The organism is Kitasatospora sp. NPDC101183, from assembly GCF_044767945.1.
GTDB lineage: Bacteria > Actinomycetota > Actinomycetes > Streptomycetales > Streptomycetaceae > Kitasatospora.
Map to the genome: position 1 here is coordinate 225,784 of NZ_JBIWOW010000001.1, position 56,869 is coordinate 282,652.

Genomic DNA, 56,869 nt, shown 5'->3' on the forward strand with positions numbered 1-56,869 from the left:
CCCACCGACGCCTGCCGGGCCCACCCCGACGTCGTCCAGGCGTACACCACCTACCACCCGCCGGGCGACCAGTGGCCGATGCTGTGGACGCAGACCGGGCTCGCCCTGCTGGCCGGCGCGTTGCTCGTCGGCTTCGCCTTCCTGTGGGTGCGCCGGGTCCGGTAGGGCGTGATTCCGGTCAGGGCTTCACGCAGGTCCGGTCCTCCGACGGCAGGCGGCCCCCGGCCAGGTAGGCGTTGACGGTGTCGTCCACGCAGGCGTTGCCGTAGATCCCGTACAGCCCGTGCTGGTTGGCGCCTTGCAGGGTCAGCAGCCGGGAGCCGGGCAGCAGCCCGTGCAGGGCGACGCCGCCGCCGTACGGGGTGCGGGGGTCGCCGGTCGCGGCGACGATCAGCGCCCGGGCGTCGCGGCGCACCTGGGTGGGCGCCTCGCGCGGGCGGGCCCAGAAGGCGCAGGGGCCGATGTTGTCGAGCAGCGGGCCGAACAGCGGGTGCCCGGCGCGGCTGCGCTCGATCTCGCGCCAGTAGTGCTCGGGGTCGTGGGAGGCGGGGCCGTCCGCGCACGCGATGAGCTGCATGGCGCTGCCGGCCGGCGACCCCTGCGGGCCGAACAGGAACTGCAGCAGGCCGACGGTCCCCGCGTCCGGCGTGACCGGGCGGCCCGCCGCGGCTTCGGCGAGCATCGCCACCTGCCCCGCGAGGGAGGCCCGTTCGGGCTCGGAGTCGCCCTGGAGCCCCGCGAAGAGCATCATCGGCGCCAGCGAGTCGTCGAGCGAGAAGGCGTCGGCGCCGCTGCCGAGGACCAGCGGGCGCTTCGCGGCCGCCTCCACGGTGCGCAGGATTCCGGCGGTCACCTCCGCGCGGGTGCGGCCGAGCCCGTACGTGCCGTTGCGGGCCGCCGCCCAGTCCGCCCAGTCGTCGAAGGCCTTTTCCAGCCCGGGCAGTTGGCTCGGGATGAGCGCCGGCCCGGCATGGCGCGGGTCCACCGCGCTGTCCAGGACCATCCGGTCGACGCGGCCGGGGAACATCTGGGAGTACACCGTGCCGAGGTACGTGCCGTAGGACAGGCCGAGGTAGGAGATCCTCCGCTCGCCGAGCGCGGCCCGGACCACGTCCAGGTCCCGGGCCGTGTCACGGGTGCTCGTGTACGGCAGCAGATCGCCGGCCGCCGAGCGGCACGTGGCCGCGAGGTCCCGCTGGAGGGCGACCTGGCGCTCGAAGCCGGCCCGGCCCGTCCCGGAGGACTGGAGGCTGAAGCCGACGGACCAGCGGCAGTCGATCGGGGCGCTCCGGCCGGTGAAGCGCGGGTCCAGCCCGACGATGTCGTAGCGGGCGGCGGTCTCCTTGAGCGCGGCGTGCACCCGGAGCGGCGAGGCGAGCGTCGGACTGCCGGGGCCACCGTCGTTCAGCAGCAGCGTGCCGATCCGGTGGCGGGTGTCGGTGGCCTTGATCCGGGAGAGCGCGAGGGTGACGGTGCGCCCGCCGGGGTCGCCGTAGTCGACCGGCACCGTGACCTCCGTACAGCGGGCGCCGGCCTGGTCGAGCGCCGTGCCGTCGGCGTCCTGCGGGCCTTGGGCGCAGCCGTGCCAGGCGAGGGGCTGGTGGTGGTAGCGGTCGAGGCCCTGGGGGCCGTCGGCGGCTTGCGCGGGTAGGGCGGCGGCGACGGTCAGGCAGGCGGTGAGGGCGAGAGTGGCGGCCGCGGCTCGGCGGCGGCGTGGAGCGGTCATGGCGTCTCCTCGGTGATGGCAGATGCATGGCCAGGCTTGTCCTCTGCTCGGCAGAACGATCCGGGCGGGCGGGCCGTTCCCGGAGTCTTTACGTCAACTTGACTGTGCTGCACGGTGGTTGATCGTCCGATCTGCGAATGTACGCCGCAGGTCGGAGCGCGGTCGGGCCCATCTCCTCCCGCAGTCGGCCTGGGGACCGCTCCTCAGACGGACGTGCGGCGGCCGGACCGGTCCGTACGGTCGGGCCGTGAAGCGGTTCCGAACGGAAGAGCACGGAGTCACCATGCGTATGACACAAGGAAGTTCGGCGGCTCGGGCGGCGGTCGTCACGGCGCTCTCCCTGGCCCTCGCGGCCGGGGCGGCGGCGGGGACGGCCAACGCGAGCGGAACGGACCGGCTGGAGGGCGCCTGGCGGATGGACGGGTACGGGACGATCGTCCAGATCCACGGCGGTGCGCTCACCACGTACGACCTCACCCGGCACGGCTGCACCCCCGGCGTGACCACCGCCGCGCAGTTCGGCGCGCCCCTCCCCGGCGGCGCCGTCCGCTACGGCACACCCGGGCAGCCCTACGCCGAGCTGACCGTCACCCCGCACGGGCGCCACCGGGCCGTGTACGCCAAGGACCAGAGCACCGGCACCCGCACCCTCGCCCGCCTCCCCGGCGGGCTGCCCGCCGCCTGCACGCTGCCCGTCTCGGACGAACCGCTCGCCGTGTTCGACCGGTTCTGGGACGCCTTCGAGGAGAACTACCCCTTCTTCGCCGCCAAGGGCGTCGACTGGCAGGCCGTACGGGCGAAGTACCGCCCGCAGGTCACGGCGGCGAACCTGGTGGACACGCTCACCGCCATGGTCGCGCCGCTCCAGGACTCGCACGTCGCCCTGCTGCGCGCGAAGCCCGACGGCGGGTACACCACCTTCTTCCGCGAGATGCGCGCGGGCACGGAGGCGCCGACCGCGCAGCTGCTCTCCCGCGTCCTGCCACCCATCCGCGCCCAACTCTCATCTCCCGAGCGGCGGTTCGGCAACGGCCTGCTCGGCGTGGGCGAACTCCCGGACGGCCTCGGCTACCTGCGGGTGAACGCGTTCGGCGACTACGTCGACGGCGGCGGCCCACAAGCCCAGGAGGCCGAACTCGACCGGGCCGTCGACGCGTTGCTCGACCGGCCGCGCACCGGAGTGGTGATCGACGTACGGGTCAACGCGGGCGGCTCGGACGCGCTCGCCGTCCGCCTCGCGTCGCGGTTCACCGACCGGCCGTACCTCGCCTACTGCAAGATCGCCCGCAACGACCCCGCCGACCCCGCTGCCTTCACCCATCCCCAACCCGTCACCGTCCGCCCCGCTCCCGGGACTTCACGCTTCACCGGCCCGGTGGCGCTGCTCACCTCGGGCTCCACGGTCAGCGCGGGCGAGACCTTCACCCAGGCGACCACGGGCCGCACCCCGCACACCACCCGCATCGGCGACAACACCCAGGGCGTCTTCTCCGACGGGCTCCCGCGCCGCCTCTCCGCCGACCTCGTCCTGCTGCTCCCCAACGAGGAGTTCCTCACGCCTGCCGGGACCACGTTCGACGGCCCGGGCATCCCTCCGGATGTCCGCACACCGGTCTTCACCCCCGAGGAGCTGGCCACCCTCCAGGACTCCGCCCTCACCGAGGCCCGCCGCCGCCTCCACCTCGGCTGACCGGCCGTCACCAGCGGGCGACGAGCGTCTCCTCCCCTCCCCGACGGCGGTACAGCCAGGTGGTTCCCGGCGCGACCTCCCCGGACAGGTAACCGACGATGGGCTCCCGCTGCGCCGCGCTGTCGAGCTGCCCGAGCAGCTTCAGGGCGTCGGGCAACGGGAAGAAGGCCGCCTGTTCGATGTCACCGTCCTCCGGTCGCACGCTCCCGGACCACACGCCGACCTCGAAAGCGACGGCCAACGCCGACGGGTACCGCCGGGAGTCGACGTTCACCAGGAAGGCCGTCCGCACCGGGTCGCCCACCAGCAAGCCGGTCTCCTCCCGCATCTCCCGCCGCAGCGCCTCGTGCAGCAGCTCGCCGTCCTCGACCCCACCCCCGGGCAGCGACCAGAGCACCTCGCCGTCGACGCCGAGACTCTCCCGCACGAGCAGGACCTCGCCGCCCCTGCGGACGATGCCGATCACGAGCTGCGCCCGGGGTGATGGAGGCTGGGGTTCCTCAATCGTCATACCGCAGACCGTACTCAATGCGACCGGACGGCGGCTGCGGTGGTGCTGTGAGCGGTGGGTCAGAAGTGGGGCAGGCCAGTGATCGTCCCTACGGGGAAGAGTTCGGCGCCATCGACCTCATGGGTGCCGTAGAGGTGGATCTCGGTGAGGTCGGCGAGGCCGGCGAGCGGTGTGAGGTCGATCCTCCGCTCGCCTCTGGTCAGGCCGGAGAAGCTGATCCGGCTCAGCTTCGGGAGGAGGGACGGCACGGCAGCCAGCGGATCCTCCCGGCCCCAGTACGAACTGCAGCCGAGGTCCAGGGCCGCCACCTGGGGAAGGGGCGGCAGCTTTCCGCCGCACAGGTTGACGAACCCGCCGTCGCACAGCGACAGAAGTCGCAGATCAGCAAGATGCTCGACAGCGGAGAAGCCCTCCACCCATCCGCCGACATCCAGGACCTCCAGTTGCGGCCAGCGAGTGATTCCGGTCAGTGAAAGACCTTTGGTCGCCGTGGACGCGAGGGACAGGCTCCTCAGTTCCGCCGTCACAGGCAGAGCCTCGACGCTCCGGAGACCGAGCGGCATGTAGAGGCTCAGAAGGCGCAGTCGAGTGAGCGCAGCGAGGCCGTCGAGCGCCGGCGCGGAGACGTTGAGCGCCAGATCCGTCACGGCGGAACCGGCCAGTGCTTCGAGGTCGCGGACGGCGTCACAACCGACCAGGCGGAGCCTGCTCAGTTCGGTGAACTCGGAGAGGAAACCGACGTTGGTCAGGACCGGATTGTTCTGGATCGCAAGGTTCTCCAGTCCTTCCGGAGCGAGGCCCCTGGCTAGCTCACCCTCCGTGAAGGAGCCGGTGACGATGACCTGAGGCACCGTTCCCGCCGATCGCATCGCGGCTAGCTGCTCGGTCGTCGTGATCAGCGCCAGCTTTCGTTTGGGGCAGTGCCGGAGGACCTCCACGGCGTAGTCCTCGGCATCGAACCGGCCCCAGGCCGCCTCAAGTTCCCACGACATATCGTCCGACGTGGACAGCCGGAACCGCTTCATCACCCCCATCGCCGCCTCGCCACCGATCAGCGCTGCGGTGTGCACCACAGCGGCCGCCTCGTCGTCATCCAGCCCATCGGGGCCGGGCAGCAGGTCGAGGATGACCGGCCCCGCCGCAGCGAGAGCCTCGGCCTCCTCCTTGTTCCTCGGCGGCAGGAGTGCCGCAGCGTGTTCCGTCACCTCATCCCGCACGTCAGGGTCCAGTTCCGTGGCGTTCTCCAGGCAGGCCATCGCGAGCAGGTACAGCCGGACCCGGTGGCGCCGACCGCGCTTCCCCCGGTTGACCAGTCCCCTCAGCAACTTGGCGCGCTCCTGCGGACGGGCGTGGCCGACCGCCATCCTCAGAACGTCCTCCCACTGGTCGTCGTGGGCGTTGCGCACCAGCAGCGGGAAGTCCATCTTCTCGATGGCGGCCTTGGCACCCAGGTAGTCCTGGAACGTGCGGTGCACGAAGTCGATCGTGTCCGCAGCCGGCGCGCGCAGCAGACCGCTCCGGCTCACGAGATGGTTCAGCACTGCGGCGGAATCCCCCTGCGCCCCGACCTCGGGCATGGCCGGCAGGAGGTTGGAGATCTGCGCGAGCGCCGTCTCGCGGTCCATCTCGGTCTGACGATTCACGACCAGCCAGTAGGCCAGTTGCTGCAGCAGCTGGATGCTCTGATGCTCGGAGAGCACGATCCCCTCGGGGCATTCGATCCCCCGCTCCCGGTCGCGGCGCACCAGCAGCATCGACAGCGCGGCCGCGTACAACTCCATCCGCCCCTGGGGGAGGTGGCCGTGGCGGTCCCGGTTCAGCGCACAGACCAGGGCGCACAGCAGCGGTGTGGTGGTCAGCTGCGCCAGAGGACGCTGGGAGCGGATGGTGTCGGTCAGGGTCTCGCCCAACCCGGCCAGTTGGGACCGTTCGTGATCGCTCCACGCGGTGGCCTCCGCAGCAGCATGCCAGCGGCGGACGAAGACCCCGACATCCTTGGTGCTCATCGGACGAACCGTCAACTCGTCGAACTCGTAGTCCGCGAGCCAGCCCTCCGGAACGGCCGACGGGCGGGTCGTGGCCAGCACGCGGGCGTGCGGATACGCGGCCAACAGCTCCGCCAGCCACTCCCGGGCGCGCGCCCGCTGTTCCTGCGGCACCTCGTCCAGTCCGTCGACCAGGAGCAGCGCCCGCCCGCTCAGCAGGACACGGTCCGCCCAGCCGGCGGGTTGAACGGACACCAGCGGGCGAGCCACCGAGGCCAGGAGGTCCTCGGGGCCGGGCAGTTGACCGAGCCGGACGAGCGAGCGCAGCGGCAGGACGAACGGCACGCACCGGTTCAGGTGCTCCATCGACGCGGGCAGCGTGCCTCGCGCGGTGGACACCGCCAACCACTGCAGCAGGGTGGTCTTCCCGCTGCCGGCCAGGCCCCGCACCAGGGTCCGCCGGAGGCCGAACAGGGCCTGTTCGGCCCGGCTCACGACCGCGACCACCGATGCCCTTCCGTCGAAGGCCGCCGCGTGCGGGTCGACGTTCGAGGATGACAGTTCCAGGCTGAGGTAGGCGGCGTCCAGCGGCCAGCAGGAACTCTCCGATCGGGAGAGGTCCAGGCCCACCACGGAGAGCCGGGCGTGCCGCTCGACCATGTACTGGCGGTACCGCTTCTCGAACGCCTCGTCGGGCGTGAGCTCCACAGCTACGGGCGCCGCGGCCAGGGCCAACAGCGGGTCCGGCGCCAGCCCCAGAGCACGGGCGAGCAGAACGACGGTGACTCCGCTCGGCATCGTGGGCCCGTTCAGCGCCCGGCTGACGGTGGTCCGGCCGAGCCCGGCCCGGCGGCTCAGCCCATCCACGGTGATCTGGCGCTCGAACCGCGCCCGGCGAAGCCGCTCCTTCAACTCCTCAACGGGTGACCGCTGTTCGCCGCCGTCTCGCCCCATCCGAAACCCCTGCCCTCCACCCCGAACGCACTGCGGAGAACTCTATCGACCCGAAGACCCTCCCACCGCCAGCGAGTTGGGCACGGAAACCGAGCACCAGAAGGCCGCTCGAGTGCGTATGCGACCACTCAACCGTCCCGCATGGCCAGCGAATTGAGGACGCATGGAGATCCCATGGAGGCCGCGTCCGCCGAATCGGCGCCCCGGCAGCCGACCGCCCCCGGACGCGCGCCGCCGGCCGTACCCGGGGAGGTGCGGCCGGCGGCTCGTCGGGCGGTGTCGCGGCAGTGCTCAGTCGCCGGGGGCGCTGAAGCGCTGCGCGTCGCCACCGTTGCACGCGTACATCTGCAGCTGCCGCTGGTCGGTGGTGTCACCGTTCGGGATGTCCAGGCAGTACGACCACTGCGCGTTCCGCAGCTGCCCGTTCTCGTAGTACCACTGCTGCGGGAGGCTGCCGTTGCAGTCCCACAGCCACACCAGGGCGCCGGTCGAGGCGCCGTTGGCGTCGAGGCACTTGCCGAGGGCCTTCAGGGCGAGCCCGTCCCGGTTCCACCACTGGGCGTTGGTGTTGTTGCAGTGGTAGATCTGGACGGGCGTCCCGTTGCCCGTGCCGCCCGCGCGGACGTCCAGGCACTTGCCGTCCTTGCCGACGACCGGCCCGCCGGGCAGGCGGTAGAAGTTGACGTTGCCCCCGGAGCTGTTGAAGCGTCCGTAGAAGCCCCAGTTCGTCCATCCGCCGTCGCTGCGCAGCGTGAACGTGCCCTGGTCGAAGATCCAGAGGTTGTAGCGGATGCCGCTGCTGTGGGTGAGGATCGCGGAGGCCCGGACCGTGCTGAAGTTCATGGAGAACTGGGCGTCGGCGCGGACCAGGAGCAGGTTGTAGTGACCGCCGGTCAGGTCGGCGCCGTGTGCCACGAAGCCCTTGACGAGTGCGTCCGGCGGAAAGATGTAGGACGGGTACTGGTCGAACAGGGACTGGATGGCGCCGCCCACCGAGATGTCGTCCTTGGTGATCTGGACGCCGGAGGAGGCGAGTTGCGCGCGCGGCGCCGCGTGCGCGGGAGTGGACGCGGACGGGGACGCGGATGGGTGAGCGGTGGGTGCGGCGAGCGGGATGCTGCCCTGGTCGCTCGCGGCGGCGATCGCGGGCAACGGTGCCCGGTCCGGTGACTGCGCGGCCGCGGCCGGCCCGAGGGCGAGGGCGGTTCCCGCGGCGAGCAGCAGGGCGGAGCCCAGGAGGGTTCTCTTCATGGGGGTGCACCTAGGTTCGAAGTCGGTGGTGGTGGGCCCTCGTCAGGGCAGGGTGAAGCGCTGCGTGCCGGTGCCGTTGCAGGGGTACATCTGCAGCCGGTTGCCGTTGCCGAGGTTGCTGTTGGGGATGTCGAGGCAGTACTGCCACTTGGCGTTGCGCAGCGAGCCGTTGTCGTAGGACCACTGCTGCGGCGGGGTGCCGTTGCAGTCCCAGAGCTGGACCTTGTCGGTCCAGCCCCCGCCGCCCGCGTCGAGGCACTTGGTGACGCCGCTGATGCTGACCTTGAGCGCCTGCCCGTCGCGGTACCACCACTGCGAGTCGGTCGTGTTGCAGTCGTAGACCTGGACGGGGTTGCCGTTGCCCAGGCCGCCCTGCTGGTCGTCGACGCACTTCGAGTCGTTGGCGGCGCTCCTCATGCTGTCGCCGGGGGACTTGTAGAACGTGAGCCCGCCCGAGCCGGAGCCGCTGTAGCGGCCGTAGAAGCCCCAGTTGCTCCACCCGCCGTCGCTGTTCAGGGTGAAGTGCCCCGAGTCGAAGATGAAGAGGCGGAAGAGCTGGCCGTCCTTGTACTTGATGTGACCGTCCCAGACGGTGTGTGCGAAGGAGGCGTCGAAGTGGGCGTCGTCGGCGACCAGCATGATGTTGTAGTGGCCGCCGGTGCGTGCCGCGGTGTCGTTGACGACCGCCTGGACGAAGGATCCCCGGTCCGGCTTCTCCAGCGCCTTCTGGACGATGTCGATGATCTTCTCGAAGAAGTCGATGGCGGACGAGATGATGTCGGTCACCGGGTTGCCGACCCGTGGTTGGACGGCCTTCGGGGCCGGGCCCGCCGTGGAGTTCGGCTTCAGGTCCGAATTCAGCGGCGCCGGCGGCTGGAGCGGGACCTCCTGGTCCCCGGAGGCCAGGCGGGGCGGCGGGAGGTGCAGCGGTGCGGCGGGGGCGGGAGCCCCCTGCGCCGTGATGCGGGCGCCGGTGGTGTGCTCGTCGAGGGCGGGCGCGGCGAACGCCGTGCCGGCTGCCACGAGGAGGGCGCCGGCCGCCAGCAGGGCGGTGGCGCCGAGGCGGTGTACTCGTGTCATGTCGTACCGGTTCTCCTTCCGGGAGGCCGGGCTGGTCCCGACCTACCGGACACGCTCCGGCAGTCCGATACACACCGCGTAGACGGCGCGTGTACACGCCGGCTGAGCGGCCCCGGTCCCGGCCGGGGGAACAGCCTCCGTGTGCTCCCGTCGTGCTCCCACGCCGGGAGCGCACGGCACTGCTGCTCTCGGTGTCTCCGGCCCGTCCGCGCCGGCCCGGGCCCCGGCGGGCCCGCGCGCCCACGGCGGGACGGGCGCCGCGTCCGGCCCCCGGCCGTCGCGACCGGGACCGGCCGCCGCCGGGGGCACCAGATTGGGTGACGCCCTCCCGGCAGCAGCCCGATCGCCCTCCGGGACCACGGCCGTGCACCGATGGCAGCGGACCGGCCGACCGTGCCCGGTGGCGCCCCCGCAGGCGCCACCGGGCGCCTGCGTTCCCCGGATCGGGCAGACTGCCCCGAATCAAATCGTTCGCCCCCGCAGCACGGTCGCTGCTACAGTCCCCGGGACTTGTAGCCGTGTGATCGAGGAGTGGCAGACGTGGCGGGTGACGACGACATCTCCGGGTGAGATCCGGACTTGACGGCCGCCGGCCGGTGCTCGACGAGCGCCGCAGCCGAGGTGGCCCTCATCGTCGTGCCCCTTTCCCCCGTCTGCCCGGGGCAGAGCTCTGTCCTCCTGCCCCCGCCCTCCTCCGAGGTCCCCCGTGTCCGACGCCGCCGTCGTCTGCTCCCACCTGTCCTTCTCCTGGCCCGACGACACCCCGGTCTTCCGGGGCCTGTCCTTCGCCCTCGCCCCCGGCCGCACCGGCCTCGTCGCCCCCAACGGCTCCGGCAAGAGCACCCTGCTCAACCTGATCGCCGGTGAACTCCGGCCCGCCACCGGCTCGGTGACGGTCACCGGCAGGCTCGGCCACCTCCCCCAGAGCCTGCCGCTGAGCTCCGGCCTCACCGTCGCCGAGGTGCTCGGCGTCGCCGACGTCATCCGCGCCATCGACGCCGTCGAGTCCGGGGACGTCGACGAGAGGCACTTCACCGTCATCGGCGAGGACTGGGACGTCGAGGAGCGCACCCGCGCCCAGCTCGACCGCCTCGGCCTGGCCGACCTCGCCCTGGACCGGCGCCTGAGCACGCTCAGCGGCGGCCAGATCGTCTCCCTCGGCCTCGCCTCGCAACTCCTCAAGCGCCCGGACGTGCTGCTGCTCGACGAGCCGACCAACAACCTCGACGCCCAGGCCCGGCACCGGCTCCACGACGCGCTCGCGGACTTCACCGGCTGCCTGCTGCTGGTCAGCCACGACCGCGCGCTGCTGGACCGGATGGACTCCATCGCCGAGCTGGGCAGCGACGAACTCCGCCTCTACGGCGGCGACTTCACCTCCTACGAGCAGGCCGTCCGGGCCGGGCGCGAGGTCGCCGAGAAGAACGTCCGCAACGCCGAACAGGAGTTCAGGCGCGAGAAGCGGGAGATGCAGCAGGCCCGCGAGCGCGCCGACCGCCGCCAGAGCAACGCCGCCCGCAACCTCAAGAGCGCCGGCCTGCCGCGCATCTTCGCCGGGAACATGAAGCGCGGCGCCCAGGAGTCCGCGGGCCGGGCGGGCCAGATGCACGCCGCCCGGGTCGGCGAGGCCAAGGCCCGCCTCGACGAGGCCGGGCGCGCCCTGCGCGAGGATCAGCGCCTCGCGCTGGAACTGCCCGACACCCAGGTCCCCGCCGGGCGCACCCTCCTGCTCGGCGAGGGCCTCCAGGTCCGCCACGACGGAACCCCGGTGTTCGCCGACGGCGGGGTCGACCTAAGCGTGCGCGGCCCCGAGCGCATCGCGCTGACGGGGCCCAACGGCGCGGGGAAGAGCACGCTGCTCAAGCTGATCACCGGTGAACTGGCCCCGGACGGCGGGGAGATCACGCGCGGCGAGGGCCGGATCGCCTACCTCTCCCAGCGCCTGGACCTGCTCGGCCTCGACCGCTCCGTGGCGGAGAACTTCGCCGCCTTCGCCCCCGAGCGGCCCGAGAAGGAGCGGATGAACCTGCTCGCCCGCTTCCTGTTCCGCGGCGCCCGCGCCCACCTGCCGGTCGGGGTCCTCTCCGGCGGCGAGCGGCTGCGCGCCACCCTGGCCTGCGTGCTGTGCGCGGAGCCCGCCCCTCAACTGCTGCTGCTCGACGAGCCGACCAACAACCTGGACCTGGTCAGCGCCGGGCAGTTGGAGAGCGCCCTGAACGCGTACCGGGGGGCGTTCCTCGTCGTCAGCCACGACGAGCGCTTCCTCGCCGGGATCGGGGTGACCCGATGGCTCCGGCTGGCCGGGGGGCGGCTGGAGGAGACGGGGGCGCCCGTGGGTTAACACCCGGCCGTGGACTCCCGGACGTTCAGCGCCCAGTCGTGGCGCCGGACGGCCCCGGGCGCGGCCGTGCCCGCGAGGAGGTCGCTGAGCAGGGCCGCGCAGGCGCGCCCGTACTCCCCCGGGCGCAGGTCGACGGCGGTGACGCGGGGCGCCGAGCCGCGCGCCGCCGCGCCGTCCACGCAGGCGGCGACCAGCAGGTCCGTGCCGACGCGGCGGCCGGCACGGGCGGCGGCGGCCAGCACGCCGGGCACGGCGCCGTCCGGCGCGCAGACCACGGCGTCGGGGGCGGCGGCCCCGGCGAGCAGGTCGGCGGCGGCCGTCTCCGCCTCGGCGGGCGTGGCCGCGAAGGGCACCGTCCGTACGGCGACCTCGACGCCCTCGCGGCCGCCCCAGGCCTCGGCGGCCGCCCGGAGCGCGGCGGCCCAGTCGGAGCCGGGGCCGGGGGCGAGCAGGGCGGGGCGGCGGGCGCCGCGCTGCGCGAGGTGGTCCAGCAGGGCCGCCAGCGAGGCGGCGTTGTCGCACACCACGGCGCCGCTCGGTGCGGTGCCGCCGCCCAGGTAGCGCTCGCCCGTGACCACGGGGACCCCGGCGTCGAGCAGGTCGGGGACCTCGGGGTCGTCCAGTTCGGGGTCGATGACCAGCAGGCCGTCCACCCGGGCGGCGAGCCCGGATCCGGCGGCCGTGCCGGGGGCGAGCAGGACGAGGTCCAGCCCGTCCTCCCGCGCCCGCTCGACGGCGCCGAACGCCAGGTTCATGTAGTAGTCGAGGCGGGTCGCGGTGCGCGGCAGGTGCAGCCCGATCGCGCCGGTGCTGGCCCGGCGCAGGCTGCGCGCGGCGGAGTTCGGCCGGTAGCCGAGCGCCCGGGCCACGCCCTGGATGTGCGCGCGGGTGGCCTCGGAGACGCGGCCGGAGCCGCCGAGCGCGTTGGAGGCGGTGCTCTTGGACACCCCGGCCGCCCGGGCCACGTCGATCAGGGTCACGGAGCGGCTGGTCACAGCCCGGAATTCTAGACGCAGCCGCGCCACGCTCCCCCGCGCCCGTCGGCAATCCCTTGCTGGAACGTTCCAGCAGTGCTTAGGATGCGCCCGCTGGAACGTTCCAGCACGCCCGTCCCCGTCCGCCCCGAACACCCAGGAGCCACCCGCATGACGCGTGGATTCGACGTTGTGGAGACCGGTATCGCCGAGCTGCGCGCGGCGCTGGAGAAGGGCGGGACCACCGCGGTCGCCCTGCTCGACGCCTACCTCGCCCGGATCGAGGCGTACGACCGGCCCGGCACCGCCACCGCGCTCAACGCGATGGTCGTGATGAACCCCGGGGCCCGCGCCGAGGCCGAGGCCTCCGACGCCCGCCGCGCCCGGGGCGAGAGCCTCGGCCCGCTGGACGGCATCCCGTACACCGCGAAGGACAGCTACCTCGCCAAGGGCCTCACGGCGGCGGCCGGCTCCCCCGCCTTCGAGCACCTCGTCGCCCAGCGCGACGCCTTCGCGATCGAGCGGCTGCGCGCGGGCGGCGCCGTCCTCATCGGCCTGACCAACATGCCCCCGATGGCCAACGGCGGCATGCAGCGCGGGGTGTACGGCCGCGCCGAGAGCCCGTACGACGCCGACTGGCTGACCAGCGCCTACGGCTCCGGCTCCTCCAACGGCTCCGGCACGGCGACGGCCGCCTCCTTCGGCGCCTTCGGCCTCGGCGAGGAGACCTGGTCCTCCGGCCGCGCCCCCGCCTCGTACAACGCCCTGTGCGCCTACACCCCCAGCCGGGGCGTCATCTCGGTGCGCGGCAACTGGCCGCTCGTGCCGACCATGGACGTGGTCGTCCCGCACACCCGCACCATGGCCGACCTGCTCGAACTGCTCGACGTCGTCGTGGCCGACGACCGGGAGACCCGCGGCGACCTGTGGCGCAGCCAGCCCTGGGTGCCGCTGCCCGCCGCCTCCGAGGTCCGGCCCGCCTCCTACCCGGCCCTGGCCCCGGCCGACGCGGGCGCGGCCCGCGCCGCCCTGGCCGGCAAGCGCCTGGGCGTGCCGCGCATGTACATCAACGCCGACCCCGAGGCGGGCACCAACCCCGAGGGCGGCATCGGCGGCCAGACCGGGCAGCCGATCGAGACCCGCCCCTCGGTGATCGCCCTGTGGGAGGCCGCCCGCCGGGACCTGGAGGCGGCCGGCGCCGAGGTCGTCGAGGTCGACTTCCCCGTGGTGACCAACTACGAGTCCGACCGCCCCGGCGCGCCCTCCCTGCACACCCGGGGCCTCGTCGGCCGCGACTTCCTCACCGTCGAGATCGAGGACCTCTCCGCCCACGCCTGGGACGACTTCCTGCGCGCCAACGGCGACCCGGCCCTGAACACCCTCACCGAGGTCGACGGCACCCGCATCTGGCCCGAGCAGGAGGGCGAACTCCCGGGCCGCTACCAGGGGTTCGACGACACGATCGGCGACTACCCGCGCTTCGTGCGCGAGCGCCCCTGCACCTCCCTCACCGACCTGCCGCACCTGGAGGAGGGCCTGCGCGGGCTGGAGGAGACCCGCCGGGTCGACCTGGAGGAGTGGATGGACGGCCTCGGCCTGGACGCCGTGGTGTTCCCGGCCGTCGCCGACGTCGGCCCGGCCGACATGGACGTGAACGAGGCCTCCGCCGACCTCGGCTGGCGCAACGGCGTCTGGGTCGCCAACGGCAACCTCGTCCCCCGCCACCTCGGCATCCCGACCGTCACCGTGCCCATGGGCACCATGGCCGACATCGGCATGCCCGTCGGCCTGACCCTGGCCGGGCGCGCCTACGACGACAACGCCCTGCTCTCCCTCGCCGCGGCCTTCGAGGCGACGGGCGAGCGCCGTACGGAGCCCGGCCGCACCCCCCGCCTCACGGCGCGGTGACCGCCGGGGAGCGCGGGGGCCGGATGCGTCAGCCCTCGCGCTCCCGGGTGTTCTCCAGCACCAGCCGGCCCATGACCTCGTACCGGTCGGGCCTGCGCGCCCGGGTGTACAGCGCGAAGGCGACCCCGCCCGCGAAGACGGCGCCGACGATCCACGGGGTCAGCGTCAGGAAGAGCGCCTGCGAGGCGGCCCCCGCCGCCGTGTCCAGGTTCAGCACCAGCAGCACGATCGCGGCGATCATGCCGAGCCCGCCGAGCAGCGGCGCCGTGAACGTGCGGAACCAGTGCCGGGATCCGGGGTGGTGGCGGCGGAAGTACGCGATCACGGCGAAGGAGCAGAGCGTCTGCACCACCAGCAGCGCCATCGTGCCGAGGATCGCGGTGAGCGTGTACAGGCCGGTGTACGGGTCCTGCCCGGCGGCCCAGAACCCGCCGACGACGGCCAGGGCGATCGCGCTCTGGGCGAAGGAGGCGACGTACGGCGAGCCGTGCCGGGGGTGGGTGCGCCCCAGCGCCGGATGGAGGAAGCCCTCGCGGCCGATCGCGTACAGGTAGCGGGAGGCGCACTGGTGGAAGGCCATGCCACAGGCGAGGGCGCTGGTGCACATCAGCCAGTGGAAGGCCGTCACCGCCCAGCCGCCGAGGTGCAGCCGGGCGGGCGCGAGGAAGAGGTCCAGCGGGCCGGGCCCGGCCGCCGTCCCCACCGCCCCGGCGCCGTTGGCCGCGACCACCGCCCAGGCGGTGAAGGTGTAGAGCACGCCGAGGCCGACCACCACCGCGAGCGTGGCCCGGGGGATGATCCGCCGGGGGTCGCGCGACTCCTCCCCGTACATCGCCGTCGACTCGAAGCCGATCCACGACCAGAAGCAGGCGAACAGCCCGACGCCCGCGTCCACCCCGCCGAACGCCCCGGCGGGGCTCAGCGAGGCCGTGGCCAGGCCGTCGGGCCCGCCGCCGTCCGCCAGCACCGCGCCGCCGAACAGCAGCAGCATCAGCACCTCACCGACGAGGAAGACGCCGAGGACCCGGGCGGCCACCTCCAGGTCGAAGTAGGAGAGCAGCGCGGTGACGGCGAGCATCGCCACCGCGAACACCTGCCACGGGCAGCCGACGCCGAACTCCGCCCGTACGGTCTGCTGGGCGAAGTACGCGAAGATCCCCACGACCGAGGCCTCGAACACCATGTACGCGAGCACCGCGAGCAGCCCCGAGGCCATGCCGGCCACCCGGCCGAGGCCGTGGGAGACGAAGCCGTAGAAGGCCCCGGCCGTGGTGATGTGCCGGGCCATGGCCACGTACCCGACGGTGAAGACCGTCAGCACCACCGTGACGAAGGCGAAGGCGGCGGGCGCGTGCGTGCCGTTGCCGCCGCCGATGACCACCGGCAGGTTGCCGGTCATCGCGGTGATCGGCGCGGCCGTGGCCAGGGCCATCAGGACGACCCCGGCCAGGCCGACGGACCCGGCCTTCAGCCGCTGCACCGCGGGCGCGCCCCGGTCGGCGGTGGACTTCTCGGCGGTCGGCATCCGCGGCTCCCTCGACGGCCCTCACTGGTCGCCCCAGTGTGGGCCGCCCCGCCGCCGCCGGGCCTCGGGCCCAAGCGGCGCGGGGGTTCACGGAGTTGACGCCGCCTCAAGAAGCGGCCGTCAGCGCCGGTTCGCGTGGACGGCGGCGGTCTCCTGGATCTTCTTCCAGGACTTCGGCTCCGCCGGCACCGCGCCGTTGCCCTGCGCGGTCAACGCGGCGGGCTTCGCCCCGCTCGGGCCGACGGGCGGCTTGGAGGGGGTGAACAGCCAGGTGGTGAAGAAGTCGCCGAGCTTCTGCCCGGAGAGCTTCTCCGCGTACGCCTCGAAGTCCTCGACGGTGGCGTTGCCGTAGCGGTGCTCGGTCGGCCAGCCCTTGAGGATCCGGAAGAAGGTCTCGTCCCCGAGCTTGACGCGCAGCGCCTGGATGGCCATCGCCCCGCGCAGGTAGACCGGCCAGGAGAGCGGCTCGTCCGCGCCCGGGTCGCCCGGCTCGACGCTCCAGAACGGGTCCCCGGCCGGGTACCGGGCGTAGGCGTAGTCGGCCAACTCCTGGGCCGTGCCCTCGTTCTCGTGCTCGGACCAGAGGTACTGCGCGTAGAAGGCGAAGCCCTCGTTCAGCCAGATGTCCTTCCAGCGGGCGAGCGAGACGCTGTCCCCGTACCACTGGTGGGCCAGCTCGTGCACGACCACCGAGGTGTTGGCCCCCCGATCGAACTGCCCCGGCCCGTAGATGATCCGGGTCTGGGACTCCAGGCCGCCGCTGCTCGGGATGTTGGGCACGAAGCCGCCGATCGAGCTGAACGGGTACGCGCCGAAGTAGCCGCTGAGGAAGTCCACCAGCTCGCCGGTGCGCTCCACGCTGGCGCGGGCGGCGCCGGCGTTCGCACCGAGGTCCTTGCTGTACGCGTTGTAGACCGGTATCCCGCTCGCGGTGGTGTCCTGGGTGATGTCGAACTTCCCGATGCCCAGCATCGACAGGTACGTGGCCTGCGGCTTGTCCTCGCGCCAGTTGTAGCGCGTCCAGCCGATCTGCGAACTGGTGCCGGTCAGCACGCCGTTGCTGACCACCTGGGTGCCGTTGGGCACCAACACCGAGACGTCGAAGGTCGCCTTGTTGCTCGGGTGGTCGTTGCTCGGGAACCACCAGGCCGCCGCCAGGGGCTCGTTCGCCACGACCGCGCCGTCCGGCGTGCGGCGCCAGGCGCTGTAGCCGCCGTACCGCTGCACCGTCGACGGCACGTCCTTGTAGCGCACGACCACGGTGATCGGGCTGCCCTTGAGGAGCGGCCGCGCCGGGGTGATCTCCAGCTCCTGCTCGCCGCTGGTGGCGAAGGTCGCGAGCCGCCCGTTGACCCGGACCTCGGAGACCTTCAGCGTGAAGTCGAGGTTGAACCGGGAGAGGTCCTGGGTCGCCGTGGCCAGGACGGTCGTGGTGCCCTCCAACTCGTCCGTGGCGGGCTGGTACTTCAGCCGGATGTCGTAGTGCGAGACGCGGTACCCGCCGTTGCCGAAGTTCGGGTAGTACGGGTCCCCCACGCCCTCCGCCCCCGGCTGCGGGCCGGGGCCGGAGGCGGAGGCGGGGACGGCCAGGAGCAGGGACAGGGCACTGGCGGCGGAAACGATCAGTCTCTTGCGCACGCGTGGTCCTCCAGGATCACCGGAACAACAGTTCTGATCGGTCCCTATGTCCCGTCAACTCCCCTTCCACTCCCCGACGGTGAGAATCTCGTAAGAATCCGGTACCGCCGCTGGACGGGGCTCCTCAGCCGTGGCAGCGCGGCCCCGGGGGCAGGGCGGGTGCCCCCGGGTGTGTACGCGCGGGCCTGTCCGGTCGGCGGAGTGCCTGGTATGTCTGGCTACGGGCGTCCGCAGGCGGCGGGTGCCCGTAGCCGGGGAGGGCTCGTGCACCAGCACTCGAAGAACCCGCGGAGCGCCACGGCGTCGCCGCGCACGGCCCCCGAGCGCCGGAGCAGCACCGGGCCGTCCGTCGCGGAGCAGGAGGTCCGGGCGGACGCGCCGATGACGCCGGACACGGCCCTGCACCTCCAGGCCACCGTCGGCAACGCGGCGGTCGCCCGGATGATCCGGCAGCAGCGGCCCGCCGGGGGCGGGCAGGCGGCGGACGCCCCGGTGCAGCGCTCCACCGTGCCCGACGTCCTGCGCTCCCCGGGCCGGCCGCTGGCCGAACCGGTGCGCACCGAGATGGAGTTGCGGCTGGGGGCGGACTTCCGGTCCGTGCGCGTCCACGACGACGCGGCGGCGGCCCGGTCCGCGGCCGAGATCGGCGCCCGCGCCTACACCTCGGGCGACCACGTCGTGATCGGCCACGGCGGATCGGACGAGCACACCCTCGCCCACGAGCTCAGCCACGTGATCCAGCAGCGGCAGGGCCCGGTGGCCGGCACGGACAGCGGCTCGGGGCTGCGGGTGTCGGACCCCTCCGACCGCTTCGAGCGCGCGGCCGAGGCGAACGCCACGGCCGCGCTGCGCCGCCCGCTGCCCGAGGTGGCGGCGCTCGGGGGCGCCCGGACGGCGGACCACGCGCACGCGTCGGTCCAGCGCGCCCCCTCGGGGGGCACGCCCGCCGCACCGGTCGCCTCGCAGGTCGCCCTCACGCACCTGACGGGGGACGACCTGGAGGGCGAGTGCGGCTACTTCGAACGCCGCCGGGCCCTGAGCGTCAACCCGCCCCAGCAGGGGGTGATCGTCCAGGAGATCACCCGCGTCTTCGACGTGAAGGAGTGGGACGGCCAGGGCTGGGTCGCCCTTCCGGACACGGCCATCGACGGCTACGTCACGGCGAAGAACTCGTCCGTGAACGCCACGGTGGGCCGCTACTGGGAGCTGTGGCAGGTCGACGCGCAGGGCAACGTCTCGGACGGCGGGGAGGACACCTTCGGCCTGCCGTCCATCATCCCGGGCAGGAAGCGCGTCAACACCACGCAGGGCTCCTACACGATCACCGGGGACGCCGTCTTCTACCCCACCGCCGCCGCGCCGGCCACCCTGGGCTTCACCCGGGGCGGGGCCGCACCCGCCGGTGGCCTGTTCAGCACCCTGACCGACCCGTCGGGCGCCATCGCGGCGGCCGGCCTCACCCCCACCGGCCAGGCGGTGCGGTGCCGGGTCCGCGTCGAGTGGGACAGCTCGTCGGCCGACAGGTACTCGGACGTCACGATGACCTGAGCGACCCCGCCGGGGAGCCGAACACCTGTGCCCGGTACCGGAGTTCTCCGGTACCGGGCGCAGGCGCTCCCACTCAGGCCCGGGCCTCCTCCGGGACGCCGAGGGCGATCAGCAGCCGGTCGCGCAGGTCGGCGAGGCCGGGGTGGCGGCGGCGCTCTGGGCCGGAGGGGCCGTCCGGGCGCAGGTCGAGCGAGAAGCGCCCGTCGGTGAGGACGAGGAGGCGGTCGGCGAGCAGCAGCGCCTCGTCCACGTCGTGGGTGACGAGCAGGACGGCGGGCCGGTGGCGGGCGCACAGGTCGCGCAGGAGGCCGTGCATGCGCATGCGGGTGAGGGCGTCGAGGGCGCCGAACGGCTCGTCGAGCAGCAGGAGCCGGGGCTCGCGCACCAGCGCCCGGGCGAGCGCTACGCGGGCGGCCTCCCCGCCGGACAGGGTGGCGGGCCAGGCGTTCTCCTTGTCGGCGAGGCCGACCTCCGCGAGGGCCGCGCGACCGCGCTCACGGGCGGCGGCGCGCGGGCCGCGCAGGCCGAGGACGACGTTGTCGAGGACCCGGCTCCAGGGCAGCAGCCGGGCGTCCTGGAACACCACCGAGCTGGGTTCGGGCACCTGGACGAGGCCCTCGCCCGCGACCGCCTCGTCCAGTCCGGCCACGGCGCGCAGCAGGGTGGACTTGCCGGAGCCGCTGTGGCCGAGCAGGGCGGTGAACTCGCCCCGGGCGATGTCGAGTTCGATCCCGTCCAGGACGGTGCGCCCGTCGAAGGAGCGGCTCAGGGCGCGCAGTCGCACGCCGTCCTCGGCGGGTGTCAGCCCAGGGTCGTGCGCCACTGCAGCACCTTCCTCTCCAGGAGTCGGACCAGGGTGTCGGAGGTCAGTCCCAGCAGCCCGTAGACGACCAGGCCGACCACGATGACGTCGGTCTCGCCGAAGGTGCGGGCCTGCTCCATCAGGTAGCCGATGCCGCTGTCGGCGTTGATCTGCTCGCTGACCACCAGGACGAGCCAGGAGACGGTGACGGCCATGCGCAGGCCGGTGAAGAAGCCGGGGGCCGCGCCGGGCAGGACGATCCGGCGCAGGAACCGGAGCCGGTCGAGCCCGAGGGTGCGGGCCAGTTCGGCCCAGCGGACGTCCAGGCCGGTGAGCGCGGCGTGGGTGTTGAGGTAGACGGGGAAGAAGGTGCCGAGCGCGACCAGGATGATCTTGACCTCCTCCCCGATGCCGAACCACAGGATGGCCAGCGGCACCAGGGCGAGGATCGGCAGGGCCCGGAAGAGCTGCGCGGTGCCGTCGATGAGGGCCTCGCCCAGCCGGGAGAGCCCGGCCAGCAGGGCGAGCGCCACGGCGGCGGCGGTGCCGAAGGCCAGCCCGAGGGCGGCGCGTTGCAGCGAGACCCACAGGTGGTGGCCGAGCTCGCCGCTGCTCAGCAGCTCCCAGCCGCGCGCGCCGATGTCGCCGGGCGGGGCGAGGGTCTGCGGGTCCAGCACCCCGGTGGCGGAGGCGAGTTGCCAGACGCCGAGCAGGAGGAGGGGGCCCAGCGCGCGGGCGAAGGGGAGCCTGCGGCCGCGCGGGCCCGGCGGGCGGGCGGTGCGCGGGCGGCGCAGGGCGGAGGCGCGGGTGGTGGTGGCCACGGCTCAGCCCTTCGCGGCGGCGGACTGGACGGCGTCGAAGCGGCGGTCGAAGACGGTGCCCACGTCCTGTCGGGTGATGACGCCGGCCGCCGCCAGCACGTCGGCGATCTGCTGCAGCCGGGCCGACGCGGTGGCGTAGTCGGGGATGGTCGCGGTGCCGTTGTTGGCGACGACGGCCTCGCCGACGGAGGCGGGCAGCTTCTGCGAGGTCACGTAGTAGGACTGCACCCAGGCGTCCTTGTGCGCGGTGATCCACAGCTCGGCCCGGGTGAAGCGGGCCGCCAGGTCGGCGAGGGCCGCGCTCCTGGCAGGGTCGGTGACGGCGGCGCCGGGTGCGATGAGCAGTTGCAGCCCGCTGGTCAGGCCCTTGTCGCCGTCCAGTTCGTGGGCGCCCTTGTCCTGGTAGGCGTTGCCGTACTTGCTGACCAGCGGCTCGGTGAGTGTGCCCGCGTCGACCTGTCCGGCGGCGAGCGCGGCCGGGATCTCCGGCGGGTTGAGCTTGACCAGGGTGACGTCGGTGGGCTTGAGACCGGCGTTCTTCAGGGCGGTCAGCACGGCGGGCTGGAAGGTGGTGCCCTCGGCGTAGGCGACCTTCTTGCCCTTCAGGTCGGCGACGGTCTTCGCCGCGCTGCCCGGCGAGGTCCACAGGTGGACTGCGTCGGGGCTGTTCTGCACGACGCCGACGACGCGGGCGTCCTGGCCGTGCGCCTGGGCGAAGACGACCGGGGCGTCCGAGACGAAGCCGACGTCCGCGGCGCCGGCCCGGAACGCCTCCAGGACGGCCGGGCCGCCCTGGAAGGAGGACCAGCTGATCCCGTACGGCAGGTCCTTGTCCTGCCCGGAGGCCTGCAGCGTGGTTCTGAGCAGGTCGTTCTGGTCGGCGATGCGCAGCGTGACGCCGGCGGGCACGGAGGTGGCCAGCGGCTCGACGGCCGGCCCGGCCGAGGCCTTGCCGCCCGCGCCGGAGGTGCAGCCGGTCAGCACCGCCGTGAGGAGCGCGGCGGCGCCGAGGGCGCCTGCGGCTCGGGCGGCGGAGGCGGGCGGACGGAACGTGGGCATGGCGAAGCTCCCGGACGAGGGGGTGAACAGGGGATCGAAGGTGGCCTCATGCTCGCCACGGCGCCGGGGAACTGTCAACGAAATCACGTAAATATCTTTCCATTTTGACCCCTGAATTGCCGCAATATTGCGCCGTGTTGCGCCCTGATGCCGCATTACATGGGATCTCGATGGCGATGACGAAAGTTATTTACGAACAGTGCGCCGGTGGCTAGGGTCACTGCCGTGCGCTCCTGCTACCTCCTCGACCCGGCCCGGCCGTCGCTGCCCCGCCTCCTCGGCCGGGCCCGCGCGGCCGGCCTGGACACCGTCGTCGCCAAGCTCGGCTCGGTGACCCCGACGCTCCTCGACCAGGTCCGCCACCACGGCCTGCGGCTGTACGGGAGCTTCGCCTGCTTCCGGGGGCCGCAGGGGCCGCAGGCCGTCGACCAGGACGGGAACGCGTGGCAGCCGATGGAGTGGTACACCGGCGTACGGCCCAACGACCCCGCGTGGAACGCCCGGCTGGCCACGGAACTGGACGCCGCACTGCGCGCCCTGCCGCCGGACGCGCCGCTGGACGGGCTGCTGCTCGACTTCCTGCGCTGGCCCCTGCACTGGGAACTGGAGCTGCGGCCCGGCGCCCGGCCCCGCTCCTCCTCCTACGACCCCGCCACCCTGCGGCAGTTCACCGAGCGGACCGGCCTGCGCCCGCCCGGCCCGGGCGCGGAGGCCGCACGCTGGATCGCCGAGCGGCACGCCCCGCAATGGACGGCCTTCCGCACCGCGGCCGTCACCGGTGCGGCGCGCCTCCTCGCCGACACCGCCCGCCGGGCCCGGCCCGGGACGGCCGTCGGCGCCTTCCTCGTCCCCGCGGCGGACGAGGCCGAGCGCCGTGCCCTCGTCGGCCAGGACGCGCGCCAACTCGCCGACGTCCTCGACCTGTTGATGCCGATGACCTACCACGCCATCGCGCACCGCGACACCGGTTGGCCCGCCCGGCTCACCCGCACCCTCGCCTCCGACGCCGCCCCCGCCACCGTCGTCCCCGTCGTCCAGACCACCGCGGACGCCGCCGCCGTCCTCCCCCGCACCCCCGGCCCCGCACCCGACTGGGGGCCCGCGATCGACGACTCCGCGTTCGCCGCCCTGCTCGACACCACACTGGACGCCGGATCGGGCGGCATCTGCCTGTTCCCCGCCGAAGGCCTCGACCCCGACCGCTGGACCCTGCTGGGCGACCGCCTCGCCCGCCACCGGCCGCCGCACCACCCGCTGGAAGGACCACGCCGTGCCCGATGACCTGCTCGCCCGCATCCGCCACCGCCGCGACCAACTGCCGCCCGCCGAACGCGGCATCGCCGACCTGGTCACCGCCGACCCGGGCCTCGCCGCCGAACGGACCATCACCGAACTCGCGCGCGCCGCCGGCACCTCCGAGACCACCGTGCACCGCTTCTGCCGCAGCCTCGACCTGCGCGGCTACGCCCAGCTCCGGCTCGCCCTCGCCGCCGAGGCCGAACGCCTGCGCGCCGACGACCGCGCCGACCTCGACCTCTCCAGCGACCTCGACCCCGAGGACACCCCGGCCCAACTGGTCCGCAAGGTCGGCTGGGCCAACGCCCGGGCCGCCGAGGAGACCGCCGCCGGGCTCGACCTCGACGTGCTCGCCGCGCTCGGCGACCGCGTCCGCCGGGCCCGCCGCATCCTGGTGGTCGGCGTCGGCTCCAGCGCCCTGGCCGCCCTGGACGCCACCCAGAAGCTCCAACGGCTCGGCTACGGCGCGGTGTTCGCCAGCGACGTGCACGCCGCCCTGATGATCGCCGCGCTCCTCGAACCCGAGGACCTCGCCATCGGCTTCACCCACTCCGGCCGGGCCAGGGAGGTCGTCGAGGTCCTGGAGGAGGCCCGCACCGCGCGGGCCGGCACCGCCGCCGTCACCAGCGGCCACCGCTCCCCCGTGGCGGCCACCGCCGAGCTGGTGCTGCTCACCGCCGCCCGGGACACCGCCTTCCGCAGCGGCGGGACGGCCTCCCGGACGGCCCAACTCACCGTCGTGGACGCCCTCTACGTCACCCTCGCCCAGCACGACCACGCCCGCATCCTCGACGGCCTCGAACGCGCCCACGACGCCGTCCGCCGCCACAGCCTGCGCCGCCCCCGCTGAGCACCCGTACCGACGAACGGAGCCCGCCCGTGCCCGCCTCTCCACGCCGACCCGCCCTGCTGCGAAGCCTCCTGACGCTCCTCCTGGCCGCCACCGCCGCCCTGCTGCCGCTCCCCGCCACCGCGAACGCCACCCCTGCCCCCACCTCCGCCGGATTCACCCTCTACGACGACACCGCCTACGCCTCCGCGAGCATCGGCCACGGCGCCGTCGCGGCCAACCTGGTGCCCAACCGGATCTGCACCCCGCTCGTCACCGGCGGCGCCATGCCCACCCAGGCGCAGTGGACCGCCCTCGTCCTGCAGTACGACACCCACCCCGACGCCCCGTTGGTCCTCGACTGCGAGAGCCTCTACCTCACCGGCGACGCCGCCACCGCCGCCGACCACCTCGCCCGCCTCGCCCAGCTCCAGAGCTGGGCCCGGCAGGCCGCCCCCACCCAACTCATCGGCTGGTACGGCCTGCTGGGCAACACCAGCGCCGCCAACCAGGGGCTCTACCGGCAGCTGATCGCCCAGGACCGCAACACCGCCTTCTTCCCCTCCGCGTACACCTACGCCACCGGCTACGACAGCTGGCTCGCCACCCTGAAGGCCAACCTCGCCACCGCCGCGCAGATCGACCCGGCCGTGCCCGTGCTGCCGTACGTCTGGCCGCAGTACCACGACGGCACCGGCGCCCTCTCCCTCACCTGGGTCCCCGCCGCGCAGTTCGGCTTCGAACTCGCCACCCTGCACGACCTCGGCCTGTCCGGCGCCGTCATCTGGGGCGGCGGCAACCCGGCCGTCTGCGACAGCACCTGCCAGAGCACCGCCGGGAGCCAGGGCTGGCTGCCCGCCACCCAGACGTTCCTCGACTGGTCCGCCTCCCCCGAGGCCGCCGCCCCCGACCTCGCCCTCGGCCGCCCGGCCACCGCCTCCAGCAGCTACAGCTCCGCCCTCCAGCCCGGCAACGCCGTGGACGGCGACCCGTCCACCCGCTGGGCCAGCGCCTACGCCGACCCGCAGACCTTCACCGTGGACCTCGGCGCCACCCGGTCCCTCGCGGGCCTGCGGCTGGTGTGGAACACCGGCTACGGCAGCGCGTACCAGGTCCAGCTCTCCGAGGACGGCACCGACTGGACCACCGCGTACGCCACCACCACCGGCACCGGCGGCGTCGAGTACCTCACCGGGCTGCACGGCAGCGGCCGCTACCTGCGCCTGAACCTGACCGCCCGGGGCACCGCCTACGCCTACTCGCTCTGGAGCCTCGATGCGTACGACGTCTGACCGGGCCCCCGGCGCCGCGCACCTGCCGCCCACCGAGGCGCGCAACCCGCTCAGCACGGCGCTCGACACCCTCGACACCCCGGCGCTGCTGCGGCTGATCAACGACCAGGACGCCACCGTCGCCGACGCCGTACGGGCCGCGCTGCCGCAGCTCGCGCAGCTGGTCGAGGCCGGAGTCCGGGCGCTGTCGCACGGCCGGAGGGTCCACTACTACGGCGCGGGGGCCGGCGGCCGGATCGCCCTCGGCGACGCCCTGGAGCTCGGCCCGACCTACGGCATCGGCCCGGAGACGGTCCTCGCCCACCTGGCCGGGGGCCCGCAGGCCGCCGCCCGGGCCGCCGAGCACGCCGAGGACACCGCCCCCGACCCGGCCGAGGAGGAGCCGCCCGTCGCGGGGGACCTCGTCATCGGCGTCACCGCGAGCGGCCGCACCCCGTACGTCCTCGCCGCCCTCGCCCGCGCCCGGGCCGCCGGGGCCGTCACCGCCCTGCTCTCCGGTGATCCGGCCGCGCCCGCCGCCGCCCACGCCGACCTGCACGTGGTGCTCGACACCGGGCCGGAGGTCGTCACCGGCTCCACCCGGATGAAGGCCGGAACGGCCCAGAAGCTCGCGCTCAACGCCTTCTCCACCGCGCTGATGGTCCGCACCGGCCGCACCTGGTCCAACCTGATGGTCGCCGCCTCCGCCCGCAACGGGAAGCTGCGCTCCCGCGCGGTGCGCACCCTGGTGACGGCCTGCCAGGTCACGGAGGAGCAGGCCGCCGACTGTCTGGAACGCTGCGCCGGGGAGACCGCCACCGCCCTCGTCGCCCTCAGCACCGGCGCCGCTCCCGAACGGGCCCGCGCCGCCCTCGCCGCCCAGGGCGGGCGCCCGTTCGCCGCCGTCCGCGCCCTGGCCGGTGAGCCGCGGTGACCCTCCACCTGGGGATCGACGCCGGCGGCAGCCATACCCGGGCCGTCCTGCTCGACGCCGACGGCGCGACCGTCGGCCGTGCCGAGGGCCCCGGCGCCAACCCCGCCGGTACGGCGCCGGGCGCGGCCGGCGCCACCCTCGCCGCCACCGCCTCCGCCGCGCTCGGCGGACGGCCACCCGGCCTGGTCGCCGCCTGCCTGATCGGCCTCGCCGGGCACCGGGCCCTGCCCGACCCCGACGCCTTCGCCGCCGGGTTCCGGCGGACGCTGCGCCTCGACGGCCCGGTGCTGCTCGTCCCGGACGCCGTTCCGGCGCTCGCCTGCGGCACGGACGGCCGCGAGGGCACCGTCCTGATCGCCGGAACCGGCGCGATCTGCGTACGGATCGCCGGCCTGCGCGCCGTCACGACCAGCGGCGGGCTCGGCTGGCTGCTCGGCGACGAGGGCAGCGGCCTGTGGATCGGCCGGGAGGCCGTCCGCCACGCCCACGCGGCGCCCGGCGACGCGCTCGGCCGCACCGTCCGCGCCCACTGCGGCGCAGCCACCCCCGACGACCTGGTGCGCTGGGCCTACGCCGGGCCGCCCCGCCGACTGGCCGCGCTCGCCGCACCGGTCTGCCGCCTCGCCGCCGAGGGCGACCCGGCCGCCCTCGCGATCACCGACGCCGCCGCCGACCACCTCGCGGCCCTCGCCCGCGCCACCGCCCGCCCGGGCGAGCCCTTCGTCCTCGCCGGTTCCGTCGCCACCTCCCCCGGCCCGGTCCGCACGCGCCTGCACCACCTCCTCACCGACCTCGCCCCGCTGTTCCCCCGCACGGACCCCGCCAGCGCCGCCGCCCGGCTCGCGGCCACCGTCGCCTGACCCGCTCCGGGCGCGGCCCGCGTCAGGACGCGGCGGCGCGGGCCGATTCCAGGTCGGCGACCAGGCGCCCTACGCGCCGGTTGCTCCTGCCCGAGCTGTGGCCCGCCAGCATGAGGAGCTGGTCCGTGCCGCCGGAGGCCAGGACCAGTTCCGGGACGTCGGAGGTGTAGACCTTGCCCTTCAGGACGGCGACGCGCACCTCGCGGATCTCCGCCCACGCGTAGGAGCGCGACCCGAGCAGCCCGGTGTACCGGACCCCGGCGGGCCCGTAGGAGACGCCGAACACCGGCGCCCGGAACGTCATCACCGCGCCCGGCACGCCGAGGAGCAGGACCGGGACGAGGATGCCCACCTCCGCCCGGGGCCACTGCTTCACGAAGCCCGCCGCCATCGTCACGGCGACCAGCAGGCACACGGCGCCCAGCAGGACGTAGGTGATCGACCAGGCCGTACGTCTCCGTCGCTCGCGCATGATGCCGCCCCTTTCCCGAGCCCACAGCATACGAACCGCGGCCACCGCTCACAGGTGCAGGATGCGGCGCAGCCAGGAGAGGCGGGCGGCGAGGGCCGCGCGCGTCACCTCGTGGTCGGGGGCGAAGACGTCGAAGCCGTGGAAGGCCCCGTTCCAGACGTGGAGTTCGGCCTCTCCCCCGGCGGCCCAGATGCGGGAGGCGTAGGCCACGTCCTCGTCGCGGAAGAGTTCGGCGCTGCCGACCTCGACGAAGGCGGGCGGCAGGCCGGAGAGGTCCCCGGCGCGGGCGGGGGCCGCGTAGGCGGGCACGTCGGTGCGGTCGCCGAGGACGGCCCGCCAGGCGAGTTGGTTGATCGCGCGCTGCCAGGTGCCGGCGCCGTCGTACTGGTGGCTGGAGACGGTGGTGCCGGTGTCGTCCAGCATCGGGCAGATCAGCAGCTGCCCGGCGGCGCGCGGCCCGCCTCGGTCGCGGGCCATCAGGGCGACGGCGGCGGAGAGGCCGCCGCCCGCACTGCCGCCCATGAGGACGATTCCGTCGGGGTCGATCCCGAGTTCCGCCGCGCGGGCGGCGGTCCACAGGAACCCGGCGTAGCAGTCCTCCGCCTGGGCGGGGTACGGGTGTTCGGGGGCGAGGCGGTACTCGACGGTGACGGCGACCACGCCGAGGGCCTCCACCAGGTCGGCGAGCCTGGGGGTGTCCTGGTGGCGGGTGCCGGTGATCATGCCGCCGCCGTGGACGTTGTAGAGCACCGGGAGCGGGCCCCGGGCGCCGCGCGGGCGGAGCACGGTGAGGGCCAGGTCGGGGGCGCCCTCGGGGCCGGGGGCGGTGTGCTCCTCGACGTCGATGGGGCGGGTGCCGATGACCTCGGCGGGCGGCCGGGTGGGCAGGGGATCGCCCGCGCCGCGCATGTGGGGGATGGTCCCGAGCGTCGGCGCGGGGCCCTCGGGGGCGGGCATGGCGGCGAGGACGCGGCGCAGCTCGGGGTCGAAGGGGACGGGGACGATGGTCATCAGGAGGGGTCCCAACGGTGCGTCGAGGTCATTGCGGCGCGGTGAAGGCGAGCGCCCGGGCCGGGTTCTCCACCGTGATCCGGTGCAGGTCCGCCTCGTCGACGCCGTGGCCGCGCAGGGCGGGCAGGAAGTGGCGCGGGATGTAGTCGTAGCCCTGGCCGCCGTACCGCTTGAGCTGGATCTTCTGGCAGACGTCGTGGCCGAGCACCAGCTGCCCGGCCCAGCCGCGCTCGACCAGGCCGGCGATGCCGCGCACCACCTTGTGGTCGCTGCCGAGCACCAGGTGGCCCCAGGGGCTGCCGGGCGAGGCCATGAAGTCGAACTCCACGAAGACGCCGCGCTCCAGCAGCCGGTCCGCGAAGTCGGGGTCGCCGAGGACGTCCATGGCGTGACCGAAGACGACGTTGCCGGGGGCTACGCCCTCCTCGGCGAGGATGTCGAGGACGCGGAACTTCTCCTCGCCGACGCCGCCGACGTGGAAGCTGACGGGCGCTCCGGTGATGCGGCTGGCGCGCCCGGCGGCCCGTACGCTCTTCAGCTCGCCGTCGGTGAGCGGCGCGGTCTCGGCGCCGACCTCGCCGATGACGCCGCTGCGCACCCCGGTGCCGTCGGCGCCGAGGACGACGTCGCGCACGAGCAGCTCGGTGAGTTCGTCGACGCCGAGCCGGTCGAACCCGGCGGGGTGGAAGACCGGGGTGTACCAGCCGCCGCCCATGACGACGTTCAGCCCGGTGGCCCGGGAGAGCGCGAGCAGCGCGGCCGGGTCGCGGCCGACGCCCCTGGGGGTGACCTCGACCAAGGTGCGCCCGCCGGCGCGGGCGAAGGCGAGGACCTCGGCGGCCATCTCGTCGAGGCCGGTCAGCCGGTCGTTGTCGGCGTTGGGGTGCCCGTGGCGAGTGCGGGCGAGGTTGGCGAGGGTGAGCGGCTCGGCGGCCTCGGGCGTGTCCTCGCCGGGCCGGTGGTGGGCGGGCGGGCGGCGCAGGTCGAGGAAGACGTGCTCGTGCATCAGGGTGCTGCCGAGCGTGGACGGGTCCACCGGGCCCTCGACGGTGAGGGCGAGGCCGGTGAGGTCGGGGATCTCGAAGGCATACGTGCTCACTGGTCGCTCCTCTGCGCGGGGGCGGGGTGGGTGAGGAGGCGGCGCGGATTGTGCACCGTGACGGTCTCGGCGAGGGCCGGGTCGGCTCCGAGCATCGCCAGGTACGGCAGGAACTGCTGGGCCAGGAAGCCGTATCCGCCGCCGCCGTAGGCCAGCAGCCGGGACTTGGCGCGGGTGTCCTGGGAGAGCAGCAGCTGCCGGGACCGGCCCCGGCGGGCGAGTTCGATCACAGCGGCGGCCACGTCCTGGTCGTCCCAGCGGCTGTACACGGTGGGCAGCCGGCCCAGCTGGTCGAACTGGACGAACACGCCGCGCTCCAGCAGTGGTTCGAGCGCCCCCGGGTCGGCGGCGAGCGGGTCGCAGCGGCCGACGGCGACGCGGGTGAGGTCGGCGCCCTCGGCGGCCAGCAGGTCGAGCACGCGCTGCTGGACGGCGGGGTCGGGGCCGAGGGTGAGCGAGATCGCGGCGCCGGTCGCGGCCGAGGCGCGGGCGGCGGCGGTGAGCAGGGCGCGTTCGGCGGGGTCGGCCGGGTCCAGGGCGGCGAGTTCGCCGATGATCCCGGCCCGGACGCCGTCCACTCCCTCGACCAGCTCCCGGAGCAGCGCGGCGGTGAGGGTGTCGGCCGAGGAATCGGAGAGCGGACGGTGGAGGCCCGCGCCCATCACCACGGCGAGCCCGGTGGCCTCGGCGATCCGGCGCAGCGCGGCGGGGTCGCGGCCGAGATCGGCGGTGGTGAGGTCGACGACGGTGCCCGCGCGGTCGCGGGCCTCGGCGGCGGCCAGCCCTTCGTCGTCGAGGATCTGGTCGTCGCGGTTGGCGGCGCCGAGCGCCGCCGCGCCGAGCAGCTCCATGGTGAGCGGGGCATGGTCGAGCGGGCCCGCCGCGAGCGGCGTGAAGTCGCCGAGGAGGTGCTCGTGCGGCAGGACGGTCCCGAGCGTGGCCGGGTCCCTCTCGCCGGTGACGGTGACGACCGTGCCGGGAAGCGGTTCCACGGGCCTCACTCCTCCCCGTGCACGAGTCGGCCGTCGAAGTACGTCAAGTCGACGGGCAGGCCCGGCAGTTCGTGCGGCGAGACCTCACCGATCCGGCCGCCGAGCACGCACAGGTCGGCGGCCTTGCCCGGCTCGATGCTGCCCTTCCAGCCCTCGGCGAAGTCCTGGTGGGCCGGTTCGACGGTGTAGGCGCGCAGCGCCTCGCGCAGGCCGATCCGCTGCTCGGGGCCGCTGGGCCGGCCGGTGGCCTTGGACTCGCGCAGCAGCATGGAGGCGACGCCCTGGCGCCAGTCGGGCTCGGTGATCGGGGCGTCGGAGCTGGCGCGGACGCGGACCCCGGCGGTGAGTGCGGAGCGCACGGGCCACATCCGGGCCGAGCGTTCGGCGCCGACCACCTCGTCCATCAGGTCGGAGATGGTCCACTTGATGGCGGGGTTCATGTTGACGCCGTAGTCGTGCCGGGCGAGCAGCGCGAGGCTGCGCTCCGTCGCGAAGTCCCCGTGGATGAGGTAGTGCCTCGCGTCGGCGCGCGGCTGCTCGCGCTGGGCGGCGTCGAGGGCGTCGACGACGGTGTCGATGGCGCGGTCGCCGGTGACGTGGACGCCGATCTGGTGGCCGGCGGCGTGCGCGGCGGCGATCATCGCGGTCAGTTCGGCGGCCTGGAGGGCGGGCGCGGCACCGTGCACGCAGAGCGCGCCGTGGCCGCCGCCGGGGTAGGGCTGGTGCATCCAGGCGGTGCGGTTGGGCGGGACGCCGTCGGCGAAGAGCTTGACGCCGAGCACGGCGAGGCGGCGCGGGTCGAGGCCCTCCAGGTCCGTACCGGCCAGCGAGGCGAGGCCGGCCCGCAGGTCGGCCACTCCCCCGCCCATCGGCGCGGGCAGGAGCAACACGCTGACGCGGGCGTCGAGTTCGCCCGCCCGGGCCAGCTCCAGGTAGGTGTCCAGGGTGGCGCTGCCGAGTGCTCCGGACATGATGCCCTCGCCGCCGGGGCCGAGCCCGGGCTCGGTGTAGCTGGTGGTGCCGAGCGCGTGCAGCGCCCGGATCGCCCCGGTGACGGCGGCGCGGCGGCGGGCCGGGTCGGGGCGGGGGATGTGGGCGTGCACGGCCCGCTGGGCGGCCTCGCGCAGAATGCCGGTGGGCTGCCCGACGAGGTCGGTGTCGATGGTGCCGCCGGGCGGGGCGATGGTCTCCCGGTCGATCCCGGCGGCGCGCAGCGCGGCCGTGTTGACCCAGGCCATGTGGTCGGAGAAGTCGGTGAGGCAGACCGGGTTGTCGGGCGCGGCGGCGTCCAGGTCGGCGCGGTCGGGCAGCTCCCGGCTGCCGTCGCGGCACTCGGCGAGGTACCCGACGTCCCAGCCGCGCCCGGTGATCCACTCCCCGGGCGCGGCGGCGCGGGCGGCTGCGGCCACGACCGCGACGACATCGGAGATCGACGTCACGGAGGGGTAGTTCAGGTCCAGGGCGAGCGGCGGCCGGTTGAGGCCCCAGGCGTGGCCGTGCAGGTGGGAGTCGTTGATGCCGGGGAGCACGGTGCGCCCGCGCAGGTCGACGGTACGGGTGCCGGGGCCGGCGTGGGCCAGCACCTCGGCGGTGCTGCCCACGGCCAGCACCAGGCCGTCGCGGAGGGCGACGGCCTGCGCGCTGCTGTGGGCCGCGTCGACGGTGAGCACGTCCCCGTCGATCAGCACCAGGTCGGCCGGTCCGTCCGGCCGGGCGGCGCTCACGGGCCCTCGGGGTCGACGGAGCCGCCGTCCACCCAGTACGGGGAGACCAGCTCGCGCAGTTGCTCGGCGCCGACCCGCTCGACGAGGGCGAGAGCGCCCACGTTGTCGTCCAGCTGGGCCATCCGGCTGGCGCCGAACAGCACGGTGGCGGTGGCCGGGTGGGTGAGGGTGAAGGCGACGCAGAGCTGGGCGGGGGTGGTGCCGAGGTCGGCGGCGACGGCCGCGAGGCCGGGCGCGGCGGCGGTGATCCGGTCGCGGACGCCGCCGGGGTCGCGGCCGATCTCCCGGGAGGGGCTGGTGCGCCCGGCCAGGATGCCGCCCTCCAGCACGTCGGAGGCCTGCATGGACAGGCCCTCGGCGAAGAGCGCGGCGAAGGGCTCGCCGTCGGGGATCGCCCGGCGGCAGGGGCTGTACTTGAGCTGGGCGAGCTGGGGGCCGGGCGAGCCGGCGGCGAGGGCGTGCTCGCGGATCGTCCGGACGGCGGTGGCGGACCAGTTGTTGACGCCCCAGCAGCCGATGAGGCCCTCGCGCTCCAGCTCGGCGAGGTCCTCGGCGAGGCGGCGAAGGTCCAGGTCGTCGCGGCGGATGTCGCCGAGCACGGCCAGGTCGGCGTGCTCGACCCCGGCGCGGAACAGGGCGTTGCCCAGCTGGTCGCGCAGCGACATCTCCGGGTAGGGCTCGAGCCAGAGCTTGGCGGAGAGCAGGTAGTCCTCGCGGGCCAGGCCGGCGGCGCGGACGATGGCGGAGAAGAGCACGTCGGTGAAGACCGGCGGCCCGCCGGGCAGGCCGTAGACGGCGACGTCGAACAGGTTGATCCCCAGGTCGACGGCGCGGCGGACCATGGCGACGGCGTCGCCGAAGTCCATCCGGTCGTAGGTGTGCCAGGAGCCCAGGGAGAGGGCGGAGACCTCGGGGCCGGCGGTGCCGAGCCGCCGCCTGGGCACGATGGGCTGGGTGGTCATGCTGCTCCTCAAGGATGGTGGTGGAGGACCCGGCGCCCCGGGGGCGGGACACGGAAAACCCCGGGGCGCCGGGTGGTCAGGGGGATGGCGCGTCAGGCGAGTCGCGGGTCCACGACGGCCTTGGTCTGCTCCAGCCGGTGCATCGCCTCGATGGCGCCGGTGGCGCCGGAGAGCCCGACCGGCTCGCTGAACAGCTCGTCCCAGTCGTAGTGGTGGCGGAAGGCGCTCAGGAAGGAGATCGCCCGGTGGTAGTCGCCGACGTCGCCGTTGAGCGAGCCCCGGACGGTCAGCTCCTTGCCCATGACGGTGCCCAGCGGCAGCGGCTGCGGCGCGGGCCCTGTGGTGCCGCACACCACGAAGGTGCCGCCCCAGGCGGCCAGGTCCACGGCCTCGGCGCCGACGCCGGGCGCTCCGGCCAGGTCGATCACCAGGTCGGCGCCCCGGCCGCCGGTCGCGGCGAGCACGGCCTCCTTGCGGGCCTCGGGCCCGTCCTCCAGTCCGAGGACCAGGTCGGCGCCGAACTCGGCGGCCAGGTCGAGTCGGTGGCGCGGGCCGCCGATGGTGATCACCGGCCCGGCGCCGCCGGCCTTGGCGACGGCGGTGGCGACGATCCCGAGCGCGCCCGCGCCCTGGATCACCACGGAGGAGCCGGGCCGGGTGCCGCCGGCCCGGTCGAAGGCGTGCAGCACGGTCTTGACGGCGCACCCGGCCGCGGCGGCCCAGCGGGAGTCGACGTCGGCGGGCAGCAGGTACTTCTGCGCCCGCGGGGTGACGTACGCGTGCTCGGCGAGCCCGTTGGTGGCGTACGGCGGCCGGTCGCTGCGCTGGAGGAAGCCGTACCCCCGGTTCTCGCAGGCGACGGGGGTGCGCAGCACCGTACAGCCGTGGCAGAAGCCGCAGGTGGCCTCGGACCAGCCGATGCGGCTGCCGACGGCGACGGGCCGGCCGAGCGCGTCGACGGTGCCCTCGCCGACGGCGAGGACGGTGCCGGCCATCTCGTGGCCGAGCACCAGCGGCAGCATGCCGGGGAAGGACATGGCGCCGCTCCACAGGTGCACGTCGGTGGCGCAGAGCGTGGCGCAGTCGATCCGGACCAGGGCGGCGCCGGGCTCGATCCGCTCGGGCAGCGGAATCTCCTCGATGACCAGCGGTTCGCCGTGGGCCCGCAGTACGGCCGCCCGGGTGTGGGTGGGGAGCGTCATCGCGCTCGGTCTCCTTCGCGTGGTTCGTCCGGTGGGGTGGTCATCGGCTGTGCGCGGTGTCCCAGACCTCGTGCCGGCTGCGCCACCACAGCAGGACGAGGATGACCAGGAAGGGCACCACGCCCTGGTACTTCTGGATCGCCTCGACGGAGGCGGAGAACCCCTCCAGGCAGCCGAGGAAGAGGCCGCCGACCACGGTGAGCGGCAGGCTGCGGAAGGCGCCGAGCATGGCGACGGCCAGCGCGGTGTTGATCAGCTTGCCGAGGCTGGAGAAGTCGCCGCCGAGCCGGGGCGCGGCGAGCACCACGACCAGAGTGGTGACGGCGCCGATGGCGGCCCAGACGCAGACGGCGAGCCGGGCGACCGGGATGCCCACCACCTGGGCGGTGCCGGGCTGTTCGGAGAGCGCCTGGAGCCGCAGCCCGACCCGGGTGCGGGTGAGCAGCAGCCCGACGCCCCCGGCGATCAGCGCCGCGAAGACGACGGTGACCAGCACCGACTGCGGCACGACCACGCCGCCGACGGTGAACAGCGGCTTCTCGAAGGGGCTGGGGAAGGTGTGCGCGCCGGTGGTGTTGTTGCCGAACAGCCGCAGGCCTCCGGCCATCACGGCGACGTAGACGGCGACGGTGACGGCGGCCTTGGTGTTCTGCGAGTGGCCGGCGAACCACCGGACGAGGACGGCGCCGAGCAGGGCGGAGAGCGCGGCCCCCGCCAACACCCCGACGGGCAGCGCGATCCAGACGCTGACGCCGTTGTCGGTCAGGGTGACCATGGTGAAGGCGCCCGTGGCGCCGAGGGCGGCCATCGCGAAGTTGACGGTGGCGACCAGCCGGTGGGTCAGGACGACGCACAGTCCGAGCAGCGCGTAGACACCGCCGCCGGTCAGTCCGGCGAGTGTGGAGTTGAGCACGGGGCACCTCCTGGAGGGCTCGATGGGGGTCGGCGGGCTGTGGCGGGCTACTTCTTGGCGGGGACGATGAACCCTTCCGGGAGCACCTGCCAGGAGCCGTTGACGGCCTTGACGAACCGGCTGCCCTGGACGGGGTTGTGGGTGTCGCCGGGGCCGAAGACCCAGGGGGTGCCGACCATCGGGTAGGTGATCGGCTGCATGGACTTGAAGGCCTTGGTGACGCTCGCCCGGTCGACGGGGCCGCTCATGCCCTTGAGGACCTGGACGAACAGGTCGGCGGCCATGACGCCGCCCTGGCTGAAGGCGGTCTTCTGGATCTTGTTCTTCTCGACCACCTGGGACCACCGCTCGTTGCCGGGCAGGCTGGTGTCCGTGTACGGCTGCCACTCGGTGCCTGCGTAGACGTCCAGTCCGGCCGGGATGGCCTGGGCGCTGGCGTCGGTGTAGCTGTTGGCGCCGACGATGAACGCGGTGTCGGTCATGCCCTGGGTCTTGGCCTGGGCGAAGTAGGGGCCGACGACGCCGTTGTAGAGGACGGCCTGGCAGCCGGCGTCCTTGTCGGCGACGAGGTACTTGGTCGGGTCGCCGTCGGTGATGGCGAGCTCCTTGTGGGCCAGGGTCTTGCCGGTGAGCTCGGTCCACTTCTTGATCGAGTCCTCGATGCCGCTGCCGCTGCCGGGCAGGACGGTGTAGTCGAGGCAGACCTTGTCGCGCTTGAGGACTTCGGAGGCGTAGTAGAGGTTGGCGGTGAGCAGGTTGAACGGGCCGGGGTTGACCGGGGCGATGTTGGGGCTGCTGAAGCAGGCGGGGTCGACGCCGACGGCGGGGATGGAGACCACGCCGGCCTTGCTGTAGGCGGCGCGGTTGAGGCCGCAGTCCACGGCGCTGGAGGAGCCGACCAGGGCGACGACGCCCTTGGACTTGAGCAGGTCGACGGCCGCCTCGGTGGAGCGCTGCGGGTTCATCGCGTCGTCCACGCTGATCAGTTCGAGCTTGCGGCCGTTGATGCCGCCGGCCGCGTTGACCTCGTCGAAGACGGCCTTGACGGACTGCGGGACCTCGGGGGTCTGGAAGAGGCCGGTGATGCCGTTGATGGCGCCGACCTTGATCGGGCCGTTGGTGGAGCCGGAGTCGTCGTTGCAGGCGGTGGCGGTCAGCAGCAGGGCGACGGCGACAGCGGCGGCGGGCAGTCTCGGGATCTGCATGGGGGATCGTCCAATTCCGTCTGGGCGCGGGCGTCCCGGGGCACCGGGGGGTGTGCCTGAGGCCCGCTGAGGGTGGATGGAGGTGGAGGTGGTGGTAAGGGTCAGGCGGGGGTGACCTCGGCGGTGCCGAGGTAGGCGGCCATCACGGCCGGGTCGGCGAGCACCCGGGCGGTGGGGCCGGTGGCGATGACGTGGCCGAAGTCGAGCACGGTGACCTCGGAGCAGGCGGCCTGGACGAGGTCCATGTCGTGCTCGACGAGCAGGACGGAGACGCCGAACCGGGCGGGCACCTCGGCGAGGCGCCGGCCGAGCAGCAGGGACTCGGCGGCGGACTGGCCGGCGGCGGGCTCGTCCAGCAGGGCGACGGCGGGGCGGGCGGCGATGGCGGCGGCCACGTCGAGCAGGCGGCGGGCGCCGGCGTCGACCATGGAGACCGGCAGCCGTCCGGGCGGGCAGCCGAAGAAGTCGAGCAGTTCGTCGGCCTCGGCGGTGCTCAGCCTGCGCCCGGCTCCGATGGTCAGGTGCTCGTACTGGGTGAGTTCGGGGGCGATGGAGGTGGTCTGGAAGGTGCGGCGCAGGCCCCGGGCGGCGCGGGCGTTGGGCCCGTACCGGTCCAGCGGGGCGCCGGCGAGGGCGACGCTTCCCTCGTAGCCGCCGACGAAGCCGGTGACGGAGGCGATGAAGGTGGACTTGCCTGCGCCGTTGGGGCCGATCAGGCCGACGACGGCGCCGCGCGGCACGGTGAGGTCGACGGCGTCCAGGGCCGTCACGGAGCCGTAGCGGACGGTCAGCCCCCGGACGGTGAGGCAGGGTTCGCCCGCCCCCTCGACGCCCGCCCCCTCGACGGCTGCGCCGGTGAGCGGCTGCGGTTCGTACGGCGCCCGCGGGTCCTTCTCGCGCTCGGCGAGGAAGGCGCGGGCGGCGCGCTCGCGCTTGCGGCCCCGGGTGAAGTCGGTCTGGCTGACGCCGCTGCGCAGGGCGAAGACCGCGCCGACGCCGAACAGCATGCCGCCGAGGTCCTGCGGCAGGCCGAGCTTGTCGAGGATCGTCGCCATCACGGCGCCGAAGACGCCGCCCATGATCGCGCCCTCGGGGTTGTGCGGGCCGATCATGATGGCGACGGCGAACAGCGCCAGCGACTGCATCATGGCGAAGTTGCCGGCCACCACGAGGCCGAGCTGCCCGGCCATCAGGCCGCCGCCGACCCCGGCCACGAAGGCGCTGATCGCGAAGGCGGCCAGCTTGCTGCGCGGGATCGAGACGCCGTGCGCGGCGGCGGCCCGCTCGGAGTGGCGCAGCTCCGTCCAGGACATGCCGAGCCGGGTGCGGCCGAGCAGGCGCAGGCCGAGCGCCAGCAGGGTGAAGACGATGACGACGAGCACGAAGTAGGCGCCGTCCTCCTCGAAGAGCGCGGGCCGCTCCAGGGTGGTGAGGTCGGACATGCCGGGGAACTCGTTGGCGGTGAGCACGATGTCGGCGGCGACGGCGAAGCCGAAGGTGACCACGGCCAGGTTGACGCCGCGGATGCGCAGCGCGGGGAGGCCGACCGCGATGCCGACGGGTACGGCGGCGAGGCCGCCGATCGGCAGCCAGAGCAGGAGACCGCCGGGCGCCTGTACGGAGTTGAGCCAGAGCACGACCCAGGCGCCGATCGCGGCGAAGGACATCTGGCACAGGGACATCACGCCGACCCGGCCGACGATCACGCCGTAGCTCTGCATGATCACGGCGCTGACCACGGCGGTGATCGCCAGGTAGACCCAGTAGGGCGGCAGCACGGTGGGGACGAGCACGCAGGCCAGGACGGCGACGCCGAGGCCGCCGGCCAGTGCGCGGCGGTCGCCGGTCAGTCTCTCGGTGAGCCTCATGCTCCCTCGCTCCCTGCCTGGTCGGTGGCCGGTGCGCCGGCGAGGGCGCCCTCGCTGGTCCGGCCGAAGTAGAAGTCGTGCAGCCGCTCGGTGTCGCCGCGCAGTTCGGCGCAGGGGCCGTCGAAGACGAGGCGGCCCTTGGCGAGCACGTAGGCCCGGGTGCCGATCTCCAGCGCCAGGTGGGCGAACTGCTCGATGAGGAGGACGGCGATGCCGAGTTCGACGAGGTCGGCGACGGCGCGCATCAGCCGGTGCACCACGACGGGGGCGAGGCCGGAGGACATCTCGTCGATCAGCACGGTCTTGGGCTGGGCGACGAGGGCGCGGCCGAGCACCAGCATCTGCTGCTCGCCGCCGGAGAGGTGGCCGGCCTGGAGGGTGCGGCGCTTGGCCAGCTCCGGGAAGAGCCGGTAGGCGGTGTCCAGGTCGGCGTCGCCGCGCTGGGCGACCAGCAGGTTCTGCTCCACCGTGAGGGTGCGGAAGACGCTGCGGGCCTGTTCGACGTAGGCGAGTCCGGCGGCGGCGCGGCGGTGGGTGGGGAGCCGGTCGATCGGGTCGCCGGCCAGGGTGACGGTTCCGGCGCTGGTGCGGATCAGCCCGGCGATGCCGTCCATCAGGGTGGTCTTTCCGGCGCCGTTGGCGCCGAGCAGCACGGTGATCTCGGCGGGGGCGACGTCCAGGCTGACGCCGTGCACCACCGGGGTCTCGGCCCGGCTGATGCTGACCTCGCGCAACGAGAGGGCGGGGGCGGTCACGCCGGGCCGTCACAGATCACTGGTGCGTGGGGGTGCTGGGGCATCGTTTTCCTCCGATTGCCCGGGTGCCGATGGGGGCTTCGGCACTCGCAAATCGTATCTGATTCCATGTACGTTAAGAGTCACACCTCACCCTGTCCAGAGCTGGGAGCAAGATGATGCGCAACGGATTCCCGGACCACTCCGCCCCGGCCGACCTGGTCATTCGGGGTGGTCGGGTGATCACGATGAACGACCGGCAGCCCTCCGCGCGGGCCCTCGCGGTGCGCGCGGGCGTGATCGTCCGGGTCGGCTCGGACGCGGAGGTGGCGCCGCTCGTCGGCCCGGCGACCCGGGTGGTGGAGCTGCGCGGCGCGACCGTCCTGCCGGGCATCAACGACTCCCACCTGCACGGCGCCTGGCTCGGCACGATGTGGCCCGCCACGCTCATGGAGCAGCTCGCCGCCGACCCGCACGAGCACGGCCACGGCGCCGAGGGCCCGGCGCTCGCCGCGCTCGACACCGACGCGCAGCGCCGCGAGGCGATCCTGCGCACGGGCGAGCTGCTGGCCTCCCTCGGCATCACCAGCTACACCGAGCCGGGCCTGGGCCCCGGCGAGGACGCCGGCCCCACCGGCTGCTTCTCGGGCGCGGTGCTGGAGACGTACGCGGCCCTGGCCGCCGAGGGCCTGCTGCGCGCCCGTGTCACCGCCCTGCTGCTGTTCGGGCTGCTGGACGGGCCGAGCAGCGCCGACGACTTCCGCCGCGGCCTGGCCGGCTTCCCCGGCCCCGCCGAGGTGCCCGGCTGGTTCCGGGTGAACGGGGTGAAGATCTTCGCCGACGGCATCCCCCCGATGGGCAGCGCCTGGACGGACGAGCCGTACGCCCACGGCGGGCACGGCGCTCTGCTGGTGGACGGCGCCGACGCGGGCGAGCGCGAGGCCAACCTGCGCGCGATGATCGCCGCCGCGCACGCGGCCGGGCACCAGATCGGCGTGCACGCCACCGGCAGCCGCACCACCCGGGTCGTCACCGAGGCCTTCGCCGAGGCCCGCGCGGGCGACGGCCGCGACCTGCGGCACTACCTGATCCACGGCGACGTGCTGCACCCGGCCACGCTCGCCGCGATGGCGGCCGCCGGGGTCGGGCTGAACACCCAGCCGGGCATCGCCGTGGCCACCGCGCCGATGCTGGCCGGGGCGCTGGGCGCGGGCGCGCTGGAGCACGCCTGGCCCGTACGGGACGCGCTGGCCGCCGGGGTGCCGCTGTGCCTGAGCACCGACGCGCCCGTGCTGACGCCGGACTGGCGAGTGGCCGTGGCGGCGGCCGTCACCCGGGCCGGGGTGGACGGCACGGTGCACGGGCCCGAGCAGCGCATCGCCCTGCACCAGGCCCTGTACGCCTACACGGCGGCCCCCGCCCGTCAGGACGGGGCGGAGGCCTGGAAGGGCACCCTCGCGGAGGGTCGGGCGGCGGACCTGTGCGTGCTCGGCGCGGACCTGCGCGAGGTGGAGCCGGCCGCGCTGCCGCAGGTCCCGGTCACGATGACGGTGGTGGACGGCCGGGTGGTGCACGAGGCGTGACCGGGCGCCGGGTGCCCGGTCACGCCCGGGCACCCGCTCCCCTCAGGGGGCGTCCGTCCCCCAGGAGGCGCCGGGCGCGACCACGCCCCGGTCCAGCCAGAGCCCCTCGACCGCCTCGCGCAGCTCCCCTCCGTGCCGCGCGAGCAGGTCCAGGGCGCCCAGGTTGGCGTCGAACTGCTCCCGGCTGCTGGCGCCGAACAGCACGCTGGCGGCGGCCGGGTGGGTGAGGCAGAAGGCCACGGCCAGCTGGGCGGCGGTGGCGCCGAAGCCCTCGGCGATCCGCCGGACCTCGGGGTAGGCCTCCCGGATCGCGTCCCGGATGCCGCCCGGGTCGGCGCCGATCTTGCGCTGGGGGTGCAGCTTCCCGGCCAGGATGCCGCCCTCGAACACGTCGGAGGCCTGCAGCCCGAGGCCGTCGGCGAACAGCTCCCCGTACGGCTCGCCCTCCGGGACGGAGCGGCGCGCCAGGCTGTACTTCAGCTGGGCGAAGACCGGCTCGGGCATGCCCTCGGCGCGGGCGAAGCGGACGGCCTCGGCGAGCACGGCGGCCGGCCAGTTGTTGACGCCCCAGGCGTCGAAGCGCCCGGCCCGCACCAGCTCGGCCACGTCCGTGACCACGGCGCGCACGTCCAGCTCGCCCAGGTAGTCCCCGGCCACGACCAGGTCCGCCCGGTCGACGCCGACCCGCTCCAGGGCCGTGTCCAGCTGCCCGGCGAAGCCCGTGTTCGGGTAGTCCCAGAGCCAGAGCTTGCCGCAGATCAGGTAGTCGGACCGCTTCAGGCCGGCGGCCCGTACGGCCTCGCCGAAGAGGATGTCGGTGACGGCGTTCTCCGCGTGCGGCCCGAAGTTGTAGTGCGCCACGTCGAAGAGGTCCACGCCGTGCGCGACCGCGCGGGCGACGAGTTCGGCGGCCTCCTCGGTGGTCATCCGGTCCCAGGTGTTCCAGGAGCCGAGGCCGAGCAGCGGCACCTCGGGCCCGTGCGCGCCGAGCCGGCGGCGCGCCACGACGGGGGCGGCGCCGCCCACCGCCGCATGCTGGTCGTCCGTACCGGACCCGGTCCCGGGCACCGCTTGGTCGGGCACCGCTTGAGAGAACTCCACGCCAACCTCCTCGGATCGGACGTCGTACGGCCCTGGCCGCCGACAACGAGATCGTATAGCATCCGGCATATTCTTTGACCGTCAAGGAGGACGCGATGTCCCTTCGTCCGGAATCCGCGCGGCTCGCCAGCCCCGCCCCCATCGTCGAGACCGCGATCGGGTACATGGCCGCCAAGCAGCTCTTCGCCGCCGCCGACGCCGACCTGTTCGCCGCACTGGCCGACGGCCCGCTGGACGTCCCGCAGATCGCCGCCCGCACCGGCCTGCCCGAGCGCACCGCCCGCATCCTCGCGGACGCCATGGCCGGCCTCGGCCTGCTGGAGCGCGCCGACGGCGCGTACGCCAACACCCCCGCCACCGCCACCTACCTGGCCGGTGGCAAGGAGGGGACCGACCTTCGGCCCTTCCTCGGCTTCCTGGACTCGATCAGCTACGGCCACTGGCTGGGCTTCGGGACCACGAGCCGCACCGCCGAGCCCAACCAGCTGGACCTCGGCGGCGACCGGATGACCACCTTCCTGGCCGGCGTGATGACGTACAACGCGCTGCACGCCCGCCAGCTCGCCGAGCACTTCGACTTCACGCCCTACCGGCGGGTGCTCGACTTCGGGGGCCTGTCCGGCTCCTTCCTCGCCGAGGCGCTGACCGCCGCACCCGAGCTGACCGGCACCTTCTTCTCGGCCGGCGAGCTGGTCGGGCACGCCCGCGGCGTGCTGGAGGAGGCCGGGGTGGCCGACCGGGTGGAGATCGCCGAGGGCGACGCCGTCGTCGGCGAGGTGCCCGGCGGCTTCGACCTCGTCCTGCTGGAGCACGTCATCCACCGCTTCGACGCCGAGCAGAACCGGGACATCGCCCGTCGGGCCCGGGCCGCCGCGGCCGACGGCGCCACCCTCGTCCTGCTGGACTTCCTCCTCGACTCCGACGAGCACCAGCGCCCGATCGACGCGCTGCACGCCGGCGAGTACCTGGTGATCGACGGCACCGTGGTCTACCCGGAGGACGAGGTGCGCGGCTGGCTGCGCGAGGCCGGCTGGGAGCCGCTGGAGACCCGCGCGCTGCCCGGCAGCCCGCGCATCATCATCGCCGAGGCCCGGTGAGCGCCGCGCCCCGCACCGTGCTGGTCACCGGCGCGGGCAGCGGGATCGGACGGGCCGTCGCCGAGGCCTTCGGCGCGGCGGGCGACCGGGTCGTGGTGGCCGACGTCAACCGCGCGGCGGCCGACGAGGTGGCCGCGGGCATCGGCGAGGCGGCGCTGGCCGTCACCATGGACGTGACCGACCGGGCCAGTGTGGTCGCCGCCGTGGCGGAGGCCTCCGAGCGGTTCGGCCCCGTCGAGGTGCTGGTCAACAACGCCGGGCTGGCCGGCGGCGGCGGCCCGCTGATCGACCTGCCCGCCGAGGTCTTCGACCTGGTGCTGGCGGTCAACCTGCGCGGCACCTTCAACGTCACCCAGGTCGTCGGCCGGCAGATGGCCGACTCCGGCCGGGGCCGGGCGATCGTCAACGTCAGCTCCATCGGCGCCCGCCAGCCCACCCCCGGGCTGGGCCACTACGAGGCCACCAAGGCCGCCGTGGACGCGCTGACCCGCACCGCCGCGCTGGAGCTGGCCGCGCACGGCATCCGGGTGAACGGCGTCGCCCCGGGCCCGGTGCACACGCCGATGACCGCCCCGCTGATGGACGACGCGGCCGCCCGGGGCGCCTGGGAGGCCCGCATCCCGCTGGGCCGGATCGCCGAGACCGGCGACCTGACCCCGCTGGTGCTCTTCCTCGCCTCCGACCAGGCCCGGCACATCACCGGCGCGGTCGTCCAGGTGGACGGCGGCCAGCTGCTGGTCTGAGCGCGCGTCAGCACGCCGAAGGGGCGGGGAGTCCGGTGGACTCCCCGCCCCTTCGAGGCTGTTGACCGGCGGTCAGCCGCCGGGCCGGGCCTCGTGCAGCGCGTCGGCGGTGGCCGCCTTGTGCGCGCAGGCGACCTTCTCGATCTCGGCCGCGTCCGCGCCCTGCTCGATCAGGTCGAGGATCCTGTCGTGCTCCACCACGGAGCGCCGGGCCCGGCCCGGGACGTAGGTGAAGGTGGACCGGCGCATGTGGTCCAGCCGCGCCCACTCGGCCTCCAGCAGGGCGCGCAGGTGCGCGTCCGGGCAGTGCTGGTAGATCGAGAAGTGGAAGGTGCGGTTGAGCGCGGTGAACGCGGCCGGGTCGAAGCCCTCCAGCGCGGCCACCATCCGCTGGTTGATCTCCCGCGAGGCGGCGATCTGGTCGGCCGTCAGCAGCGGTGCGCTGATCGCCGTGGCGTAGCCCTCCAGCCGGGCCAGGATCTGCAGCGAGTGCTCGACCTGGGTCGCCTCGAACACCGCCACCCGGGCGCCGATGTTGCGGACCACCTCGACCAGCCCGTCGGACTGCAGCCGCCGCAGCGCCTCGCGCAGCGGGATGGTGCTGACGCCGGTCTCGGTCGCCAGCTGGTTGAGCACCAGCCGGTATCCCGGTCCGTACGTGCCGTCCAGGATGCGCGAGCGGAGCAGCGCGTAGCTCTGCTCCGCCTTCGATCCGGCGGCCTTGGACTGTTCCTTCGCGGAACCCAACCCCGTTCCCTCGCCTTTCCTCGCCGCGGTCGTCTCCCCCGTCGCGGGACGCGGCGCGGCCCGCGTGCCCCGGGCCGTCAACGCTCCAGCGCCTTCCGCACCGTGTGGCGGAAGGCCGTCCCCGTCAGGGCGCCCAGGTGGTCGCCGGGGACGGTGACCAGCTGCGCCCCGTCAAGGGTGGCAACGATACCGTCGATGCCGCCGGTCAGCGGGTCCTCTGCGCCGACCACGAAGAGCGGGGCGGCGCTCGCGGCCCAGCTGCCGGGGTCGAACGGGGTGCGGCCGAGGCCCTCGACGCAGGTGGCCAGGCCCGCCGCGCGCTCGCCGTGGGAGCGGACGAGCCGCGCGATCATCGCGGTGAGCTGGTCGCCCGGCTCGCTGCCGTCGGCGACGGCGCGGTGCAGCGCGGCGGTGTCCACGGCGGCGAACGGGTCCATCGGGCTCAGCCCGCCGAGGACCACCCGGCCGACCCGGCCGTCGGCCAGCGCCGGGATCTCCCAGGCCAGCCGGGCGCCGAGGGAGTAGCCGACGAGGTCGAAGCCGTCGACGCCGACGGCGTCCAGGGCGGCGAGCAGCGCGGCCGCCTGGGCCGGGGCGGTGGCCTGCTCCGGGCTCCCCGGCGCCGGGGAGGCGCCGTGACCGGGCAGGTCGGCGACCAGGACGGTGTGCCCGGCGGCGGCCAGCTCGGCGGCGGTGCCGGTGGCGATCCAGTCGGTCTCTCCGTCGGAGGCGAAGCCGTGCAGCAGCAGCACCGGCGTGGCCGGCGCGACGTCGGGGTGGCCGGCCTCGGCGGGTGTGACGATCCGGACGGCCGGACCGGTCAGCTCTCTCATGACCCCTGCACCTCTCAACCCTTTTCACATACGATTTTTGATAGTAACAGAACAGCCTCCTTGTCCCGAACTCGACAAGGCCACCCTCTGCTCTCGGATCACATACGAAGTCGTAGCGGATCAACCATGGTCAGCGCTTCCCCGCTCCGCTATCGTGCATGATGACGTATACGATTCTGGAGGGCAATATGGCTCACCCTCTCGGTCTGACGCCGGGAAAGATCGTCGCGGTCCACCTCAACTACCGCAGCCGGGTGGCCCAACGCGGCCGCACCCCCGCAGTCCCCTCGTACTTCCTCAAGCCCTCCTCCTCCCTCTCCTGGAGCGGGCAGGCGGTGGTCCGGCCGCACGGCTGCGAGCTGCTCGCCTTCGAGGGCGAGATCGCCGTGGTCATCGGCCGCCGGGCGCACCGCGTGCCCCGCGAGAGAGCGCTGGAGCACGTGGCCGGCTACGCCGCCGCCAACGACTTCGGCGTCTACGACCTCAAGCACGCCGACCTCGGCTCCAACCTGCGGGCCAAGGGCCGGGACGGCTACACCCCGGTCGGCCCCGTGCTCCTCACCGACGCCGACCCGGCCGACCTGCGGCTGCGCACCTGGGTCAACGGCGAGCTCGTCCAGGACGCCTCCACCGCGGAACTGCTCTTCCCGATCGACCTGCTGATCGCCGACCTCTCGCGCTCGATGACCCTGGAGCCCGGCGACCTGATCCTGGTCGGCACCCCGGCCGGATCCACCGTCGTCCACCCGGGCGACGTGGTCGAGGTCGAGCTCGCCGGGAGCGGACGGCTGCGCAACGAGGTCGTCCAGGAGGCGCCCGGCGCCGTCGAGTACGGCGTCCTGCCCGAGGCCACCGAGGCCGCCCGGCAGGCCGCGTACGGCTCCGCCCCGGAGCCCGTCCCTGAGCCCGTCCCTGAGCCCGCGCTGGACGAGCACACGGCCGCACTGCTGCGCTCCGTCTCCACCGCCACCCTCTCCAACCAGCTGCGCAAGCGCGGCATCGACCACCACTTCATCGAGGGCGTCCGCCCCGCCCGCCCCGACCTGCGGATGGTCGGCACCGCCCGGACGCTGCGCTACCTGCCGCTGCGCGAGGACGTGTTCGCCGAGATCGGCGGCGGGATGAACGCCCAGAAGCGCACCGTCGAGGAGATCCTGCCCGGCGAGGTGCTGGTCATCGAGGCCCGGGGCGACCACGGCTCCGGCACCCTCGGCGACATCCTGGCCCTGCGCGCCCTGCGGCGCGGCGCGGCCGGCGTCGTCACGGACGGCGGCCTGCGCGACAGCCCGTCCTTCGCCGGCCTGGACCTCCCCTCCTACTACGGCGTCCCGCACGCGGCCGTGCTCGGCAGGCGCCACGTGCCGATGGACTCCCAACTGCCCGTCTCCTGCGGTGGGGTGCTGGTGCGCCCCGGCGACGTGCTGGTCGGCGACGCGGAGGGCGTCGTGGTGATCCCGCCCGCGCTGGCCGCCGAGGTCGCCCGGGACGCGGCCGCCCAGGAGGACGAGGAGCGCTTCATCCTCCAGCAGGTCGGCGAGGGCGCCGCGGTGGCCGGCCTCTACCCGATGGACGCCACCTGGCGCGCCCGCTACGAGGCGCAGCGCGAAGGTTCCTGACCGGCTCCTGACTGATCGTCACTTCTCCCACCCCCACACGGAGTTCCGATGAAGTTCCGAAGCGACCCCTCCCAGATCCGCGGCTCCCTGGCCCCCGTGGTCACCCCCTTCACCGCAGGCGGCGCGGTGGACCACGACTCGCTGCGCGCACTGGTCCGCTGGCAGCTGGACTCCGGCTCGCACGGCATCTCGCTGGGCGGCTCCACCGGCGAGCCCAGCGCCCAGAGCACCGCCGAGCGGATCGCCGCCATGCGCACGGTGGCGGAGGCCGTCGGCGACCGGGTGCCGTTCCTGCCCGGCACCGGCTCGGCCAAGCTCGACGAGACCCTCGAACTGACGGCCGCAGCCGCCGAGTTGGGCGCCGACGCGGCCCTGGTCATCACCCCGTACTACGCCCGGCCGACCCAGCAGGGCCTCTACGACTGGTACGCCACGGTGGCCCGGGAGTTCCCCGACCTGCCGCTGGTGGTCTACAACGTGCCCTCGCGCACCGCCGTGGACATCGACCCGGAGACCGTCCGCCGACTCTTCACCGACTTCGACAACATCGTCGGGATCAAGGAGACCACCAAGGACTTTGAACACTTCTCCCGGGTCATCCACGCCTGCGGCCCGGAGCTGCTGGTCTGGTCCGGCATCGAGCTGCTCTGCCTGCCGCTGATGGCGCTCGGCGGGGCCGGCTTCATCAGCGCCGTCGCCAACCTGGCCCCGGCCGCCGTGGCCGAGATGTACGAGCGCTGGGAGCGGGGCGACCACGCGGGCGCCCGCGAACTGCACTACCGGCTGCACCCGCTGGTGGACCTGCTGTTCGTCGAGACCAACCCGGCGCCCGCCAAGTGGGTCCTCGCCCAGCAGGGCCGGATCGCCTCCCCGTACGTCCGCCCGCCGCTGGCCGCCCCCTCGGAGGCGGGCCTGGACCGCGTCCGCGCCCTGCTCGCGCAGGGCGGCGACCTCACCCGCCAGCTGTGACCGCCCCCGAACCCCTCTCCCCCACGTCGCCAGGAGTCGCCATGACCACCACCACCGAGGCCCCCGCGGCCGCCGCCCGCCCGGCCGGCCTGCCGGGCCGGATCGACCACTGGATCGGCGGCGAGGCCGCCGCCTCCGCCGACGGCCGCACCTTCGAGGTGACCGACCCGGTCTCCAACACCGTCTACACCACCGCCGCGGCGGGCGGCGCGGCCGACGTGGACCGCGCGGTGGCCGCCGCCCGGGCCGCGTTCCCGGCCTGGTCGGCGCTCGGCAACCGCGAGCGGGCCACCGTGCTCAACCGGATCGCCGACGCGGTGGAGGCCGCCGAGGAGGAGCTGGCCGCCTTCGAGTCCTTCGACACCGGCCTGCCGATCACCCAGGCGCGCGGCCAGGCCCGGCGCGCGGCGGAGAACTTCCGCTACTTCGCCGACGTGATCGTGGCGCTCGGAGAGGAGGCCTTCCGGGTCGGCCGCGAGCAGCTGAACTACGTGGTGCGCACCCCGGTCGGCGTGGCCGGGCTGATCACCCCGTGGAACACCCCGTTCATGCTGGAGAGCTGGAAGCTCGCCCCGGCCATCGCCTCCGGCTGCACCCTCGTCCTCAAGCCCGCCGAGTGGACGCCGCTGTCCGCCTCCCTGTGGCCGCGCATCCTCACCGAGGCGGGCCTGCCGGCCGGTGTGGTCAACATCGTGCACGGCATCGGCACGGAGGCCGGGCAGGCCCTGGTGGACCACCCGGAGGTGCCGATCCTCTCCTTCACCGGCTCCACCGCCACCGGCCGGCACATCGTGCGCTGCTCGGCGGACCGGCTGAAGACGGTCTCGATGGAGCTGGGCGGCAAGTCCCCGGTGGTGGTCTTCGCCGACGCCGACGTGGAGGCGGCCCTGGACTCGGTGGTCTTCGGCGTCTTCTCGCTCAACGGCGAGCGCTGCACCGCCGGCTCCCGGGTGCTGGTCGAGCGGCCGCTCTACGAGGAGTTCACCCGCCGCCTGGCCGAGCGTGCCGAGCGCGTCCGCGTCGGCCTGCCCGCGGACCCGGCCACCGAGGTCGGCGCGCTGGTCCATCCCGTGCACTACCAGCGGGTGCTGGACTACGTCGCCCTCGGCCGCGAGGAGGCCCGGCTGGTCTCCGGCGGCACGCGCCCGGCCCACCTGCCGGAGGGCAACTACCTCCAGCCGACGGTCTTCGCCGACGTCCCCCGCGACGCCCGGATCTTCCAGGAGGAGATCTTCGGCCCGGTGGTGGCCGTCGCGCCCTTCGACGACGAGCACGAGGCCATTGACCTGGCCAATGCCACCGCATACGGTCTGGCTGCCTACGTGTGGACGTCCGACCTCAAGCGGGGCCACCGGGTCGCGCACGCGGTGGAGTCCGGCATGGTCTGGATCAACTCCCACAACGTCCGCGACCTCCGAACGCCGTTCGGCGGGGTGAAGGCCAGCGGCCTCGGCCGTGAGGGCGGTGCGCACAGCATCGACTTCTACACCGAGTCCAAGATCGTTCACGTGATGCTCGGCGAGGTCCACACCCCCCGTTTCGGCGCCGACGGGCAGCACTGAACCCCCCACGATGGAGGTCACGGACATGCAGACACCCCCGGACGTCGTCCGCTCCGCCTACGCCCAGCTCGTCGTCACCGACCTGCCCCGGGCCCGCTGGTTCTGGGTCGAGATGCTGGGCTTCCACGTCCAGTACGAGGACGACACCGCGCTCCACCTGCGCGGCACCGACGAGCTCACCCACCACAGCCTGGTGCTGCGCCTCGGCGACGCCCCCGCGCTGGACCACATCGCCTACCGGGTGCGCACCCCGGAGGACCTCGACCGGGCGGAGGCGTTCTTCACCGCCCTCGGCCGCCCCGTGCGCCGGATACCCGCCGGCGAGGGCACCCGCGGCGTCGGCGAGGCCGTCCGCGTCGTGGACCCGCTGGGCTTCCCGGTGGAGTTCTTCCACGCCATCGACCGCGCCGAGCGCCTCATCCAGCGCTACGACCTGCGCCGGGGCGCCGAGGTGGCCAGGCTGGACCACTTCAACATCGTGGTGCCGGACATCCCCGCCGCCTACGAGCACTACCGCTCGCTCGGCTTCGGCTGCTCCGAGACCATCGAGGGCGACGAGCACGAGATGTACGCGGCCTGGATGTACCGCAAGCAGACGGTGCACGACGTCGCCTTCACCTGCGGCGACGGCCCCCGGCTGCACCACGTCGGGGTGTTCGCCCCGGAGGCGCACCAGGTGCTGCGCACGGCCGACATCTTCGGCTCGCTGCGCGCCGAGCACCACATCGAGCGCGGGCCGGGCCGGCACGGCGTCTCCAACGCCTTCTACCTCTACCTGCGCGACCCGGACGGGCACCGGGTGGAGATCTACACCTCCGACTACTACACCGGGGACCCGGACCACGAGACGTACCGGTGGAACGTCAACGACGACCGCCGCCGGGACTTCTGGGGCAACGCGGTGATCGAGTCCTGGTACAAGGAGGCGGTGCCCGTCCTGGACCTGGACGGCAAGCCGCAGCCCGTCGTCCCGGCGGCCCTGGACGAGTCGGCCGTGAAGGTCGGCGCGGACGGCCTGGGCATCGTCCCGGCGCCCCGCGAGGGCTGAGCCCGCACGACACGGAAGGGCTCGCCGGACACCGGCGGGCCCTTCCGGCCTGCCGGAGGCCGGCCCGAAGGTCGTACGGGTGCAAATGGACGGCCGGGCGCGCTAGATTTCCTGGCGAGACAGCTGGAGGACGGCGGCGGGCCCGGCCCGCCGCCAGGGGAAGGGACGATCGGTGACCGGCAGACACACCGTCGAGCAGACCGAGCTCGCCGTCCTGGCCAAGCTCGGCCAGGTACCGCTGCTGCGCGCGCAGATGGCGGCCGTCGCCAACATCCACCGGGCGGCGGCCGCCGTGCGCCAGCACCTGGAGAACTCGGTGCTGCGCGGCGCCCAGCTGAGCTGGACCTCCTTCGTGGTGCTCTGGGTGCTGTGGATCTGGGGGGAGATGGAGACCAGGTACATCGCCGAGGAGGCGGGCATCTCCAAGGGCACGCTCACCGGCGTGGCCCGCACGCTGGAGTCGCGCGGGCTGGTGGAGCGCTCGGACCACCCGTCGGACGGGCGGATGGTGCTGCTGCGGCTCAGCCCGGCGGGCGAGGAGCTGATGGCGGAGCTGTTCCCGCGCTTCAACCAGGAGGAGGCGTTCGTCTCGGGCGCGCTCTCGGACGAGGAGTGCGAGCAGCTGGCCGGGATGCTGCGGCGGATCGTGGGCACCCTGGAGCGCGACGGCGAGGCCCGGCGCGCGGAGCTGGCCGAGGCCGCTCCCCCGCCGCCGCGCCCGGGCGGGCGCCGGCGGCGGGAGGGCTGAGGCCTCACGCCCGGGCGGCGGCCCCCACCAGGCCCGCGAACAGGGCCCGTTGGGCCGGGTCGGAGGCGGCGGTGTCCTCCGGGTGCCACTGCACCCCGAGGAACCATCCCTCCGGCGAGGCGAGTTCGACCGCCTCCACCGTCCCGTCCGCCGCCTGCGCCGCGACCCGCAGGCCGCGCCCGAGCAGGGCGATCCGCTGGTGGTGGTAGCAGGACACCTCCGCCTCCCCCGGCCCGAGCAGCCGCTCCAGCAGCGTGCCGCTCGCCGGGGCGAGGCGGTGGCGGCGGTGGCGGTGGTCCTGCCCCGGGCCGCCCATGTCCTGCTCCAGGGTGCCGCCGAGGACGGTGTTGACCACCTGGAGGCCCCGGCAGACGGCCAGCGTCGGCAGCCCGGCGAGCAGCGCGTAGCGGGCGAGGGCGAGGTCGAAGGCGTCCTGGCCGGGGTGCAGGTCGTAGACCTCGGGGTGGCGCTCGCGCTGCCCGTAGTGCGCCGGGTCGAGGTCGCCCCCGCCGGGCAGCAGCAGCCCGCCGCAGCGGGCCAGCCGGGCGGCGACCTGCTCGGCGCCGGAGCCGGCCGGCAGCATCGTGAACGGCTCGCCGCCCGCCTCGTACACGGCCTCGGCCAGCGCCTGCGCGGTGACGATCGCGGCGTGGCGCAGCACCGGGGCGGAGGCGGAGAAACGGGCCGGCAGGGCGATCAGCGGGCGGGGGCTCACAGCTGGATCCAGGTGGTCTTCAGGTCGGTGTACTTGTCCAGGGCGTGGGCCGACTTGTCGCGCCCGTGGCCGGACTGCTTGACGCCGCCGAAGGGCACCGTGAGGTCCCCCTCCTCGTAGCAGTTGACCCAGACCGTACCGGCCCGCAGCGCCCGGGAGATGCGGTGCGCGGCGGAGAGGTCGGAGGTCCACAGCCCGGCCGCCAGGCCGTAGTCGCTGTCGTTGGCCAGCGCCACGGCCTCCTCGACGGTGTCGAACTCCAGCACGGCGAGGACCGGGCCGAACACCTCCTCCCGGGCGAGCCGGGCGCCGGGGTCGACCCGGTCGAAGACGGTGGGCCGCAGGTAGTGGCCACCGGTCTCGGGCAGGGCGGTGCCTCCGCCCGCGCGCAGCCGGGCGCCGTCCTCGTGGGCGGCGGCGATGTGGCCGAGGACCCGTTCGCGGTGGGCGGCGGTGACCAGGGGGCCCATCTCGGTGGCGGGGTCGAGGGGGTCCCCGATCCGCAGGGTGCGGGCCCGCTCGGCCACGGCGTCCACGACGCGGTCGGCGATCGAGCGGTGGACGAGCAGGCGCGACGGCGCGGTGCACATCTCGCCCTGGTTGAAGAAGATCCCCCAGGCGGCGGTGGCGGCGGCCTTGTCCAGGTCGGGGGCGTCGGGCAGGACGATGTTGGGGGACTTGCCGCCGAGTTCGAGCCAGACCCGCTTGAGGTTGGAGTCGGCGGCGTAGCGCAGGAAGTGCCGGCCGACCTCGGTGGAGCCGGTGAAGGCGAGGGCGTCCACGTCGGGGTGGAGGCCGAGCGCCCGGCCGGCCACCGGCCCGGCTCCCGCGACGACGTTGAGCACGCCGGGCGGCAGTCCGGCCTCGACGGCGAGGGCTCCCAGGCGCAGCGCCGAGAGCGGGGACTGCTCGGCGGGCTTGAGGACGACGGTGCAGCCGGCGGCGAGGGCGGGTGCGACCTTCCAGGCGGCCATGGTGAGGGGGAAGTTCCACGGGACCACGGCGGCGACGACACCGACGGGCTCACGGGTGACGAGGGCGAGCGCGTCGCCGGGGGTGTGGGGGGCCTCGTCGGCGAGCTTGTCGGCGAGTTCGCCGTACCAGCGGAAGGTGGTGGCGACGGCGCGCATCTCGATGTCGTACGCCTCGGTGACGGGCTTGCCCATCTCCAGGCTGATGAGCAGGGCGAGTTCGGCGCGGTGGCGTTCGACCAGACCGGCCAGGGCGCGCAGGGCGCGGCCCCGGTCGGCGGGGGCGAGGCGGGGCCAGGGGCCGTGGTCGAAGGCGCGGCGGGCGGCGGCGACGGCCGCGTCCACCTCGGCCTCTCCGGCGGAGGCGACGGTGGTGAGCGGGCGGCCGTCGCGGGGGGAGACCACCGCGAAGGTGTCGCCTCCGCCGGGTTCGCCGCGCCCGTCGATCAGGTGGGCGGCGGGCAGGGGGAGTGCGGCGGCCCGGCGCTGCCAGTCCTGGTGGGTGCCGCTGCTGTGCGGCTGCTGCTCGGTCACGGTGCCTCCCGGCCAATGCCTGTGAGTTCGGCGGTTGTTCGCCCGTCATGCGGATGTCCGCCCATCATTTGGAGCCAAACGATAGCCGTGCGCGAACCCGGTTCCAAGGGTTGACCTCGGACGGACCCGTCCCTATGTTGTTTGACACCAAACGACATCTGGAAGGGGTTCCCATGCCCGAGCACCCCGCCGCCGCGACGGTCGCGACGGTGGCCGGCGTCCCGGTGGACACCCGGCACTGGATCGGCGGCCGCCGCGTCGCCTCCGCCGACACCTTCGCCGACCACTCCCCCATCGACGGCACCGAGCTGGCCCGGATCGCCCGCGGCACCGCCGCCGAGGCCGAGGCCGCCGTGGCCGCCGCCCGTACCGCCTTCCCCGCCTGGGCCTCGACGCCGCCCGCCGAGCGCGCCCGGCTGCTGCACGCGATCGCCGACGGCGTCGAGGCCCGGCTCGCGGACCTCGCCGCCGTGGAGACCGCCGACAACGGCGCCCTGCTCCGCTCCCACCTGCGCGGCGTGATGCCCCGCGTCGCGCACAACTTCCGCTTCTTCGCGGACCGGCTGCTCGAACTCGCGCACCCGGAGCTGGACACCCGCGGCCACGCCAACCGCGTCAGCTGGGACCCGGCCGGGCCCTGCGTGCTGATCACCCCGTGGAACGCGCCCCTGATGCTCGCCACCTGGAAGGTGGCGCCCGCGCTGGCGGCCGGGAACACCGTCGTCCTCAAGCCCGCCGAGTGGTCCCCGCTGACCGCCTCCCTGCTGGCCGACATCGCCGCCGAGGCGGGCCTGCCCGCCGGCGTGCTCAACCTCGTCCAGGGCTACGGCGACGAGGTCGGCGCCCCGCTCACCGCCCACCCCGACGTACGGCGGATCAGCTTCACCGGCTCCGTCCCGACCGCCCGCCGGATCGCCGAGACGGCCGGGCGCAACCTCACCCCCGTCAGCCTGGAGCTGGGCGGCAAGTCCCCCATGCTGGTGTTCGCCGACGCCGACCTCGACCTGGCCGTGGAGCTGGCCGTCGGCCAGTACGACAACGCCGGGCAGGTCTGCCTGGCCGCCACCCGGCTGCTCGTCGACGCCTCCGTGGCCGAGGAGTTCACCGCCCGGTTCACCGGCCGCGCCGCCGAGCTGCGCCAGGGCGACCCGCGCGAGGAGTCCACCGACCTCGGCCCCAACATCCACCCCCGCCAGCTGGAGCGGATCGACGGCTTCGTCCGCCGGGCCCTGGCCGCCGGGGCCCGCGCCGTCATCGGCGGAGGCCCGAATCCCGAGCTGGGCGGGCTCTACTACCGGCCGACCCTGCTGGCCGGCGTCGCCCAGGACTCCGAGGTCGTCCAGGAGGAGGTGTTCGGCCCCGTCCTCACCCTCCAGACCTTCGACACCGAGAAGGAGGCCGTCGAGCTGGCCAACGGCACCCGCTTCGGCCTGGCCGCCACCCTCGTCACCGGCGACCGCGAACGGGCCGACCGCATCGCCGACCAACTGGTCGCCGGCACCGTCTGGGTCAACTGCTTCTTCGTCCGCGACCTGCGGGCCCCGTTCGGCGGCTCCCGGGAGTCCGGCATCGGCCGCGAGGGCGGCGACTGGAGCTTCGACTTCTACGCCGACCTGCGCAACACCGTCACCGCTCCGAAGGGCTGGTCCGACCGTGGGTGAGATCACCGGGGCCGGGCTGCTCGCCCACGTGCCCACCATCGTGCTGCCGGAGGCCACCCGGCGGGAGCTCAACAACGGCGAGGAGATCAGCCTGATCCCGGGCCTGGCCGCGCTGCGCCGGGACGTCTTCGAACGCGACGACTACGACACCGTGGTCGTCCTCGACTCGCACTGGGCCACCACCGTCGAGTTCGTCGTCGCCGCCCAGCACCGCCGGGCCGGCCTGTTCACCTCCGACGAACTGCCGCGCGGCATGTGCCGGATGCCGTACGACTACCCCGGTGACCCCGAACTCGCCCGCGCCGTCGCCTCGTTCGCCGACCGCCACGGCACCTGGATCACCCCGATCGACGACCCGCACCTGCCCGTGCACTACGCCACGATCAACCTCTGGAAGCACCTCGGCGAGGGCCTGCCCGACAAGCGCTGGGTCAGCATCGGGGTCTGCCAGACCGGCGACGCCGAGGACCACAAGCGGCTCGGCCGGGCGCTGGCCGACGCCGTCGCCGCCGTCGACCGCCGGGTGCTGCTCATCGCCTCCGGCGCGCTCTCCCACACCTTCTGGCCGCTGCGCCAGCTGCGCGACCACGAGGCCAGCGACCCCTCGCACATCTTCACCCCCGAGGCCCGCGCCGCCGACGAGGAGCGGATCGCCTGGCTGCTCGACGGGCGGCACGACCGGGTGCTGGACACCATGGACGCCTTCCGCGCCGTCCGGCCCGAGGCCGGGTTCGGGCACTACCTGATGATGGCCGGCGCGCTCGGCGAGGGGCGCTGCACCGCCCGCGCCCGGCAGTACGGCGCGTACGAGAACTCGGTGGGGACGGGGCAGGCGCTGCTCTGGTTCGACCGCCCGGCCGAGGGCTGGGCCCCCACCCCCGCGCACCGGCACGACCCCCACCACCACGTGGACCCGCACCCCGAGGAGACCGCCCGTGCCTGAGATCCGCCGCATCCTGCTGGACGGCGCCGTCGTCGAGGTCCGCCCCGACGGCCCCGACCTCGTCGCCCGTGACGGCCGCCGCGTCCCCGAGAGCGCCGCGCACCACCTGCCGCCGGTCGTCCCGTCCAAGATCATCGCCGTGCACCTCAACCACCGCAGCCGGGTCGAGGAGTTCGGCATCGCGCTGACCGCCGCGCCGACCTACTTCCACAAGCCCCTCTCCGCGCTCAACGGCCACCGCGGCGCCGTCGTCCGCCCCGAGGGCTGCCGGTACCTCAACTACGAGGGCGAGGTGGCGATCGTCATCGGCCGCACCTGCCGCAACGTCTCCCCCGCCGAGGCCGGCGCGTACATCGCGGGCTACACCGTGGCCAACGACTTCGGGCTCCACGACTTCCGCGACACCGACGCCGGCTCGATGCTGCGGGTCAAGGGCTCCGACACCCTGGCGCCGCTCGGCCCGGGCCTCGTCACCGACTGGGACTTCCGCGGCAAGTACCTGCGCACCTACGTCAACGGCCGTCTGGTGCAGGACGGTTCGACCGACGAGATGGAGTGGGACATGCACTACCTCGTCGCCGACATCGCCCGCACCATCACCCTCAACCCCGGCGACGTGCTGCTCTCCGGCACGCCCGCCAACTCCCGGCCCGTCGAGCCCGGCGACCTCGTCGAGGTCGAGGTGGAGGGCCTCGGCCGGCTGGCCAACCACGTCGTGGCCGGGCCCACCGCCATCCGCACCGACGTGGGCGCCCAGGTCACCGCCTCCGAGGAGGTGCTCTCCACGGCGCTGGGCGGGGACTGGGAGTTCCG

48 protein-coding genes (2 of these 48 running past the window's edge) are annotated in these 56,869 nt (G+C 74.2%); 21 read left to right on the forward strand and 27 right to left on the reverse strand.

Annotation, left to right across the window (positions count from 1 at the left end; translation table 11 throughout):
* Window positions 1-165, forward strand: partial view of an ABC transporter permease subunit gene (locus ACIRRS_RS00945; RefSeq protein ID WP_402962881.1) — the final stretch only. The gene continues 921 nt to the left of window position 1, outside the view; 165 of the gene's 1,086 nt are visible here — the last part of the coding sequence; its start codon lies beyond the left edge, outside the window; it ends in the stop codon at window positions 163-165.
* Window positions 166-178: 13 nt separating this feature from the next.
* Here the strand turns inward: ACIRRS_RS00945 and ACIRRS_RS00950 are convergent, their stop codons facing one another.
* Complete coding sequence (locus tag ACIRRS_RS00950) at window positions 179-1,726, reverse strand: alpha/beta hydrolase (protein WP_402962884.1); 1,548 nt, start codon at window positions 1,724-1,726, stop codon at window positions 179-181.
* 289 nt (window positions 1,727-2,015) lie between these two features.
* Here ACIRRS_RS00950 and ACIRRS_RS00955 point away from each other — a divergent pair, with 289 nt between their 5' ends.
* Complete coding sequence (locus ACIRRS_RS00955) at window positions 2,016-3,416, forward strand: S41 family peptidase (RefSeq protein WP_402962887.1); 1,401 nt, start codon at window positions 2,016-2,018, stop codon at window positions 3,414-3,416.
* A gap of 7 nt (window positions 3,417-3,423) precedes the next feature.
* Here ACIRRS_RS00955 and ACIRRS_RS00960 read toward each other — a convergent pair whose 3' ends face one another.
* From ACIRRS_RS00960 to ACIRRS_RS00975, 4 genes are all read right to left on the reverse strand, one after another.
* Window positions 3,424-3,927: an NUDIX hydrolase gene (locus ACIRRS_RS00960; RefSeq protein ID WP_402962889.1), complete on the reverse strand. Its 504-nt coding sequence runs from the start codon at window positions 3,925-3,927 to the stop codon at window positions 3,424-3,426.
* 59 nt (window positions 3,928-3,986) lie between these two features.
* Window positions 3,987-6,866, reverse strand: coding sequence for an NACHT domain-containing protein (locus ACIRRS_RS00965; RefSeq protein ID WP_402962892.1), 2,880 nt, complete (start codon window positions 6,864-6,866; stop codon window positions 3,987-3,989).
* A 291-nt stretch (window positions 6,867-7,157) separates the two neighbouring features.
* The gene (locus ACIRRS_RS00970; protein WP_402962894.1) at window positions 7,158-8,117 is read right to left on the reverse strand and encodes a ricin-type beta-trefoil lectin domain protein; all 960 of its coding nucleotides are present in this window, start codon (window positions 8,115-8,117) and stop codon (window positions 7,158-7,160) included.
* Between the two features lie 42 nt (window positions 8,118-8,159).
* Window positions 8,160-9,197 (reverse strand): ricin-type beta-trefoil lectin domain protein, encoded by a 1,038-nt coding sequence (locus ACIRRS_RS00975; RefSeq protein WP_402962897.1) that lies wholly within the window; start codon window positions 9,195-9,197, stop codon window positions 8,160-8,162.
* Between the two features lie 706 nt (window positions 9,198-9,903).
* Between ACIRRS_RS00975 and ACIRRS_RS00980 the strand changes: the two genes are divergently transcribed.
* Window positions 9,904-11,538 carry an ABC-F family ATP-binding cassette domain-containing protein gene (locus ACIRRS_RS00980; RefSeq protein ID WP_402962900.1) on the forward strand — a complete coding sequence of 545 codons (1,635 nt, stop codon included), beginning with the start codon at window positions 9,904-9,906 and terminating at the stop codon, window positions 11,536-11,538.
* Here ACIRRS_RS00980 and ACIRRS_RS00985 read toward each other — a convergent pair.
* Window positions 11,535-12,533 carry a LacI family DNA-binding transcriptional regulator gene (locus tag ACIRRS_RS00985; protein ID WP_402962903.1) on the reverse strand — a complete coding sequence of 333 codons (999 nt, stop codon included), beginning with the start codon at window positions 12,531-12,533 and terminating at the stop codon, window positions 11,535-11,537. The two genes, ACIRRS_RS00980 and ACIRRS_RS00985, sit on opposite strands and share 4 nt — an antisense overlap.
* 150 nt (window positions 12,534-12,683) lie before the next feature.
* On the opposite strand from ACIRRS_RS00985, the gene ACIRRS_RS00990 reads away from it, so the two are divergent.
* Complete coding sequence (locus ACIRRS_RS00990) at window positions 12,684-14,420, forward strand: amidase (protein WP_402962905.1); 1,737 nt, start codon at window positions 12,684-12,686, stop codon at window positions 14,418-14,420.
* A gap of 28 nt (window positions 14,421-14,448) precedes the next feature.
* Here the strand turns inward: ACIRRS_RS00990 and ACIRRS_RS00995 are convergent, their stop codons facing one another.
* Both ACIRRS_RS00995 and ACIRRS_RS01000 read right to left on the reverse strand, forming a co-directional pair.
* Window positions 14,449-15,945, reverse strand: coding sequence for an APC family permease (locus ACIRRS_RS00995; protein ID WP_402962908.1), 1,497 nt, complete (start codon window positions 15,943-15,945; stop codon window positions 14,449-14,451).
* Window positions 15,946-16,065: 120 nt separating this feature from the next.
* Entirely contained in the window at window positions 16,066-17,583 is a 1,518-nt protein-coding gene (locus ACIRRS_RS01000) for a M1 family metallopeptidase (protein WP_402962911.1), read from the reverse strand.
* 264 nt (window positions 17,584-17,847) lie between these two features.
* On the opposite strand from ACIRRS_RS01000, the gene ACIRRS_RS01005 reads away from it, so the two are divergent.
* Window positions 17,848-19,131, forward strand: a complete 1,284-nt coding sequence (locus ACIRRS_RS01005) for a DUF4157 domain-containing protein (protein ID WP_402962913.1) — start codon at window positions 17,848-17,850, stop codon at window positions 19,129-19,131.
* A gap of 73 nt (window positions 19,132-19,204) precedes the next feature.
* Here the strand turns inward: ACIRRS_RS01005 and ACIRRS_RS01010 are convergent, their stop codons facing one another.
* The 3 genes from ACIRRS_RS01010 to ACIRRS_RS01020 are packed head-to-tail and all read right to left on the reverse strand — an operon-like array spanning window position 19,205 to window position 21,813.
* Entirely contained in the window at window positions 19,205-19,954 is a 750-nt protein-coding gene (locus ACIRRS_RS01010; protein WP_402962916.1) for an ABC transporter ATP-binding protein, read from the reverse strand.
* Entirely contained in the window at window positions 19,933-20,754 is an 822-nt protein-coding gene (locus ACIRRS_RS01015; protein ID WP_402962919.1) for an ABC transporter permease, read from the reverse strand. The genes ACIRRS_RS01010 and ACIRRS_RS01015 overlap by 22 nt, the downstream gene beginning before the upstream one ends.
* 3 nt (window positions 20,755-20,757) lie before the next feature.
* Window positions 20,758-21,813 (reverse strand): ABC transporter substrate-binding protein, encoded by a 1,056-nt coding sequence (locus tag ACIRRS_RS01020; protein ID WP_402962922.1) that lies wholly within the window; start codon window positions 21,811-21,813, stop codon window positions 20,758-20,760.
* A gap of 207 nt (window positions 21,814-22,020) precedes the next feature.
* Here ACIRRS_RS01020 and ACIRRS_RS01025 point away from each other — a divergent pair, with 207 nt between their 5' ends.
* The 5 genes from ACIRRS_RS01025 to ACIRRS_RS01045 are packed head-to-tail and all read left to right on the forward strand — an operon-like array spanning window position 22,021 to window position 27,003.
* Window positions 22,021-23,094 carry a hypothetical protein gene (locus ACIRRS_RS01025; protein WP_402962924.1) on the forward strand — a complete coding sequence of 358 codons (1,074 nt, stop codon included), beginning with the start codon at window positions 22,021-22,023 and terminating at the stop codon, window positions 23,092-23,094.
* The gene (locus ACIRRS_RS01030; protein WP_402962927.1) at window positions 23,084-23,959 is read left to right on the forward strand and encodes a MurR/RpiR family transcriptional regulator; all 876 of its coding nucleotides are present in this window, start codon (window positions 23,084-23,086) and stop codon (window positions 23,957-23,959) included. The genes ACIRRS_RS01025 and ACIRRS_RS01030 overlap by 11 nt, the downstream gene beginning before the upstream one ends.
* A gap of 29 nt (window positions 23,960-23,988) precedes the next feature.
* Window positions 23,989-25,230 carry a discoidin domain-containing protein gene (locus ACIRRS_RS01035; protein WP_402962930.1) on the forward strand — a complete coding sequence of 414 codons (1,242 nt, stop codon included), beginning with the start codon at window positions 23,989-23,991 and terminating at the stop codon, window positions 25,228-25,230.
* A complete protein-coding gene (locus ACIRRS_RS01040; RefSeq protein ID WP_402962932.1) occupies window positions 25,214-26,143 on the forward strand; it encodes an N-acetylmuramic acid 6-phosphate etherase in 930 nt (309 codons plus the stop codon). Before ACIRRS_RS01035 ends, ACIRRS_RS01040 begins: the two co-directional genes overlap by 17 nt.
* Window positions 26,140-27,003, forward strand: coding sequence for an N-acetylglucosamine kinase (locus tag ACIRRS_RS01045; RefSeq protein WP_402962935.1), 864 nt, complete (start codon window positions 26,140-26,142; stop codon window positions 27,001-27,003). The genes ACIRRS_RS01040 and ACIRRS_RS01045 overlap by 4 nt, the downstream gene beginning before the upstream one ends.
* Window positions 27,004-27,025: 22 nt before the next feature.
* Here ACIRRS_RS01045 and ACIRRS_RS01050 read toward each other — a convergent pair whose 3' ends face one another.
* From ACIRRS_RS01050 to ACIRRS_RS01100, 11 genes are all read right to left on the reverse strand, one after another.
* Complete coding sequence (locus tag ACIRRS_RS01050; RefSeq protein ID WP_402962938.1) at window positions 27,026-27,475, reverse strand: hypothetical protein; 450 nt, start codon at window positions 27,473-27,475, stop codon at window positions 27,026-27,028.
* Between the two features lie 48 nt (window positions 27,476-27,523).
* A complete protein-coding gene (locus ACIRRS_RS01055) occupies window positions 27,524-28,486 on the reverse strand; it encodes an alpha/beta hydrolase (RefSeq protein ID WP_402962940.1) in 963 nt (320 codons plus the stop codon).
* A gap of 28 nt (window positions 28,487-28,514) precedes the next feature.
* Window positions 28,515-29,585 carry a phosphotriesterase gene (locus ACIRRS_RS01060; RefSeq protein ID WP_402962943.1) on the reverse strand — a complete coding sequence of 357 codons (1,071 nt, stop codon included), beginning with the start codon at window positions 29,583-29,585 and terminating at the stop codon, window positions 28,515-28,517.
* Complete coding sequence (locus ACIRRS_RS01065; protein WP_402962946.1) at window positions 29,582-30,577, reverse strand: phosphotriesterase; 996 nt, start codon at window positions 30,575-30,577, stop codon at window positions 29,582-29,584. Before ACIRRS_RS01065 ends, ACIRRS_RS01060 begins: the two co-directional genes overlap by 4 nt.
* Window positions 30,578-30,582: 5 nt before the next feature.
* A complete protein-coding gene (locus ACIRRS_RS01070; protein WP_402962948.1) occupies window positions 30,583-32,301 on the reverse strand; it encodes an amidohydrolase in 1,719 nt (572 codons plus the stop codon).
* Window positions 32,298-33,263, reverse strand: a complete 966-nt coding sequence (locus ACIRRS_RS01075; RefSeq protein WP_402962951.1) for an aldo/keto reductase — start codon at window positions 33,261-33,263, stop codon at window positions 32,298-32,300. The genes ACIRRS_RS01070 and ACIRRS_RS01075 overlap by 4 nt, the downstream gene beginning before the upstream one ends.
* A gap of 92 nt (window positions 33,264-33,355) precedes the next feature.
* Window positions 33,356-34,465: a zinc-binding dehydrogenase gene (locus ACIRRS_RS01080; RefSeq protein ID WP_402962954.1), complete on the reverse strand. Its 1,110-nt coding sequence runs from the start codon at window positions 34,463-34,465 to the stop codon at window positions 33,356-33,358.
* A gap of 40 nt (window positions 34,466-34,505) precedes the next feature.
* Window positions 34,506-35,378: a branched-chain amino acid ABC transporter permease gene (locus ACIRRS_RS01085; RefSeq protein WP_402962957.1), complete on the reverse strand. Its 873-nt coding sequence runs from the start codon at window positions 35,376-35,378 to the stop codon at window positions 34,506-34,508.
* Window positions 35,379-35,425: 47 nt separating this feature from the next.
* Window positions 35,426-36,583 (reverse strand): ABC transporter substrate-binding protein, encoded by a 1,158-nt coding sequence (locus ACIRRS_RS01090; protein ID WP_402962959.1) that lies wholly within the window; start codon window positions 36,581-36,583, stop codon window positions 35,426-35,428.
* A gap of 101 nt (window positions 36,584-36,684) precedes the next feature.
* Window positions 36,685-38,451, reverse strand: coding sequence for an ATP-binding cassette domain-containing protein (locus ACIRRS_RS01095; protein WP_402962961.1), 1,767 nt, complete (start codon window positions 38,449-38,451; stop codon window positions 36,685-36,687).
* Window positions 38,448-39,206, reverse strand: a complete 759-nt coding sequence (locus ACIRRS_RS01100; protein WP_402962964.1) for an ABC transporter ATP-binding protein — start codon at window positions 39,204-39,206, stop codon at window positions 38,448-38,450. The genes ACIRRS_RS01095 and ACIRRS_RS01100 overlap by 4 nt, the downstream gene beginning before the upstream one ends.
* 158 nt (window positions 39,207-39,364) lie before the next feature.
* On the opposite strand from ACIRRS_RS01100, the gene ACIRRS_RS01105 reads away from it, so the two are divergent.
* Window positions 39,365-40,768 carry an amidohydrolase gene (locus ACIRRS_RS01105; protein WP_402962967.1) on the forward strand — a complete coding sequence of 468 codons (1,404 nt, stop codon included), beginning with the start codon at window positions 39,365-39,367 and terminating at the stop codon, window positions 40,766-40,768.
* Window positions 40,769-40,810: 42 nt separating this feature from the next.
* Here the strand turns inward: ACIRRS_RS01105 and ACIRRS_RS01110 are convergent, their stop codons facing one another.
* Complete coding sequence (locus ACIRRS_RS01110; RefSeq protein WP_402962969.1) at window positions 40,811-41,869, reverse strand: aldo/keto reductase; 1,059 nt, start codon at window positions 41,867-41,869, stop codon at window positions 40,811-40,813.
* 95 nt (window positions 41,870-41,964) lie between these two features.
* On the opposite strand from ACIRRS_RS01110, the gene ACIRRS_RS01115 reads away from it, so the two are divergent.
* Both ACIRRS_RS01115 and ACIRRS_RS01120 read left to right on the forward strand, forming a co-directional pair.
* Window positions 41,965-42,966, forward strand: coding sequence for a methyltransferase (locus ACIRRS_RS01115; protein ID WP_402962972.1), 1,002 nt, complete (start codon window positions 41,965-41,967; stop codon window positions 42,964-42,966).
* Complete coding sequence (locus ACIRRS_RS01120; protein ID WP_402962974.1) at window positions 42,963-43,709, forward strand: SDR family NAD(P)-dependent oxidoreductase; 747 nt, start codon at window positions 42,963-42,965, stop codon at window positions 43,707-43,709. Before ACIRRS_RS01115 ends, ACIRRS_RS01120 begins: the two co-directional genes overlap by 4 nt.
* 72 nt (window positions 43,710-43,781) lie before the next feature.
* On the opposite strand, the gene ACIRRS_RS01125 is transcribed toward ACIRRS_RS01120, so the two are convergent.
* The gene (locus ACIRRS_RS01125; RefSeq protein ID WP_402962976.1) at window positions 43,782-44,456 is read right to left on the reverse strand and encodes a GntR family transcriptional regulator; all 675 of its coding nucleotides are present in this window, start codon (window positions 44,454-44,456) and stop codon (window positions 43,782-43,784) included.
* 77 nt (window positions 44,457-44,533) lie between these two features.
* Window positions 44,534-45,289 carry an alpha/beta fold hydrolase gene (locus ACIRRS_RS01130; protein WP_402962979.1) on the reverse strand — a complete coding sequence of 252 codons (756 nt, stop codon included), beginning with the start codon at window positions 45,287-45,289 and terminating at the stop codon, window positions 44,534-44,536.
* 188 nt (window positions 45,290-45,477) lie between these two features.
* On the opposite strand from ACIRRS_RS01130, the gene ACIRRS_RS01135 reads away from it, so the two are divergent.
* The 5 genes from ACIRRS_RS01135 (at window position 45,478) to ACIRRS_RS01155 (ending at window position 51,232) form a co-directional block, all read left to right on the forward strand.
* Window positions 45,478-46,905 carry a fumarylacetoacetate hydrolase family protein gene (locus tag ACIRRS_RS01135; RefSeq protein ID WP_402962982.1) on the forward strand — a complete coding sequence of 476 codons (1,428 nt, stop codon included), beginning with the start codon at window positions 45,478-45,480 and terminating at the stop codon, window positions 46,903-46,905.
* 48 nt (window positions 46,906-46,953) lie between these two features.
* Window positions 46,954-47,874 (forward strand): 4-hydroxy-tetrahydrodipicolinate synthase, encoded by a 921-nt coding sequence (gene dapA / locus ACIRRS_RS01140; protein WP_402962984.1) that lies wholly within the window; start codon window positions 46,954-46,956, stop codon window positions 47,872-47,874.
* Window positions 47,875-47,915: 41 nt separating this feature from the next.
* Window positions 47,916-49,436, forward strand: coding sequence for a 5-carboxymethyl-2-hydroxymuconate semialdehyde dehydrogenase (gene hpaE, locus ACIRRS_RS01145; RefSeq protein ID WP_402962987.1), 1,521 nt, complete (start codon window positions 47,916-47,918; stop codon window positions 49,434-49,436).
* Between the two features lie 25 nt (window positions 49,437-49,461).
* Window positions 49,462-50,484: a 3,4-dihydroxyphenylacetate 2,3-dioxygenase gene (gene hpaD / locus ACIRRS_RS01150; RefSeq protein WP_402962990.1), complete on the forward strand. Its 1,023-nt coding sequence runs from the start codon at window positions 49,462-49,464 to the stop codon at window positions 50,482-50,484.
* A gap of 172 nt (window positions 50,485-50,656) precedes the next feature.
* Window positions 50,657-51,232: a MarR family winged helix-turn-helix transcriptional regulator gene (locus ACIRRS_RS01155; RefSeq protein WP_402962992.1), complete on the forward strand. Its 576-nt coding sequence runs from the start codon at window positions 50,657-50,659 to the stop codon at window positions 51,230-51,232.
* 4 nt (window positions 51,233-51,236) lie between these two features.
* On the opposite strand, the gene ACIRRS_RS01160 is transcribed toward ACIRRS_RS01155, so the two are convergent.
* Together ACIRRS_RS01160 and ACIRRS_RS01165 are read right to left on the reverse strand one after the other, a co-directional pair.
* A complete protein-coding gene (locus ACIRRS_RS01160; protein WP_402962995.1) occupies window positions 51,237-51,947 on the reverse strand; it encodes a gamma-glutamyl-gamma-aminobutyrate hydrolase family protein in 711 nt (236 codons plus the stop codon).
* Window positions 51,944-53,452: an aldehyde dehydrogenase gene (locus ACIRRS_RS01165; protein ID WP_402962998.1), complete on the reverse strand. Its 1,509-nt coding sequence runs from the start codon at window positions 53,450-53,452 to the stop codon at window positions 51,944-51,946. Before ACIRRS_RS01165 ends, ACIRRS_RS01160 begins: the two co-directional genes overlap by 4 nt.
* A 173-nt stretch (window positions 53,453-53,625) precedes the next feature.
* Between ACIRRS_RS01165 and ACIRRS_RS01170 the strand changes: the two genes are divergently transcribed.
* The 3 genes in view from ACIRRS_RS01170 to ACIRRS_RS01180 are tightly spaced (each overlapping or abutting the next) and all read left to right on the forward strand, a layout consistent with a single transcriptional unit that may run on beyond the window.
* Window positions 53,626-55,113 (forward strand): aldehyde dehydrogenase, encoded by a 1,488-nt coding sequence (locus ACIRRS_RS01170; protein ID WP_402963000.1) that lies wholly within the window; start codon window positions 53,626-53,628, stop codon window positions 55,111-55,113.
* A complete protein-coding gene (locus tag ACIRRS_RS01175) occupies window positions 55,106-56,056 on the forward strand; it encodes a catechol 1,2-dioxygenase (RefSeq protein ID WP_402963002.1) in 951 nt (316 codons plus the stop codon). Before ACIRRS_RS01170 ends, ACIRRS_RS01175 begins: the two co-directional genes overlap by 8 nt.
* Window positions 56,049-56,869, forward strand: partial view of a fumarylacetoacetate hydrolase family protein gene (locus ACIRRS_RS01180; RefSeq protein WP_402963005.1) — the 5' portion only. Its footprint extends 28 nt past the window's final position; only the first 821 of its 849 coding nucleotides appear in the window; the start codon lies at window positions 56,049-56,051; its stop codon lies beyond the right edge, outside the window. The genes ACIRRS_RS01175 and ACIRRS_RS01180 overlap by 8 nt, the downstream gene beginning before the upstream one ends.

What these genes read in the sequence shown, in the direction of transcription:
- ACIRRS_RS01105 (WP_402962967.1), top strand. Translation starts at nt 39,365, where the DNA reads ATGCGCAACGGATTCCCGGACCACTCCGCCCCGGCCGACCTGGTCATT.
- ACIRRS_RS00965 (WP_402962892.1), bottom strand. Translation starts at nt 6,866, where the DNA reads ATGGGGCGAGACGGCGGCGAACAGCGGTCACCCGTTGAGGAGTTGAAG.
- hpaE (WP_402962987.1), top strand. Translation starts at nt 47,916, where the DNA reads ATGACCACCACCACCGAGGCCCCCGCGGCCGCCGCCCGCCCGGCCGGC.
- ACIRRS_RS01040 (WP_402962932.1), top strand. Translation starts at nt 25,214, where the DNA reads ATGCGTACGACGTCTGACCGGGCCCCCGGCGCCGCGCACCTGCCGCCC.
- ACIRRS_RS00950 (WP_402962884.1), bottom strand. Translation starts at nt 1,726, where the DNA reads ATGACCGCTCCACGCCGCCGCCGAGCCGCGGCCGCCACTCTCGCCCTC.
- ACIRRS_RS01095 (WP_402962961.1), bottom strand. Translation starts at nt 38,451, where the DNA reads ATGAGGCTCACCGAGAGACTGACCGGCGACCGCCGCGCACTGGCCGGC.
- ACIRRS_RS01075 (WP_402962951.1), bottom strand. Translation starts at nt 33,263, where the DNA reads ATGACCACCCAGCCCATCGTGCCCAGGCGGCGGCTCGGCACCGCCGGC.
- ACIRRS_RS01135 (WP_402962982.1), top strand. Translation starts at nt 45,478, where the DNA reads ATGGCTCACCCTCTCGGTCTGACGCCGGGAAAGATCGTCGCGGTCCAC.
- ACIRRS_RS00975 (WP_402962897.1), bottom strand. Translation starts at nt 9,197, where the DNA reads ATGACACGAGTACACCGCCTCGGCGCCACCGCCCTGCTGGCGGCCGGC.
- ACIRRS_RS01130 (WP_402962979.1), bottom strand. Translation starts at nt 45,289, where the DNA reads ATGAGAGAGCTGACCGGTCCGGCCGTCCGGATCGTCACACCCGCCGAG.
- ACIRRS_RS00955 (WP_402962887.1), top strand. Translation starts at nt 2,016, where the DNA reads ATGACACAAGGAAGTTCGGCGGCTCGGGCGGCGGTCGTCACGGCGCTC.
- ACIRRS_RS00970 (WP_402962894.1), bottom strand. Translation starts at nt 8,117, where the DNA reads ATGAAGAGAACCCTCCTGGGCTCCGCCCTGCTGCTCGCCGCGGGAACC.
- ACIRRS_RS01080 (WP_402962954.1), bottom strand. Translation starts at nt 34,465, where the DNA reads ATGACGCTCCCCACCCACACCCGGGCGGCCGTACTGCGGGCCCACGGC.
- ACIRRS_RS00990 (WP_402962905.1), top strand. Translation starts at nt 12,684, where the DNA reads ATGACGCGTGGATTCGACGTTGTGGAGACCGGTATCGCCGAGCTGCGC.
- ACIRRS_RS00960 (WP_402962889.1), bottom strand. Translation starts at nt 3,927, where the DNA reads ATGACGATTGAGGAACCCCAGCCTCCATCACCCCGGGCGCAGCTCGTG.
- hpaD (WP_402962990.1), top strand. Translation starts at nt 49,462, where the DNA reads ATGCAGACACCCCCGGACGTCGTCCGCTCCGCCTACGCCCAGCTCGTC.
- ACIRRS_RS01020 (WP_402962922.1), bottom strand. Translation starts at nt 21,813, where the DNA reads ATGCCCACGTTCCGTCCGCCCGCCTCCGCCGCCCGAGCCGCAGGCGCC.
- ACIRRS_RS01170 (WP_402963000.1), top strand. Translation starts at nt 53,626, where the DNA reads ATGCCCGAGCACCCCGCCGCCGCGACGGTCGCGACGGTGGCCGGCGTC.
- ACIRRS_RS01055 (WP_402962940.1), bottom strand. Translation starts at nt 28,486, where the DNA reads ATGACCATCGTCCCCGTCCCCTTCGACCCCGAGCTGCGCCGCGTCCTC.
- ACIRRS_RS01115 (WP_402962972.1), top strand. Translation starts at nt 41,965, where the DNA reads ATGTCCCTTCGTCCGGAATCCGCGCGGCTCGCCAGCCCCGCCCCCATC.
- ACIRRS_RS00995 (WP_402962908.1), bottom strand. Translation starts at nt 15,945, where the DNA reads ATGCCGACCGCCGAGAAGTCCACCGCCGACCGGGGCGCGCCCGCGGTG.
- ACIRRS_RS01050 (WP_402962938.1), bottom strand. Translation starts at nt 27,475, where the DNA reads ATGCGCGAGCGACGGAGACGTACGGCCTGGTCGATCACCTACGTCCTG.
- dapA (WP_402962984.1), top strand. Translation starts at nt 46,954, where the DNA reads ATGAAGTTCCGAAGCGACCCCTCCCAGATCCGCGGCTCCCTGGCCCCC.
- ACIRRS_RS01090 (WP_402962959.1), bottom strand. Translation starts at nt 36,583, where the DNA reads ATGCAGATCCCGAGACTGCCCGCCGCCGCTGTCGCCGTCGCCCTGCTG.